This is a genomic window from Chryseobacterium sp. sg2396 (assembly GCF_042610505.1).
GTDB lineage: Bacteria > Bacteroidota > Bacteroidia > Flavobacteriales > Weeksellaceae > Chryseobacterium.
This window is the reverse complement of the sequence record NZ_JBHGAQ010000015.1, coordinates 57,672-115,342: the sequence shown is the minus strand read 5'-3', so window position 1 is coordinate 115,342 and position 57,671 is coordinate 57,672. Positions and strand designations below refer to the sequence as shown.

General features: G+C 40.3%; 52 protein-coding genes and 1 pseudogene (1 of these 53 only partly in view). 21 read left to right on the top strand and 32 right to left on the bottom strand.

The window, feature by feature from the left end:
* Positions 1-36: 36 nt before the first annotated feature.
* The gene (locus tag ACED20_RS15830) at positions 37-1,143 is read right to left on the bottom strand and encodes an Mrp/NBP35 family ATP-binding protein (protein WP_294240541.1); all 1,107 of its coding nucleotides are present in this window, start codon (positions 1,141-1,143) and stop codon (positions 37-39) included.
* 127 nt (positions 1,144-1,270) lie between these two features.
* Between ACED20_RS15830 and ACED20_RS15825 the strand changes: the two genes are divergently transcribed.
* Both ACED20_RS15825 and ACED20_RS15820 read left to right on the top strand, forming a co-directional pair.
* Positions 1,271-4,072, top strand: coding sequence for a GH92 family glycosyl hydrolase (locus ACED20_RS15825; protein WP_345766349.1), 2,802 nt, complete (start codon positions 1,271-1,273; stop codon positions 4,070-4,072).
* A 9-nt stretch (positions 4,073-4,081) separates the two neighbouring features.
* Complete coding sequence (locus ACED20_RS15820) at positions 4,082-4,843, top strand: hypothetical protein (protein ID WP_378105657.1); 762 nt, start codon at positions 4,082-4,084, stop codon at positions 4,841-4,843.
* Positions 4,844-5,070: 227 nt separating this feature from the next.
* Here the strand turns inward: ACED20_RS15820 and ACED20_RS15815 are convergent, their stop codons facing one another.
* From ACED20_RS15815 to ACED20_RS15805, 3 genes are all read right to left on the bottom strand, one after another.
* Positions 5,071-5,793 carry a phytanoyl-CoA dioxygenase family protein gene (locus ACED20_RS15815; protein ID WP_345766350.1) on the bottom strand — a complete coding sequence of 241 codons (723 nt, stop codon included), beginning with the start codon at positions 5,791-5,793 and terminating at the stop codon, positions 5,071-5,073.
* A gap of 271 nt (positions 5,794-6,064) precedes the next feature.
* Positions 6,065-7,315, bottom strand: coding sequence for a dicarboxylate/amino acid:cation symporter (locus tag ACED20_RS15810; protein ID WP_294221145.1), 1,251 nt, complete (start codon positions 7,313-7,315; stop codon positions 6,065-6,067).
* A gap of 46 nt (positions 7,316-7,361) precedes the next feature.
* A complete protein-coding gene (locus tag ACED20_RS15805) occupies positions 7,362-7,874 on the bottom strand; it encodes a hypothetical protein (protein ID WP_294311764.1) in 513 nt (170 codons plus the stop codon).
* Between the two features lie 270 nt (positions 7,875-8,144).
* Between ACED20_RS15805 and ACED20_RS15800 the strand changes: the two genes are divergently transcribed.
* From ACED20_RS15800 to ACED20_RS15770, 7 genes are all read left to right on the top strand, one after another.
* Positions 8,145-8,630: a BON domain-containing protein gene (locus ACED20_RS15800; RefSeq protein WP_378105653.1), complete on the top strand. Its 486-nt coding sequence runs from the start codon at positions 8,145-8,147 to the stop codon at positions 8,628-8,630.
* Between the two features lie 6 nt (positions 8,631-8,636).
* Complete coding sequence (locus tag ACED20_RS15795) at positions 8,637-9,056, top strand: SH3 domain-containing protein (RefSeq protein ID WP_378105651.1); 420 nt, start codon at positions 8,637-8,639, stop codon at positions 9,054-9,056.
* Between the two features lie 179 nt (positions 9,057-9,235).
* Positions 9,236-12,007, top strand: a complete 2,772-nt coding sequence (locus tag ACED20_RS15790; RefSeq protein WP_378105649.1) for an outer membrane beta-barrel protein — start codon at positions 9,236-9,238, stop codon at positions 12,005-12,007.
* Positions 12,008-12,084: 77 nt separating this feature from the next.
* Positions 12,085-14,796, top strand: coding sequence for an outer membrane beta-barrel protein (locus tag ACED20_RS15785; RefSeq protein WP_378105647.1), 2,712 nt, complete (start codon positions 12,085-12,087; stop codon positions 14,794-14,796).
* 153 nt (positions 14,797-14,949) lie between these two features.
* Positions 14,950-15,381: a hypothetical protein gene (locus tag ACED20_RS15780; protein ID WP_294221136.1), complete on the top strand. Its 432-nt coding sequence runs from the start codon at positions 14,950-14,952 to the stop codon at positions 15,379-15,381.
* A gap of 48 nt (positions 15,382-15,429) precedes the next feature.
* Positions 15,430-15,810 (top strand): hypothetical protein, encoded by a 381-nt coding sequence (locus ACED20_RS15775; RefSeq protein WP_146941041.1) that lies wholly within the window; start codon positions 15,430-15,432, stop codon positions 15,808-15,810.
* A gap of 227 nt (positions 15,811-16,037) precedes the next feature.
* Positions 16,038-17,894 carry a CocE/NonD family hydrolase gene (locus ACED20_RS15770; protein WP_294201397.1) on the top strand — a complete coding sequence of 619 codons (1,857 nt, stop codon included), beginning with the start codon at positions 16,038-16,040 and terminating at the stop codon, positions 17,892-17,894.
* Between the two features lie 732 nt (positions 17,895-18,626).
* Here the strand turns inward: ACED20_RS15770 and ACED20_RS15765 are convergent.
* The 3 genes from ACED20_RS15765 to speB all read right to left on the bottom strand — a co-directional run bounded on the left by ACED20_RS15765 (position 18,627) and on the right by speB (position 21,235).
* A complete protein-coding gene (locus tag ACED20_RS15765) occupies positions 18,627-19,238 on the bottom strand; it encodes an alpha-ketoglutarate-dependent dioxygenase AlkB family protein (RefSeq protein WP_378105643.1) in 612 nt (203 codons plus the stop codon).
* A 223-nt stretch (positions 19,239-19,461) separates the two neighbouring features.
* Complete coding sequence (locus ACED20_RS15760) at positions 19,462-20,310, bottom strand: methylated-DNA--[protein]-cysteine S-methyltransferase (RefSeq protein WP_294234757.1); 849 nt, start codon at positions 20,308-20,310, stop codon at positions 19,462-19,464.
* A 67-nt stretch (positions 20,311-20,377) separates the two neighbouring features.
* Positions 20,378-21,235, bottom strand: coding sequence for an agmatinase (gene speB, locus ACED20_RS15755; RefSeq protein WP_294240560.1), 858 nt, complete (start codon positions 21,233-21,235; stop codon positions 20,378-20,380).
* Between the two features lie 203 nt (positions 21,236-21,438).
* Here speB and ACED20_RS15750 point away from each other — a divergent pair, with 203 nt between their 5' ends.
* From ACED20_RS15750 to ACED20_RS15735, 4 genes are read left to right on the top strand one after another with little or no spacing between them, the layout of a single operon-like run.
* Positions 21,439-21,705: a DUF2089 family protein gene (locus ACED20_RS15750; protein ID WP_294201392.1), complete on the top strand. Its 267-nt coding sequence runs from the start codon at positions 21,439-21,441 to the stop codon at positions 21,703-21,705.
* Positions 21,706-21,708: 3 nt separating this feature from the next.
* Positions 21,709-22,284, top strand: a complete 576-nt coding sequence (locus ACED20_RS15745) for a YIP1 family protein (RefSeq protein WP_378105639.1) — start codon at positions 21,709-21,711, stop codon at positions 22,282-22,284.
* 2 nt (positions 22,285-22,286) lie between these two features.
* Complete coding sequence (locus ACED20_RS15740; protein ID WP_378105637.1) at positions 22,287-23,651, top strand: alpha/beta hydrolase family protein; 1,365 nt, start codon at positions 22,287-22,289, stop codon at positions 23,649-23,651.
* 59 nt (positions 23,652-23,710) lie between these two features.
* Positions 23,711-24,370, top strand: a complete 660-nt coding sequence (locus ACED20_RS15735) for an HAD family hydrolase (RefSeq protein ID WP_378105635.1) — start codon at positions 23,711-23,713, stop codon at positions 24,368-24,370.
* A 235-nt stretch (positions 24,371-24,605) separates the two neighbouring features.
* Here ACED20_RS15735 and ACED20_RS15730 read toward each other — a convergent pair whose 3' ends face one another.
* From ACED20_RS15730 to ACED20_RS15715, 4 genes are all read right to left on the bottom strand, one after another.
* Positions 24,606-26,000 (bottom strand): arginine decarboxylase, encoded by a 1,395-nt coding sequence (locus tag ACED20_RS15730; RefSeq protein ID WP_294200906.1) that lies wholly within the window; start codon positions 25,998-26,000, stop codon positions 24,606-24,608.
* A 109-nt stretch (positions 26,001-26,109) separates the two neighbouring features.
* Positions 26,110-26,985 carry a tyrosine-protein phosphatase gene (locus ACED20_RS15725; RefSeq protein WP_378105633.1) on the bottom strand — a complete coding sequence of 292 codons (876 nt, stop codon included), beginning with the start codon at positions 26,983-26,985 and terminating at the stop codon, positions 26,110-26,112.
* 244 nt (positions 26,986-27,229) lie between these two features.
* Positions 27,230-27,859 carry a thiamine diphosphokinase gene (locus tag ACED20_RS15720; RefSeq protein WP_378105631.1) on the bottom strand — a complete coding sequence of 210 codons (630 nt, stop codon included), beginning with the start codon at positions 27,857-27,859 and terminating at the stop codon, positions 27,230-27,232.
* On the bottom strand, positions 27,849-28,418 hold the full coding sequence (locus ACED20_RS15715) for a cob(I)yrinic acid a,c-diamide adenosyltransferase (protein ID WP_378105629.1): 570 nt from the start codon (positions 28,416-28,418) through the stop codon (positions 27,849-27,851). Before ACED20_RS15715 ends, ACED20_RS15720 begins: the two co-directional genes overlap by 11 nt.
* 563 nt (positions 28,419-28,981) lie before the next feature.
* Here ACED20_RS15715 and ACED20_RS15710 point away from each other — a divergent pair.
* Positions 28,982-29,482: a DinB family protein gene (locus ACED20_RS15710; protein WP_294199016.1), complete on the top strand. Its 501-nt coding sequence runs from the start codon at positions 28,982-28,984 to the stop codon at positions 29,480-29,482.
* 78 nt (positions 29,483-29,560) lie between these two features.
* Here the strand turns inward: ACED20_RS15710 and ACED20_RS15705 are convergent, their stop codons facing one another.
* The 3 genes and pseudogenes from ACED20_RS15705 to lptB form a co-directional block, all read right to left on the bottom strand.
* The gene (locus tag ACED20_RS15705) at positions 29,561-30,511 is read right to left on the bottom strand and encodes a YafY family protein (protein WP_294219870.1); all 951 of its coding nucleotides are present in this window, start codon (positions 30,509-30,511) and stop codon (positions 29,561-29,563) included.
* 93 nt (positions 30,512-30,604) lie between these two features.
* Positions 30,605-32,329, bottom strand: a complete 1,725-nt coding sequence (locus ACED20_RS15700) for an ABC transporter ATP-binding protein (protein WP_378105689.1) — start codon at positions 32,327-32,329, stop codon at positions 30,605-30,607.
* A 505-nt stretch (positions 32,330-32,834) separates the two neighbouring features.
* Positions 32,835-33,560 (bottom strand): annotated as a pseudogene (lptB, locus tag ACED20_RS15695) (LPS export ABC transporter ATP-binding protein); the annotation flags it as partial.
* A 430-nt stretch (positions 33,561-33,990) separates the two neighbouring features.
* Here lptB and ACED20_RS15690 point away from each other — a divergent pair.
* Positions 33,991-34,719 (top strand): hypothetical protein, encoded by a 729-nt coding sequence (locus tag ACED20_RS15690; protein ID WP_345766363.1) that lies wholly within the window; start codon positions 33,991-33,993, stop codon positions 34,717-34,719.
* 69 nt (positions 34,720-34,788) lie between these two features.
* Positions 34,789-34,971 carry a bacteriocin gene (locus tag ACED20_RS15685; RefSeq protein ID WP_294219868.1) on the top strand — a complete coding sequence of 61 codons (183 nt, stop codon included), beginning with the start codon at positions 34,789-34,791 and terminating at the stop codon, positions 34,969-34,971.
* Positions 34,972-35,063: 92 nt separating this feature from the next.
* Here the strand turns inward: ACED20_RS15685 and hemB are convergent, their stop codons facing one another.
* Complete coding sequence (hemB, locus tag ACED20_RS15680) at positions 35,064-36,053, bottom strand: porphobilinogen synthase (RefSeq protein WP_294229289.1); 990 nt, start codon at positions 36,051-36,053, stop codon at positions 35,064-35,066.
* A gap of 120 nt (positions 36,054-36,173) precedes the next feature.
* Here hemB and ACED20_RS15675 point away from each other — a divergent pair, with 120 nt between their 5' ends.
* From ACED20_RS15675 to ACED20_RS15665, 3 genes are all read left to right on the top strand, one after another.
* Positions 36,174-36,524: a T9SS type A sorting domain-containing protein gene (locus ACED20_RS15675; RefSeq protein ID WP_294202008.1), complete on the top strand. Its 351-nt coding sequence runs from the start codon at positions 36,174-36,176 to the stop codon at positions 36,522-36,524.
* 93 nt (positions 36,525-36,617) lie between these two features.
* Complete coding sequence (locus tag ACED20_RS15670) at positions 36,618-37,529, top strand: ABC transporter ATP-binding protein (protein ID WP_294229293.1); 912 nt, start codon at positions 36,618-36,620, stop codon at positions 37,527-37,529.
* A gap of 2 nt (positions 37,530-37,531) precedes the next feature.
* A complete protein-coding gene (locus ACED20_RS15665) occupies positions 37,532-38,842 on the top strand; it encodes an ABC transporter permease (RefSeq protein ID WP_294224458.1) in 1,311 nt (436 codons plus the stop codon).
* A 104-nt stretch (positions 38,843-38,946) separates the two neighbouring features.
* On the opposite strand, the gene ACED20_RS15660 is transcribed toward ACED20_RS15665, so the two are convergent.
* From ACED20_RS15660 to ACED20_RS15620, 9 genes are all read right to left on the bottom strand, one after another.
* A complete protein-coding gene (locus ACED20_RS15660) occupies positions 38,947-39,615 on the bottom strand; it encodes a porin family protein (RefSeq protein WP_294202002.1) in 669 nt (222 codons plus the stop codon).
* A gap of 19 nt (positions 39,616-39,634) precedes the next feature.
* Positions 39,635-40,507 carry a succinate--CoA ligase subunit alpha gene (sucD, locus tag ACED20_RS15655; RefSeq protein WP_002977143.1) on the bottom strand — a complete coding sequence of 291 codons (873 nt, stop codon included), beginning with the start codon at positions 40,505-40,507 and terminating at the stop codon, positions 39,635-39,637.
* A gap of 90 nt (positions 40,508-40,597) precedes the next feature.
* Positions 40,598-41,500, bottom strand: coding sequence for an LpxD N-terminal domain-containing protein (locus ACED20_RS15650; protein WP_294229298.1), 903 nt, complete (start codon positions 41,498-41,500; stop codon positions 40,598-40,600).
* 73 nt (positions 41,501-41,573) lie between these two features.
* Positions 41,574-42,140, bottom strand: a complete 567-nt coding sequence (gene efp / locus ACED20_RS15645; RefSeq protein ID WP_294201973.1) for an elongation factor P — start codon at positions 42,138-42,140, stop codon at positions 41,574-41,576.
* 15 nt (positions 42,141-42,155) lie between these two features.
* A complete protein-coding gene (locus tag ACED20_RS15640; protein ID WP_378105619.1) occupies positions 42,156-42,491 on the bottom strand; it encodes a hypothetical protein in 336 nt (111 codons plus the stop codon).
* A 19-nt stretch (positions 42,492-42,510) separates the two neighbouring features.
* The gene (gene lpxA / locus ACED20_RS15635) at positions 42,511-43,305 is read right to left on the bottom strand and encodes an acyl-ACP--UDP-N-acetylglucosamine O-acyltransferase (protein ID WP_294201971.1); all 795 of its coding nucleotides are present in this window, start codon (positions 43,303-43,305) and stop codon (positions 42,511-42,513) included.
* Positions 43,306-44,703 (bottom strand): bifunctional UDP-3-O-[3-hydroxymyristoyl] N-acetylglucosamine deacetylase/3-hydroxyacyl-ACP dehydratase, encoded by a 1,398-nt coding sequence (locus ACED20_RS15630; protein ID WP_294223876.1) that lies wholly within the window; start codon positions 44,701-44,703, stop codon positions 43,306-43,308. It lies immediately after the preceding gene.
* Positions 44,696-45,727 (bottom strand): UDP-3-O-(3-hydroxymyristoyl)glucosamine N-acyltransferase, encoded by a 1,032-nt coding sequence (lpxD, locus tag ACED20_RS15625; protein ID WP_294229301.1) that lies wholly within the window; start codon positions 45,725-45,727, stop codon positions 44,696-44,698. Before lpxD ends, ACED20_RS15630 begins: the two co-directional genes overlap by 8 nt.
* Before the next feature lie 81 nt (positions 45,728-45,808).
* A complete protein-coding gene (locus ACED20_RS15620) occupies positions 45,809-47,026 on the bottom strand; it encodes an HD domain-containing protein (protein WP_294201966.1) in 1,218 nt (405 codons plus the stop codon).
* Between the two features lie 265 nt (positions 47,027-47,291).
* On the opposite strand from ACED20_RS15620, the gene ACED20_RS15615 reads away from it, so the two are divergent.
* Entirely contained in the window at positions 47,292-48,836 is a 1,545-nt protein-coding gene (locus tag ACED20_RS15615; protein ID WP_294223884.1) for a bifunctional response regulator/alkaline phosphatase family protein, read from the top strand.
* A gap of 87 nt (positions 48,837-48,923) precedes the next feature.
* Positions 48,924-49,688 (top strand): exodeoxyribonuclease III, encoded by a 765-nt coding sequence (locus ACED20_RS15610; RefSeq protein WP_378105614.1) that lies wholly within the window; start codon positions 48,924-48,926, stop codon positions 49,686-49,688.
* Positions 49,689-49,932: 244 nt separating this feature from the next.
* Here ACED20_RS15610 and ACED20_RS15605 read toward each other — a convergent pair whose 3' ends face one another.
* The 8 genes from ACED20_RS15605 to ACED20_RS15570 all read right to left on the bottom strand — a co-directional run.
* Entirely contained in the window at positions 49,933-50,304 is a 372-nt protein-coding gene (locus ACED20_RS15605) for a septal ring lytic transglycosylase RlpA family protein (protein WP_294201962.1), read from the bottom strand.
* 589 nt (positions 50,305-50,893) lie between these two features.
* A complete protein-coding gene (gene rimO, locus ACED20_RS15600; RefSeq protein WP_294240584.1) occupies positions 50,894-52,195 on the bottom strand; it encodes a 30S ribosomal protein S12 methylthiotransferase RimO in 1,302 nt (433 codons plus the stop codon).
* A 120-nt stretch (positions 52,196-52,315) separates the two neighbouring features.
* Entirely contained in the window at positions 52,316-53,704 is a 1,389-nt protein-coding gene (locus ACED20_RS15595) for an exopolysaccharide biosynthesis polyprenyl glycosylphosphotransferase (RefSeq protein WP_378105609.1), read from the bottom strand.
* An 85-nt stretch (positions 53,705-53,789) separates the two neighbouring features.
* Entirely contained in the window at positions 53,790-54,335 is a 546-nt protein-coding gene (rfbC, locus tag ACED20_RS15590; protein ID WP_294240588.1) for a dTDP-4-dehydrorhamnose 3,5-epimerase, read from the bottom strand.
* Between the two features lie 93 nt (positions 54,336-54,428).
* Positions 54,429-55,508 (bottom strand): glycosyltransferase, encoded by a 1,080-nt coding sequence (locus tag ACED20_RS15585; protein WP_294240591.1) that lies wholly within the window; start codon positions 55,506-55,508, stop codon positions 54,429-54,431.
* Positions 55,509-55,608: 100 nt separating this feature from the next.
* Positions 55,609-56,712, bottom strand: coding sequence for a glycosyltransferase (locus ACED20_RS15580; protein ID WP_294240593.1), 1,104 nt, complete (start codon positions 56,710-56,712; stop codon positions 55,609-55,611).
* A gap of 94 nt (positions 56,713-56,806) precedes the next feature.
* Positions 56,807-57,298, bottom strand: a complete 492-nt coding sequence (locus ACED20_RS15575) for an acyltransferase (RefSeq protein ID WP_378105605.1) — start codon at positions 57,296-57,298, stop codon at positions 56,807-56,809.
* A 45-nt stretch (positions 57,299-57,343) separates the two neighbouring features.
* Positions 57,344-57,671: the 3' portion of a hypothetical protein gene (locus tag ACED20_RS15570; RefSeq protein WP_294240597.1), read on the bottom strand. It continues 728 nt past the right edge of the window; the window shows 328 of its 1,056 coding nt (coding positions 729-1,056); its start codon lies beyond the right edge, outside the window; its stop codon occupies positions 57,344-57,346.

Below are 57,671 nucleotides of genomic sequence, written 5' to 3'. Positions count from 1 at the left end.
TTTCAGTTCATTTCGGTTTTCAGATGTAGGAACATATTATTTTGCCTTCGGCGAGCATCCCGCCATAGTGGTAATTTTCACGGCTTCCGTCGGAGGAAGATTCTTATTTCTTTCCACCAGGCTTTCTACCATTTTACGGGCAGTTTCGGTGTAGATCTCCGCAATTTTGGAATGTTCCTGTAATGCAGCCGGCCTTCCGACATCTCCTGCTTCACGGATACTCTGGATCAACGGAATTTCTCCCAATACAGGAATCCCGAGGTCATCTGCAAGGTACTGCGCACCCTGTTGTCCGAAGATATAATATTTATTGTCCGGTAATTCTTCCGGTGTAAAATACGCCATATTTTCGATTAATCCAAGTACCGGAATATTGATGCTTTCCATCTGGAACATGGCGATCCCTTTTCTTACGTCGGCAAGGGCCACATGCTGAGGCGTACTTACGATCACCGCTCCTGTTACCGGTACCTCCTGGATGATGGATAAGTGAATGTCTCCCGTTCCCGGAGGAAGGTCAATCAGCAGAAAGTCCAGTTCCCCCCATGCGGCATCACGGATCATCTGGTTCAGTGCTTTGGAAGCCATGGGACCTCTCCATACCACCGCCTGGTTGGCTCCTGAGAAATACCCTATCGAAAGCATTTTAACACCATAATTTTCTATCGGTTTCATCAGGCTTTTTCCATTTACCTCAACAGAGATCGGCTTCTCCCCTTCGGTATCGAACATCGTAGGTACAGATGGTCCGTAAATATCGGCATCTAATAATCCTACTTTAAAGCCCATTTTTGCTAAAGTCACCGCCATATTGGCAGAAACCGTAGACTTTCCAACCCCTCCTTTTCCGGAAGCGATGGCAATGACATTCTGAATCCCGGGAATCTGCTTCCCTTTGATCTGACTTTGCTGAATTTCGCTTGGTTCCGGAGAAACGATCTTTAATTTAAGATTCACCTCTTCCCCAAATTCACTGGCAAATGCCTGCTTCATGGCAGCCTCCAGTTTTTTCTTTTCGTGCATGGCCGGAGAATGTGCCATCATATCTATATATACATCAGCGCCCATGATCTGCAGGTTGTTCACCAGATCATCAACTTCTATTTCCTTAAGGAAATCCTGAACCTTTTCTTTCGTCAACATAAACTAAATAAATTGTTTACAAATTTACGTAATTTTTAACTATTTAGAATAAGTAAAAGGACTGATAGATATTTTCTTTTGTGAAAGCAAATTTTATAGTACTTTAGGGGAATTTTAATTTTTACTTATGAAAAGATTATTCATTGTTTTTCTTGGGATCATCGCTCATAATCTGTTTTCGCAGCGTTATTCACAATATGTGAACCCGTTTATCGGAACGGGCGGGCATGGACATACTTTTCCGGGAGCCATCGTGCCTTTCGGGATGGTGCAGCTTTCCCCGGATACAAGGATCGACGGGAGCTGGGACGGCTGTAGCGGTTACCATTATTCCGATTCCGTGATCTATGGATTTTCGCATACCCACCTCAACGGAACAGGCGTTTCGGATTACGGCGATATCATGCTGATGCCGACAATGGGAAAGCCGGGACTCACTCCGAAAGAATATTCATCCTCATTTTCACATAAAAACGAAAAAGCTTCTGCTGGATTTTATTCCGTAAAACTGGATAAGCATAATATTGATGTCCGTTTAACCACGACTAAGAGAGTCGGTTATCATGAATATACCTTCAACAATGCCGGAGATGCCCATATTATTTTAGACCTGAACCACAGGGATAAACTGCTGGAAGGTGAAGTGAGGGTTATAGACAGCAAAACCATCGAAGTTTTCAGACGGAGTGAAGCCTGGGCCACCAATCAATACATCTACGCCAGAATTGAGTTTTCAAAACCTATGAAAATTTCTAACAAAGTGGTGAACGGAAAAGTTGAGAGTAATCTTTTCACGGGCACCAAATTGGCACTTGCGTTTTCTTCCAAAGTAAGAAAAGGAGAAAAAATAGCGATAAAAGTGTCCATTTCACCAACAGGTTATGAAGGGGCCGGGAAAAATATGCTGGCAGAAGGAACATCAAATGATTTTGAAACGGTAAGAAAACAGGCTATAGCCGAATGGGACAAAGAACTGTCTAAAATAGAAGTAAAATCTTCCGATAAAGATAAACTGACCGTTTTTTACACGGCAATGTACCACGTGTTCACCCAGCCGAACATCAATATGGATATAGACGGAAAATACAGAGGCCGCGACAATAAATTTTATATGGCCAAAGGGTTCGATTATTATTCGGTATTCTCGCTTTGGGACACTTTCAGAGGGGCGCATCCTTTAATGACTTTGATTGACCACAAAAGAACCTCGGATTTCATTAATACGTTTATCAAACAATACGAACAGGGCGGAAAGCTGCCGGTGTGGGAACTCGCTTCCAACGAAACGGAATGTATGATCGGGTACCATGCGGTTTCCGTCATTGCCGATGCGATGGCCAAAGGAATCACCGGATTTGATTATGAAAAGGCATTTGAAGCCTCCAAACATTCAGCCATGTTGGATATTTTCGGATTGAATGCTTACAAACAGAACAATTTCATCAGCATTGATGATGAGCATGAAAGCGTTTCCAAAACCGTGGAATACGCCTACGACGACTGGTGCATTGCCCAGATGGCTAAAATTTTAGGCAAAAAAGAAGACTATCAGTATTTCATGAAACGCTCCCAGAACTGGAAAAACCTTTACAATCCGAAGAACGGATTTATGCAGCCGAGGAAGAACGGAAACTGGTACGAACCTTTCGAGCCGAGAGAAGTGAACAACAATTATACGGAAGGGAATTCATGGCACTATTCCTACTCTGTTCAGCAGGATATTCCGGGACTGATCGCCGCCCATGGAGGGAAAGAAAAATTCGAGCAGTTTATCGATGCTATTTTTGCCGCTCCTGATAAGACCACCGGCCGGGAGCAGGTAGACATCACGGGACTGATCGGCCAGTACGCGCAGGGAAACGAGCCGAGCCATCATATTGCCTACCTTTACAACTATGTAGGCAAGCCGGAAAAAACGGATGCCAAAATAAAATTCATCCTGGACAATTATTATAAAAACGCACCGGACGGACTGATCGGAAACGAAGACTGCGGCCAGATGAGCGCTTGGTATATTCTCAGCACCATGGGAATTTATGCCGTAACGCCGGGATTGCCTGAATGGCAGACCACCAAACCATATTTTGATGAAATTAAAATTCACCTGGAAGACGGAACGACCAGAACCATTACCAAAAATACGGGAAGAGAAGAACTGAAAAAGTTAGGTTTTGAAAATGCAAAATCGTTCAGGGATTTTAAATATGACGAACTGACGGCCTCTCCTGTAATTGCTGCAGCCAGAATTTTCGATCTGAATACGAAAGTGGAAATCACCGCACTGAATCCGGATGATAAAATTTATTACATGACCCTTGACGAAGGCGATGCCAACGTAAGAAAGACATTTACGGCATATAAAGGTCCGTTTACGATCATGAAAACCACCCAGGTTTCGGCGTATGCGGAGAGAAACGGTGAGAAAAGCTCGGTGGTGACGGCTGCTTTCAACAGAAGACCGAATAACTGGGACATTACGGTGAATTCTACTCCTACTCCACAGTATACAGCCAGCGGAAAACTGTCTTTAATCGACGGTATCAACGGGGATGCCAACTGGAGAAAAGGCGAATGGCTCGGCTATCAGGGCCAGATTTTTGAAGCGGTGATCGATATGAAATCGCCTCAGCAGATTACCCATTTATCATCCACTTACCTGCAGGACAGCCGGGCATGGATTTTAATGCCTAAAAAAGTGGAATATTACGTTTCCAACAACGGAAAGGATTTCATCCTGCTGAAAACCATAGACAATACTTTGGATCCGAAAGATGAAACCCCTCAGGTAAAAGATTTCTCCACCGATGTTTTGCCGACGCAGGCCCGTTACGTAAAAGTGAAGGCTTACCATTTCGGCAAGCTTCCGGAATGGCACCAGGGAGCAGGCGGCGATGCTTACATTTTTATTGATGAGATTTCTGTGAAATAATTGTTGATTATGAAAAAATTATTCTCGTTGTTATTTTTGACGCTTTGTATAATAACCATCTCTGCATGCAGATGCAAAACAGATCCTTTGGCAGAGAACTATCTGGCTGCAGATGTTGCAGGAATTATCCGGATTGTGAAAGTATATGGTGAAAATACGGATCAAAGAACTTATAAAGCAGATATTAAATTTGAAAAAATCTATAAAGGTAAAGCGTTTAAAATACTCAATGTGCGCGGCCTTATCGGCAATTCCTATTCGGGGGCATGTGAGATCGATGTAAAACCAGGTGAAACGTATCTTATTTTATTGAATAAATACAATGGTGAATATTCTATTTCTTCCTGTTCCCCAAAATACAGGTTTGATATGAAGAAGGAAAAGGCGACCGCAATATCTTTAGGAAAGACCTTTGCTTATCTCGATAAAAACAAATTTAAATTTATAGGATTTGAGTTTACAACATGCTTTGATGAATTACAGAAAGGTGACAGGTCCGATCTTTCTGCAATTAAAAACTTTTCGCCGAAAAATCCTTTTGCCATTTATAAGGTAAAAATAAATGATCTTTCAAAGATCGAAGAACTTACTCCGCTGGCAACTTTCGGGGATAAGGATCAGGAGGTGGAAAATATTCTGAGGAGGAATATGATAATCGAGTCTCCCATGTTTGTAGATAAAGAACCGGGAAAAGAATTCCTGATACTGCTTTTACATATGCCGGATAATATCAAAACCAAATACGGAGAAGTAATCAACGCCGAATGGTAAAAAAGTAAACCTCTTTCTACGGGAAGAGGTTCATTTTTACTCCACAGTTCAACTGGATTCGAAAATTCCATATTGAAAAATTCTATAAGACTTATTCTTTCCAAGGTAATTAAGTACTTCAGAGAGAAGTCCTGCTATTTCAGGGTTCTTATATTTATATTGAATGATACATCAGGATTTAACCGATGCTGTTGATCGCTACCTTTAAGACTTTATATAATTCTGCATTAATTTGCAATCACTATCTTTTCCGCCCAGTTCAGCCCGTCCGGCAATTCCCTGTCGGAAAATTCGATGTGGATGACCCTTCTTCTTTTTCCGTTGGTGGTGCGGTTGGAGCCATGCAGGATCAAAGGTTTCATGATCATGATTCCGCCGCTTTCGACAGGGCAGATTGCTTCGGTCTCGGTAGTCCAGTCGATGGTCTCCGGGCGGTAAATGCCTTTGGTTTGGGATCCGGGAATTACTTTCAGGGCACCGTTATTTTCATCCGTATCATCAAGATGGATCCGGATCGTGTATATGTTTTCCAGGTCCTCCAAAGGCGGCTGAACGGCAAACTGATTCTGCTTGGTCGTCCATGGCCCGAATCCTTCCAGCGGTTTTTTCTGATCTACCGAAATCGTGAGGTCCTGATGATAAGCTACGTACCAGTTGGAGGTTTCGGGCTTATCGAAATAAATACTTTTCACCACAAAATACCGATCCCCGAAAATCTCCCTGATCATGGTTTTCATCTTTTCATTAAAGATCAGATCCTGCACTCCGGGAACTTCCTTTAAAAACTGCCTGATGGCAAAAAGGTCTTCCGATTTCCTGAAGGTTTCTTTCGATGTGTCAATATTTTGAATGACCTCACTTATCTTTTCAATTTCTTCCTCTGAAAAAATAGAGTTGACTATCGTAAAACCGTTTTCTTTTATTGAATCTCTACGATTTTGTAAATTCATTTTTATAGTTTTATTCCAGAAAATATTTTTAAAGGCAAAGATGCAAAGATTTCTTTTAACAACTGGGAATATTCAGCCGGGGATTTTATAGCCCTGATCGAACGGCATGTCTGAGCTCTTTTTGTGTATTTCTGCGGCGGCTTTGCCGCCGCAGAAATACACAAAAAAGCGAGTAGTGAGAGCAGGAAACAGCTCCTAAAAACAAATGGCCAATAATGAAATATAAAAATTCACTATTGACCATCTACCTGCATGAGCAGCAGTTTATTTTTTAAAGGTTTCCGCCATGGTTATCCAGCTGTCCTTCCCATTTGGAAACTGCTGAAGTGGCCAGGGCATTCCCCAAAACATTCGTCATACTTCTTCCCATATCGCAGAAATGGTCGATCGGCAGGATCAGGGCAATCCCTTCCGGCGGAATTCCGAACATCGAGCAGGTGGCCACGATAATCACCAGGGAAGCTCTCGGTACGCCGGCGATTCCTTTGGACGTCAGCATCAATACAAGAAGCATGGTGATCTGCTGCCCGATGGTCATTTCGATTCCGTAAATCTGGGCGATGAAGATCGAAGCGAAGGTCATGTACATCATGCTTCCATCCAGGTTAAAAGAGTAACCCAGCGGTAAAATAAAGGACACGACCCGATTGTTACAACCGAATCTTTCAAGCTCTTCCACCAGTTTCGGGAAAACAGCCTCGGAACTTGTGGTGGAAAAAGCAATCAGCAGAGGTTCTTTAATCCTTCTCAGCAATTCAAAAAGACGGTTTCCTAAAATCAGATAGCCGACTAACAGAAGTGCCAACCAGAGAATGCCCAGGGCAAAGAAAAAGTCTCTTAAGTAAATCGCATAGACTTTAAATATCTCGAAACCGTTAGTGGCGACTACTGCGGCAATAGCACCCAGAACACCCAGCGGTGCAAACCACATGATATAGCCTACCATTTTCAGGATTCCATGGGCAATAATATCGAACAACTTGATCACCGGCTGTGAATATTCTTCTCCCATATTCGCCAGTGCAACCCCGAACATGATGGAAAAAACAACGATCTGCAGGACTTCGTTGGTGGCAAATGCTTCAAAAAGGCTTTTGGGAATGATGTGCTTTACGAAATCTTCCATCGAAAATCCTTTGCTGGTTTTCAGCAATTCTTCGGCGGAAGCGGCATCCTGGATCGGGAGTTTGGTGACATGGCCGGGTTCCAGCCAGTTTACAAGCATCAGCCCGATAAAAAGCGAAACCAGCGAAGCGGAAATAAACCACAACATCGCTTTGGTCCCTACTCTTCCAATCATTTTAATATCGCTCATCTTGGCAATTCCCACCACCAGCGTAGTGAAAACCAGCGGAGCGATGATCATCTGCACCAGACGGATAAAAACCGTTCCCAACAGTTTGATGTTTTTGGAAAAAGATTCTGCGCTTTCAGGATAACTTACATGCACCAGTCCGCCAATGGCTACGCCCAGGATCAGCGCAACAACAATGGCGATAAACAATTTATTTTGTCCTTTCATATCAATAATTCAAGTTTGGCAAATATAATATTTTTACATTTGGTTTCTATTTACTCTTCACACTATCTTTCTTCTCAAAGGTATCATATAGCCACAATCTTACTTCACCTTCCAATGACTTCGGTTTTTCATTGGGGTTAAAAGGTTTTATTCCTCCATGATCTGTCACCTCCTGAAAATAGTTTCTATTTCTGAAAATCCTTTCCCGGTTTTTATTGGCTACCAGGATGAAAAAAGTAATGATACCCAATATCAGAATGATAACCAGAACTGTATTTTTATAAGTAAATTCAAAATCATTCCCAGGCCCCCTCCTTTTTAAGTATAAATAATTAATGATTAAAACAACGGATATCCATAGGAATATATAAAAGGGCGGAATGACCGTATCGTCATAACCGTTCAGCTCCAATACTCCTTTTACCGTAAATGAAAGCAGGACCATCATCAGAGAGATGATCAGAGACGTTTTATAGAGCAGCTTCCGCGTATTGTCTTTTTTATTTATCTTCATTAGTAGCCCGTAAACCGAGAAAGCCAGATCATCATATATCTTCATCGTAATCCTGAATATCCGACAAAAATGAATGTTTTTTTCTTTGAAACACGATAAACATTTCCAAAATAGTGATTTTCTTCTCACCGTTCACGAGATGGTTCTGTTATGCAATAAATTACTTACCGGATTGATCCGACACCTATTTTTCCTTTAAACATTGATTCTGTATAATATTGAATAAAAATTTTATATAAAAAATTATTGAACTTTACATTTTGGTACACATTTTACTGTTATATTTAACTGTATTAACATTAAAAATATACAACTATGAAAAAATCAATCGCTATGGCTGCTTTGGCTATCGCTGTCTCTTTCGGGTCTGTTTCCTGCAAGAAAAAAGTTTCTGATGCCGATCTTCAGACTCAGGCTACAACTGTAGTGGTGTCTAACCCGAATGCTTCCGTAGAAGTAAAAGACGGAGTGGCACACTTAAGCGGAACTTTCGAAACACAACAAGCTAAAGACGCCATGATCAAACAACTGAAAGCCATCAACGGAGTGAAAGAAGTAATGGATATGGCTACCGTAGCAGCGGCTGCTCCTGCTATTGACACCCAATCTGCCGTTGCGCCTGAGGTACAGCAGAAAGTAAAGGATGCCGTGAAAGATATTCCCGGAGTAAAAGTAGAAGTGGTAAACGGAGAGCTTACCCTTACCGGAAACGTTTCTTCTTCTGATGCCAGAAAAATAAAAGAATCGGTAGATGCTTTAAAATTAGGAAAAGTAAATTATAACTATACCGTAACAAAATAATCAGTCATGAGTACATTACAGGATAAATATTCAAATGTGGTTTCTGCGGCTCAGTCTGCAGGAATCTCCAATCTTCAGGTTCAGGAACAGGACGGGATCCTTTATGTTTCCGGAAGTGCTTCCAATACCGCTGCAAAAGATGCAGTATGGAATGCTTTAGGAGCAATTGATTCCACTTATTCCGCTTCAGACATCAATATCGATGTACAGGTATCCGGTCTTTCGGCAGGAACATCTCTTACCGTGGCAACGGATGAATCCAACTTAAACATCAGACAGGAGCCTTCTACGGAAGCAGCTATCGTAGGAAAAGCCACAAAAGGTTCTTCGGTAACCCTTGTCGAGCAGACTTCTGACGACTGGTGGAAAGTGAAAACCGACGACGGACAGGAAGGCTATGCTTATTCAAGATATTTGAGAGCTTAATCCCAATCTGATATGACGACAAAAAACATCTCTTTTTTTAAGAGGTGTTTTTATTTTTTAGGGAAACTTAACAGTTAAAGGAAATCTGAAGTGTAAACATTAACGCTATTTAACGCGGAACGACTTTGCTCCGGCCAATTTTTCATATAATTTTGCGGCTCTAATAATCATTAACTCCAATGAGAAAACTATTATTGCTGCTGGTTGTATTGCTGAATATTCTAATGCTCGATGCTCAGAAACTAAACATCAACGGAAAAGTTTTAAACTTTGAAAAGAAACCCGTAGAAAATGCCACCATCTACCTTCTGAAACAGAAAGATTCTTCCATCATCAACTACACATCATCCAATAGGGAAGGAAACTTTTCCCTGAAAACGGATGAAGTCTATGAACCTAGCATCCTGAAAGTAGATGCGGAAAAACTAATTTCTTATTCCAGGAATTTTGAAAATATCGGGGAATCCGTTTCCTTGGGAAATATCGAACTTGAAAGAAATTCGGTGTCCAATATTCAGGAAGTGAAGCTTACAGCCTCACCGGTTAAAGTAAAAAAAGACACCATCGAATTCAATGCTTCTTCGATTAAGGTACGTCCAGACAGTAAAATCGAGGAACTGCTGAAGCAGATTCCGGGCGTGCAGATGGACAATGACGGCAAAATTACCATCAATGGAAAAGAAGTCGACCAGATTACCATCAACGGAAAGCCATTTTTTGATAAAAACGGGAAAATCGCCTTGCAGAACCTGCCTGCCGACATCATTAAAAACATCCAGTTTACGACGACTAAAACCAAAGAAGAGGAACTGAGCGGGAAATCCTCGAAATCCAATAATGCCACCATCAATTTCAACATCGACGAAAAGAAAAACAAGGGCCTGATTTCAAGGCTTACCTTGGGCTACGGCTCTGATAAGCGGTATGAAGGCAGCGGGTTGATCAGCTATTTTAAAAACGATACCAAAATAAGTCTCCTGGCAGCTTCCAATAACATCAATTCCCAGGGATTTTCGAGTGATGAGGTTTTTGACAGTATGGGTCGCGGGAGAAATTCCTGGCTGATGCAGGGCGGTTCTGTAGTTACCAGCGGAGGCTCTACCTATTACGTGTCTGGCGGAAACAATACCAAAGGCATCCAGAAATCCACCACCATTGGATTTAATTACAGTGATAAATTCGGAAAGGACATCGACCTGGATAATGTAAGCCTGATCCACATCAACAATAACCTGGAGACGAGATCGAAAGTTTCAAGGACAACCCTGCTTCCCGACTATACTTTGAAAACCAATTCCGAAAGCAATGGCGGCAATGATTCCAGACAGTATAATTTTGATGTTTCTGCGAGAATCCGCCTGGATTCTTTAACGAGTATTTATTTTTCACCGTCGTTTTCACGAAACGAAATTCAAAATTTCAGTACTGCCAATTCCAGCACATTCCGTGATAATGACCTGCTGAATACGAGCAGCAGTTACTCGAAAACCGATTCTGAAAACAATGCATTCAACCCTAACATTTATTTCTCTAAAAAATTCAGGAAAAAAGGAAGGGAAATGCATGCAAATATGAGCAGCAGCATTAATGAAAACAAAGAAAACCAGCTAAACCGATCGGAAAATATCTTTTATCTGGGTACCCAGCCGAATGACAACAGAAACCAGTTTTCATTGAAGAAAAACCAGAACAGCAATTACCGCTTCAGTACAGGATATTCCGAGCCGATCACCGATTCTGTTACTATCGGCCTGAACCTTAATTACAATACCACGAATATGAGGAACATGAGGGATGTAAATGATTTTAACGCATCTTCCCTGCAGTATTCAAGCTATAATTATGGCCTGTCAAACCGGATGAATCAGAAGATCGATGAAATATCCCCTGAACTGTCCTTCGAGATCAACAAAAAGAAAATCAATGGCTGGGGTTCTGTAAAGGCAGAATTTTCCAATATGAATGTGAGTTCCCGATTTAACAACCAGGATTACGGCCTGCAGAAAAATTTCATCCTGCCAAGCTATAATTTGGGAATGAATTACGAATTTTCCCAGAACAAAAGATTAAGCCTGTATAACTTCTCCGACTTTACCATTCCGACAGCGGAGCAGCTTACTCCCTATCTGGATATAATAAATCCATTGGCAGCTTATCAGGGAAATCCGAATCTGAAAAATACATGGACCCATTCGACATACCTGTATTTCAATAATTTCAACATGGTAAAGAACATCAACTATTACCTGAATGCCGGATTTACCTACAAAAACAATGACATCATCAATTATTCCTCATTCGATGAGAGCGGAAGGCAGCTTGTAACGTATACCAACATAAGCGGTAACAAGCACTTCAACTTCGGGGCAAGTTTCAGCAAGACTTTCAAGTGGAAAGAAAACAAGCTGACCATCAACCCAAGATTCAATTCGATGTATGGATTCAGCAAAGGATTCATCAACGGAAAGGAATTTACCAGCAGCTACTATAGCATTAATCCGGGGCTGAACTTTACCTATGAAATTAAAGACAAGCTTACGGTAAAACCCTCTTACACATTAGGGTATAATTTTTCAAAATATAAAAACTACAGCATCGACGAAGTGAACACCAGCAACCAGATCCTGAAACTGGAGCTTACCAACTACCTCTTCAAAAGCAGACTGATTTTAGGAAATGACCTGGAATACAATACCAACACCAACATCGCTCCCGGCTTCAAAAGAGACTTTTACTTCTGGAATACCAGCGTGGGCTATTCTTTCTTCAACAAACAGCTAACGGCAAAAGTGAAGGTCTATGATGTACTGAACCAGAACCAAAGTGTAAAGAGGACCATTTCCAACACCTTTTTTGAGGACCGCGACGACCTGATCCTGAAACGCTATGTGATGTTCTCCTTAACGATGAAGCTTAATAAATTTGCACGCAACAAAACACAAACCCCATAGATTTAAAATTATTTTAAATTGCCAACATCCCTTCCGAGGGATGTTTTTTTATATTTTAGCACGTTCAAAACATGATTATGAAGAAGAGCATATGGCTGCTGATATTTTTATTTCAATTTTTAATACTGAACGGACAAAAGCTCAGCATTGACGGAAAAATCGTGGATTTTGGAAAAAAGCCGGTGGAAAATGCTACGGTTTATCTTTTAAAGCGAAAAGATTCTTCTGTCATTAATTATACCTCAACCAATAAAGAAGGAAAATTTTCATTAAAAACGGATGAGCTTAAAGAATCGTTCATCCTAAAGGCGGATGCTGAGAAACTTATTTCGTATTCCAAAGTTTTTGAAAAAATCAACCGATCCGTAGACATCGGAACCATCGAGCTGGATAAAAACACTATAACCAATATTGAAGAGGTTAGGATCACCGTGTCCCCGATAAAAATTAAAAAAGATACCATTGAATTCAATGCCGCCGCCATAAAAGTTCGTCCCGACAGCAGCATCGAAGAACTTCTGAAAAACATCAGCGGCGTGGAAATCGACAGCGACGGAAAAATAACGGCCAATGGAAAGCAGGTGGATCAGATCATGATCAACGGAAAGCCTTTCTTCGATAAAGACGGCAAAATTGCCTTGAAAAACATTCCTGCCGATATCATTAAAAACATCCAGTTTACAACGACCAAAACGAAGGAAGAAGAGCTCACCGGAAAACCGCCGAAATCTGAAAATACGACCATCAATTTTACCATTGATGATAAGAAAAATAAGGGTTTTCTTTCAAGGCTTTCTGCCGGTTACGGCTCCGACAAAAGATATGAAGGCAGCGGGTTCCTGAGCTACTTTAAGGACAAAAGGAAAATAAGCCTCGTGTTTTCTTCCAACAACATCAATGCGCGGGGAGATTCCGGCAACGGAGGCAGTTCGCGGGCTTCACAGACCGGAAGCGGCGGACAGGGCATCCGGAAATCCACCACCATCGGCCTGAATTATACGGACCAACTGAGCAAAGAAGCCGATCTGGACGCTTTCGGACTTACCCGCACGGAAACCGATCTTCAGACCGCATCGAAAATTTCGAAAACTACCTTCCTGCCGGATTATAAACTGAAAACCAACTCGGAAAGCCAGGCCGCAAACAACACTGAACAGTACAACTTCAACGCATCCGTCAAAATAAAGCCGGACACGCTGAGCACGATTTATTTTTCTCCCGCCTTCTCCCGCTCGGCAACAAAGAATTTCAATACCTCAAAGGCGGCTACCTTGAGAGATGAGACCCTGTTGAACCAAAGCACCTCTTCGGTCCGTTCGGATTCGGAAAGCCATTCCTTTACCCCAAACATCCACTATTCAAGAAAATTCAGTAAAAAAGGACGTTTTTTTTATTCAAGTCTAAATACGTCAATCACAGAAAATAAAAATAAAAGCCTCACCAATTCCCAGACCTTTTTCTATGATAACGGCGTGGAAGACCCTGCAAAAAGGGATTTCAGGAACCAGCTGGCCAAAACCAAATCTCAAAACAACAATTACAGCTTCAATGCAAAATATACGGAACCGATCTCGGATTCGCTGAATATTAATTTCGGTTTAGATTACAACTCCACCAATACCTTCAATGAAAGGATGGTGAATGATTTTGATCCGGCAACCGGGCAGTACTCAAGCTACAACCTGCCGTTATCCAACAGCTCGGATCAGAAAAACAGCCAGCTTTCGCCACAGGTAACGGTTGAGCTAAACAAGCAGAAGTACAATTTCTGGGCTTCAGCCAATGTGGATTTTACAGACCTGAAGTATAATTCCTTATTCAATGGGCAGCGTTTTGAACTACACCGGAATTTCATTCTGCCGGATTACAATGCCGGACTGCAATATAAACTTTCACAGAATTCGAGATTGAACATCTACAACTCAGCAAGCTTCACCATCCCTGCTGCCGAACGGCTGATTCCTTATGTTGACGAATCGAATCCGTTGGTTACCTACCAGGGAAATCCCGATCTTAAAAATGCCTGGAGCAACCGGGCAAGCCTGTATTACAACAACTTCAATGTTCCCAAAAACACCAATTATTACATCAACCTGTCTTTTACTTACAACAGCAACGACACGACAGCATTTTCCTACTATGATGATTCGGGGAAACAGTTTGTCACGTACACCAACATCAGCGGGAACAAAAGCGCAAATTTCGGAAGCGGTTTCAGCAAAACGTTTAAGTGGAACGACCAGAAAATAACCGTCAGCCCGAAAGCAGGCCTGAGCTACCGGTATAACCGCGGCTTCATTAATGGGCAGATATACACCGGAAATTCTTATGTCTTGAATCCGGGGATCAACCTGGTGTATGATAAAAAGGATAAAATCAACATCAAACCATCCTACAGCATTAATTATTCCTTTTCAAACTATAAAAATTACAGCGTGGAAAGCATCAGGAATACCTATCAGACCTTTTCGCTGGAGCTTACTAATTATTTCCTTAAGACCAATCTGATTCTTGAAAATGATTTCGAATACAACACCAGTTCCAATATCGCCCCGGGTTTCAAAAGGGATTTCTATTTCCTGAATTCTGCCATCGGCTATTCTTTCTACAAAAAACAGCTGACAGCAAAAGTAAAAGTCTATGATGTATTAAACCAGAACCAGAGCGTGAGAAGAAATATTACCGCTACTTATGTGGAAGACCGGGAAGACCTGATCCTGAGACGATACATAATGTTTTATTTAACACTGAAACTGAATAAATTTACAAGTACAAGTAAGAAAAAGTAATTCACATAATTATGCTCAAAACCTTTTAATTCCGATCAATTATATTCTTAATTATTTAAAGGATTAAATTAAAACACCATTTGGTGTATTAAAAAAATTTAATAATATTGTCATCAGATTGCAATCTAAAAATAACTTTTAAATTAAAAAACTATGAAAAAAATTCTTTTAACTGCGATGATCGGCTTTGCAGGATTAGTAACTGCAAACACTACTGGGTTTACTTCAAACTTTTCTAAAACTTTAGAGTCAAAGAGTGTAAACTTCTTTAAGAAGATTAAAATTGATGAATACATTACTGACACAAATGGAACTTCATGGCATATCTATGGTTGGGTAGATGTTTCAGTAGGTTGGTCTGGTCCTAAAATTAATCACTATGATATTCACATGGTAGGCGGTGGACACCACTATCATTTCCAAGGAAAAATAATGCAGGAACAGGGAGCAAATGGAGATATTAAAAATACAATTGACGGTACTTTAACAGATGATGAAAAGGGTACTAAAATAGAAATTGATAATAATCTTCAAAATGTATTGTACCAACTAAATGACAATGTAATCAAAAATAACCCGGAATAAATAATAATTAGCGAGAATATTGTTCTCGCTAATTTAAATATTATAGGTATGAAAAAATATATTATCCTATCAGCAGTACTTATTTGCTTTTCATTTGCTGAATTCCAGAAAAATAATTTTACCGGAAACTGGAATCTGGTTGACTCTTATAATATAGAACAAATTAATTTCAAGAATCTGGCATTGCATGAGATGGTTAAGAAAAAAATAGTTGAGCAGAAAAGCCAGATTATTTTTTCAGACGAGGAGATTATGATCAAACAAAACGAGGTTGTTACTGATAAAAGTAAAATCAAAGATTTGAAAAAAATCACTAATGACAGCATTGTTTTTAAATTTGACGATCACACCGCTTCATTTAAACTGAAAAATGAGAAAAGCGGAATAATCACAGTTGATAAAACCGCTGTATTTTTAGTTGAAAAATAATAATTCACTTTACCTGTTTAAATTCTAAAGGTCCGTTTCATCAATTATGAAACGGACCTTTCTTGTATTATCCCTCAAATAATCGGATGAACTGTTTCTGTAGATTTGCAAATGGCCAATCATCCATATTACAAATACATGCATAACAGGATTTTTATCATTTAAATCTAAACATCCATTTAACGGAAAGCAATTTATGACTAAATTAGCATCAAATTTTTGAGACAATGAAGAGACATTTTTCCATGTGGCTTTCCTTCCTGTTTATTCTGGCAATGGCACAGAATAAGCAGCCCGATACTTTTGTAAAGGACAATTTCATTAAAAAGGAAATCTACATTCCGATGCGTGACGGGGTCAGGCTTTTTACTTCGGTATATATTCCCAAGGATATTTCCGCCAAAAACAAATACCCGTTCCTGATGCAGAGGACCTGCTACAGCGTGGCGCCATACGGTGAAAATGAATACCGCACCAAGCTGGGCCCGAATCCGTATCTGATGAACGACAAATACATTTTCGTTTACCAGGATGTCCGCGGAAGGTATATGAGCGAAGGAACCTTCACCAATATGACGCCACAGGTGGACCATAAAACGAAAAAAGATGTGGACGAAAGCACCGATACCTATGATACCATCGACTGGCTGGTGAAAAACATCAAAGACAACAACGGAAAGTTAGGACAATACGGAACTTCTTATCCCGGGTTTTATACGGCAGTAGGTGTTCTCGCACAACATCCTGCTTTGGTAGCCTCTTCCCCGCAGGCACCGATCTCCGATTTCTGGAACGACGATTTCCTGCACAACGGAAGATTTATGCTCGCTTATTTCAGAACATTCCCGGTTTTCGGAGTTCAGAAAACGAAACCTGAGAATAAAGCCTGGTATAATGATTCCATGATCAAAGTTTCTTCCGAAGACGGACTGAAATTCTACCGCGATATGGGAACATTAAAAGATGGTTACGAGAAATATTACAAGAATAATTTCTTCATGACGGAAGTTATGAACCACACCAATTACGATGAATTCTGGCAGAAAAGAGGTTTGCTGCCTCATCTAAAAAATGTAAATCATGCCGTAATGACCGTCGGAGGCTGGTTTGATGCGGAAGACCTTTCCGGACCGCTGAATATCTATAAAACTATCGAAAAAACAAGTCCGAAAGCGAAAAATACAATCGTTATGGGGCCTTTTTCCCACGGAGCCTGGGCTTACGAGCAGGGAAAACATTTCCATAACCAGATCTATTTCGGCGACAGCATTGCAACCTATTATCAGAAAAATCTGGAAACGAAATTCTTCAATCATTACCTGAAAGGAAATACCAAGCAGGATGCCGGTCTGCCGGAAGCCATGATGTATGACACCGGGGCAAAACAATGGAGGGAATTTACATCATATCCACCGAAAGAAGCTAAAAAAGTAAACTTCTACTTATCCGGGGGAACCCTTAAAAATTCAGCCGGACAAGGTTTTTCAGAATATTACAGCGATCCGAACAATCCGGTTTTAAGCTCTGAAAACTTAAAAGATTTCAACGGCTTTACCCCAAGAAATTATATGTCGGAAGACCAGCGTTTTGCCGAAGGAAGACCGGATGTACTTACCTTCACGACGGAAGCTTTGACGGAAGACCTTACACTCGCCGGTGAAATTATGGCTAAATTAAATATTGCTTCCTCTTCTACCGATGCCGATTTTGCAGTGAAGTTAATCGACATTTATCCGGAAGATTTCAAACCTGCTGAGAAGAAAGACGGAGTGATCTACGGAAATTACCATCAGATGGTACGAAGCGAAATCATGCCGGCAAGATTCCGGAATTCAAGGGAGAAAGCCGAAGCCTTAATCCCGAATCAGAAGACCGCTGTGAATTTCAGGCTTCAGGATGTGGTTCACACCTTTAAAAAAGGACACAAGATCCAGATCCAGATTTCTTCCACCTGGTTCCCTTTGTTCGCGATCAATCCGCAGAAATTCCTGGACAATCCGAATTTCGCCACGAAAGAAGATTACACAAAAGCTTTCATTAAGGTATTTGATGACAGTGCGATTGAAGTGGAAGTTTTAAAATAAACAAAAAAAAGAAAAGGTAGCTGAGGTTCTCGAAGCTACCTTTTTTTATCTTATCTCACGCAAATCTTGCAGATAATGCTGTTTCTCTTCATTATTCATTAATATCCACTTCGCTTGTCATTTCCGCAGGGAATCTAGATATAGTACTAGAGAATTGTATGGCAAGATACATAACAAGATCCTCTTGTGATAAAAAATCTCCCACAGATCTGCTCAGATTTTCTCAGATGATGCTGCTTTATTTTAACATATAAGTCACAGGGAAGATGTAAATAGCTTGAAAATATTTTAGAACACATGAGATTAAAAATCAAGATTTTCAAAACTTTGGATTTAATGATGAACGCAAAGCTCACGGAGAAAATGTATCTACTACCCGCAGAAAGTTTCACAAAGCTACTTCGACAGGCTCAGCATAAATTTTACACTTATAAAAGCCCACTGAGGTTAGATCCGCTTAGATAAACTTAACCACAGGGAGTTGCCATTCTTTTCAACAAAAGACATACAAATCTTTGATTTTTAAAAAACTTCTGTGTGCTTTCTTCAGCATAAAGTATTTAACTTTATTCTGCGGTATGAATATCTTTTGTGACTTTTGCGGTAAAATTCACTCATGATTTATACGGATTTTCTACGAATGATGTGGCTTCGGCTCCGCTCAGCCACCGGAAAAAATTAAATCTTATGATCTCATGTGTTAAAAGCTTTTATGCCTTTCGCAGTAAAAAGCTATTCAACAATCGTCCGGAACGTCAGGTTTACCCTCGGGGTTTTCACTTTGGTAGTCGTCGGCAAACGATGCAGCCAGTGATCCTGTGTGGTTCCTTTCATTACCAGCAGACTGCCGTTTTCGAGGAACACCTCTGCTTTTTCGTTTTCCGTTTTATGTTTGAACAGAAACTTCCTTTCGGCACCGAACGTTAATGAAGCAATTGCCGCATGCTTTTTCAGGTCTTTTTCGGCATCGCTGTGATAGGCCATGCCTTCGTTTCCGTCGTGGTAGAGGTTCAGGAGGCAGGAATTGTAGGTTTCTCCGGTGATTTCTTCACACTTCCGTTTCAGCTCGAGCAGTTCCGGCGTCCACGGTTTCGCATATTTTGTCCGTTTGGAATACGTATATTCAAAAGGCTGGTCCCCAAACCAGGCGACTTTCCTTTTGGTGATAATCAGCTTTCCAAAAATAATGGCTTCATCATTTTCCCATGGAATTTGCTGGAACAGATAATCATAATAAGCATCCGCCTTTTCTCTGGAGAAAACTTTTCCGTAATAATGCACGGTTCCGTCTTTGGGAAGGAGGTTTAAGGGATAATCTGATATGTCTTCGAAAAGGCTAAGCATGGCTGTTGAGTCAATATTTTATGTTTAGTATCTAATGTTATCATTTCATCTTTGTTATAGAAACTGGGATGGAAAAGATGTGCTGATTTCTGAATAAATTTTGGCTAAAGCCAATTTTTATTTATATATCTTAAAACGGTCTAAAGCCCGTTTCTATCGATAAAATAATGGGTTTAAATTTAAAATAAATTATTCTATTTATTTAAAATTTTGATCTTTGTATCTAAAAGTCTGAATAGGTTCTTGAGCTTTCCCAGCCTATGATCAGCTGTTTTCTTTCGGTTCCCCACATATAGCCGCCGATTTTCCCGGACGACTGGATCACGCGGTGGCACGGAATCAAAAACGCTACCGGATTACTGCCGATCGCGGTTCCCACGGCTCTTGACGCTTTGGAATGCCCGATTTTCTCAGCCAGCTTTCCATAAGTAGATAATTTTCCCATAGGAATAGTCAGCAGGCTTTCCCAGACTTTAAGCTGAAAATCCGTGCCCTTTAGGTGGAGCTTAACGGTGTTGAGTTCCGTCCAGTCCTTGCTGAAAATGGACAGGGCATTTTTCTGGAAATCATCTTGTTGTTCAAAAAAAGAAGCATTGGGAAATTTAGCCTGTAAATCTCCCAATGCTTTAGGTATATCATTTTCAAAAGCCAGGTAGCAGATTCCTTTTTCTGTGGAAGCTGCAATCACATTTCCGAAAGGACTTCCGGAAAAACTGTAATTGATCCTAAGGCTTTTTCCCCCGTTTTTATATTCTGCCGGAGACATCCCTTCGATTTTCACAAACAGGTCATGTAACCGGCTCGTGCTCGAAAGTCCCGTTTCCAGCGCGGTATCAAACAAACTCGCTTTTTCTTCCTTGAGTAAACTTTTGGCATGCTCAAGACTGATGAACTGCAAAAATTTCTTCGGACTCGTTCCTGCCCAGTCGGAAAACATCTTCTGAAAATGGGCCGGACTTAAACTGATTTCTTCCGCCACTTCCTCCAAACCCGGCTGAAGCCTGAAGTTGCTCCGGATATAATCTATCGCCCTGGCAATTCTTTCGTAATCGATCTGACTTTGTGTGGACATATTCGTTTATTTTACCTCACAAATTTCCGAAGAATGTACGGCAGAAAAAATCCGATTCCTGCGGAATTTAGTTGTTGTTATAAATATGATAGTAAGCCAGCATTTTGTAATACAGCTTTGCCGCCAAAAATGCGCTTGGTTTAGCCATCGGGGAATCCATCAATTCCACAATATCAAACGCGACCACGTTGCATTTTTCAAATACTTTTCTTAATAATTCTAGCGTCGGGTACCACTGTAAACCTCCCGGTTCAGGAGTTCCTGTTGACGGACAAAGCGAAGGATCGAAAGCATCAAGGTCGATGGTGATGTACACATTTCCTGAAACCTTTTCCAATACGTCATTTACCCAGTTTTCGTTATTGGCGATCTCGTGAGCAAAGAATACCCTTCCTTCAGGCAGATATTGAGTTTCTTCAACATCCATAGAACGGATTCCCACCTGCACCAGATTATGTTTCTGGTTTGCCTCAAAAACCGCACAGGCATGGTTGGACGTAGAACCGTGGAATTCCGGACGAAGATCGGTATGGGCATCCAGCTGAAGAACCGTTAAGTTCTCGAACTTCTCCCCTACCGCACGGATCGAACCGATGGAAACGGAATGCTCACCGCCGAAAAGCGTAAATAATTTTCCGTGATTATTCAAAAGTTCTTTTGTTTTTTGATAAACCGCTTCCGTCATCGCTTCCGGCGTAGAATTTTCAGAAATTTCTCCGGCTAAATACACGCCTTCCAGATAAGGTTCAGACTGGGTTTCAATGTCGTAAAGCTCCATATTTTCGGAAGCGTCTAAAAACAGTTCCGGTCCTTTGTCAGCACCTTTCCCCCAGGTTGAGGTTCCGTCGTAAGGCACGGTAACCAATACTACTTTCGAGTTTTCCAATGATGCATTTTCTTCAGGAATTCCTGCGTATGTCTTCATGTTTTGTCTTAAAATTAATGATTTGCGCAAAGATACGAAGAAGTTTGGAGATGGGTAATCGGTAATGTTTAATGTTTAATGTTTAATGTTTAATGTTTAATGAAGATAAATGGGAAGGATAACAAATTGATATTTTTTAAATTTTATTAAAATTAAATTTAACTTTATTAAAATAATTTTTACTTTTGTACAAATTATCAGCAATGAAACTTCCAATTGTATGTCCGAGTTGCGAATCTGCTCTGCAGGTCAGCCAGATGAAATGCCAGCATTGCGAAACAACCGTCAACGGAAACTATGAGTTGCCATTGTACCTTCAGCTTACCCGTGAAGAGCAGGATTTTATTCTGAATTTCTTTCTTTCAAGCGGAAGCATCAAAGAGATGGCCAAGCAGGCGGGACTTTCCTATCCAACGATGAGAAATAAAATGGATGACCTGATCGGAAAAATTGAAACCTTAAAAAAATAAACCATGAACTGGAAATTGATTTTTAATCCTTTCGGTATTTACAGCGAAAAACAGCTTCTCCTAGCCGGTATTCTGATTACTTTGGCGGGTTCGCTTTTAGGGGCTGCCTTAAACATTAGTTTTGACGGCGTCCTGGATATACACCAGAACGAAACCGATTTCGTAACCAGTCTGAAAGAAAACAGTATTAATGTAGCCAGTATGTTCACTGTACTTTTTATCACAGGTAAACTCATCAATGGGAAGACACGGGCTGTCGACATTGTCAATACTTCGACGGTTGCCCGGTTTCCCATGTACATCGGTGGTGTTATTACCGCTATGCCGTTGCTGACAAGAATCGGAGGTGAGATCATCAAGCATCAGGACGATCTTCAGCATCTGAACATTAACCCGCTGGATCTCGCACTGCTTTTTGCAATAAGCATGTTGTTACTCACCATTACGGTTTATTATATTGTTCTCTTGGCAAACGGTTTTAAAACTTCCACCAATGCCAAAAAGTGGCAGCATTTTGTAGCTTTTGCAGTGGCACTTATCATCGCAGAAATTATTTCCAAACTTTTAATATCCCTTTAATCATGAAAATAAAAACCGTATTTATACTTGCAGCTCTTTTATTTGCCTCTTTTTTCCAGGCACAAAATATAGAAGGATCCTGGAAAGGCGAACTGGAATTCCAGGGAATAAAACTGCCCCTTATTTTAAATATTAAAAAGAACGGAAGCGTTTACTCTTCTACCATGGACAGTCCAAAACAGGGAGCCAAAGATATTCCCGTCGATAAAACGGATTTTATCAGTAACGAGCTTTCCTTTGAACAGAAAATGCTGGGAGCCACTTATAAAGGAAAACTGACCAACGGAAAAATCGAGGGCATCTTTTCCCAGAACGGCATGCAGCTGCCGCTGACCTTTACGCCGAATACCGGAAACGGATCTGCCGTAAACCGTCCGCAAACCCCGAAACCGCCGTTCACTTATCATACCGAAGACATCACCTTTCAAAATCCGGTAGACAAAAACACATTGGCCGGAACCATCGCCCAACCTGAAAATTTTGATAAGAACAAACCGATTCTGATCCTGATCACAGGCTCCGGAACCCAGAACCGGGACGAGGAACTTTTTGAGCATAAGCCTTTTGCCGTGATCGCCGATGATTTTGCGAAAAAAGGAATCGCCACTTTACGGCTGGATGACCGCGGCATCGGTGGTTCGTCCAAAGGTTCTGAAAACGACACGACTTACAATTTTGCGACCGACATCAATACTGCTGTGGATTATCTTGTTTCCAAAGGATATAAAAACATCGGACTGCTGGGGCATTCAGAAGGTGGAATGATCGCACCGATGGTAGCTACGATGAATAGCAAGGTAACATTTCTCGTCCTGATTGCAGGTCCAGGCACACCAATAGACCAACTGCTTATCCAGCAGAATGAACGGGCCGGAAAACTAGCAGGACAGAGCGATCTTCAGATCATTCAGAATGAAAAAATAAATTCTGAGATTTACCGCTTTATTAAAAACTATTCTGGAAACAATTATCACAAAGACCTCAAAGACTTTTTAACCAAAAATTTTGCGGGCCAGCTTGGTGAAAATGCCATTCAGAATATCCAGAAGCAGACTTCCAGCCCATGGTTCCGGTATTTCATCAAATTTAATCCGGATATGTATCTTTCAAAAATAAAAATCCCCGTGCTCGCCGTAAACGGCAGCCTCGACTTCCAGGTTCCTCCGAAAGAAAACCTCGAAGCAATCGGCCAATCCCTGAAAAAAGCCGGCAATCCCAGTTTTAAAACCGAAGAACTGCCCGGGCTGAACCACCTTTTCCAGGAAGCCAAGACCGGAGCCTTTACCGAATATGCGGACATCGAGCAGACCATTTCGCCACCAGCCCTGAACCGGATGACCGGCTGGATCCTGAAACTGAAAAACTAATAGGCAAATGCTTTCGGTAATTCTGAAAGGTTTAGTATTTTAGTAAAAAAAATTCAGATATGCCTTTAAAAGCTGTGCTGTTCGATATGGATGGCGTGATTGTGGATACGGAACCGCTGCACAGAAAAGCCTATTTCAAAACATTCAAGGATCTGGGAATCGATGTTTCCGAAGATTTATACACTTTGTTCACAGGCGCTTCCACAAAGCGGGTCTGCGAGACCCTGATCAATACATTTAATCTGAAGCAGACCTTTGAGGAGATCGCGGAAATCAAGAGAAATTACTTTAAAGAATATTTTTACCATGACGAGGATTTCAACCTCATCCCGGGAGTGAAAGAACTGATCCAGCATTATTATGACAATGGGATTAAGCTGATCCTGGCCTCTTCCGCAACCATGACTACCATCAATATGGTTTTTGAAAAGTTTGAGCTGGAAAAATATTTCATGGGGAAAATCAGCGGGGCCGACCTGAAGGAATCCAAGCCGCATCCCGAAGTTTTCCTGCTGGCTGCAGGAATGGCCGGGGAACCGGTAAAGAACTGTATGGTCATTGAAGATTCCACCAACGGTATTTTAGCGGCACATCGGGCAGAAATTTTCTGCGCTGCCTACCGGAGCCCGCATTCTAAAAACCAGGATTATACCCTGGCCGATACGGTGGTTTCCGACTATTCGGATCTGGAAATTGATAAAATTGCGCAGTATTTTTAACTAAACCTCATAGGTTTTGAACTCCATAAAATAAAACAGGCTGTCCAAATTCCTGATAGCCTGTTGATAAACCTCATAGGTTTTCGGAAACCTATGAGGTTTTGAACTCCATAAAATACAAGAGGCTGTCCAAAATTTGGACAGCCTCTTGTTTAAGTTTTGGCTAAAGCCGAATTGAATTTTGATTTTAAAAACGGCCTAAAGTCTGTTCCTATTGATACCTAAAATCAGATTCTTATTGATATCCTAAGATTTTCAGGATATCTTCCGGCTCCTGTTTTTCACGAAAAATCTCGTATTGCAGGTCACCGTTTTCATCTTTCTGGATCAGGATATGTCTCGGCTGAGGCATCAGGCAATGGTGTACTCCACCGTATCCACCGATCATTTCCTGATAGGCGCCGGTATGGAAAAACCCGATGTACAGAGGCTTGGTATCACTGAAAACAGGAAGGTAAATAGCGTTCGTATGCTGTTCTGAATTGTAATAATCATCTGAATCACATGTCAGTCCGCCCAAAAATACCCTTTCATAAGTATCGTCCCAACGGTTCAGCGGAAGCATGATAAAGTGTCTTGAAATCGCCCAGGTATCAGGAAGCGTAGTCATAAAAGAAGAATCGATCATGTTCCACTTTTCCCGGTCGTTCTGGCGTTTCTGGGAAATAATCTTGTAAATGTTCGCGCCGCTTTCTCCAACCGTAAAACTTCCGAACTCAGTATAGATATTCGGTTCTTCAACGCCTTCTTCTTCACAGAATTTTTTGATCTGGGAAACAATTTCCTCCACCATATACTGGTAATCATAATCGAACTGTAAAGAGGTTTTGATCGGGAATCCTCCCCCGATGTTCAGTGAATTTACTTCGGGAGCAATTTTCTTCAGACGGGCATAGACACGAAGACATTTATACAATTCGTTCCAGTAGTAGGCGGTATCCTTGATCCCTGTGTTGATAAAGAAATGCAGCATTTTCAACCTTGCATTCGGATGCTCGGCAATTTTCTGGCTGTAATACGGGATGATGTCCTTATATCCGATTCCTAATCTTGAGGTATAAAATTCGAACTTCGGTTCTTCCTCGGAAGCAATCCTGATTCCGATGTCGAAAGTGGTATCAATGCTTTCCGTCAGCTTGTCCAGTTCTCTGTAGTTGTCCAGGATCGGGGTAATGTTCTCAAAACCGCTGTTGATCATTTCTGAGATTTTCGCCAGGTAATCATCGGTTTTGAAACCGTTGCAGATGACTTCTATATCTTTCGTTACTTTCCCTTCGGTATAAAGGGATTTCACGATATCCATATCATACGCTGAGGAAGTTTCTATGGAGATATCGTTTTTCAAAGCTTCTTCCAATACGAATTTGAAATGACTCGATTTTGTACAGTAGCAGTACCGGTAATTCTTTTTATATTCGGTTTTCTCAAAGGCTTCCTTGAACCAGCTTTTGGCTTTCTGAATGTTCTGAGAAATTCTCGGCAGGTAGCTTATCTTTAGCGGAGTGCCGAATTTTTCCACTACTTCCATCAACGGAATATCGTGGAACAACAAATTGTTCTCAGAAACATTGAATTCCTCGGTAGGAAAATACAACGTCTGATCAATAAGTTCCGAGTACTTTATTTTCATTTCTAAACAAGTGAATTAAGAATGCAAAATTGCTAAAAAACTTTGGTTTTTTAACGTTAAAATTATTTAAATTTTGATCGTATTTCTCACCTGAAACAGCGCGGAATTATCAATATGTAAACTTATGAAGATATTCTTCCTGTTTATCATTAGATATTTTCAATACCTCTTGAATATATCGGTTGATTGAACCGTATTTCTTATCAATTTCATTAAAAGCGGCATCAAGATAAGCAGTTTCTACCCAGCTGAGTTTTTCCAGCACGCCAATGTCCAGTTTCGGATAAATAAAATGTAAATTCCTGGCAAGGTTAAGGCGCTTATTTACAAGCTTTTCGCGATAGTTATTCGACAGAAGATAATCGTTGTAAATGGTTTGTTTATCGAACTTCAGAATCGTTAGGATCAGTGCTGTAATAATCCCGGTGCGGTCTTTCCCGGCGGTGCAGTGGTACAACACAGGAGTATCGGATTCTAAAATTCCGATAATGATTTTCCTGATGACTTCCGGATGTTCCGTGACGTAATTCCGGTAAAAATCCAGCATTTTCTTTTCGGCATCAGAGCTGTTTATTTTCCCTTTCAACACCAGTTTCCTGGCCTGACCGAGCTGATCGCCTTCATCTTCAAACGCGGATTCGTTTTTATAAGCCATACCGTCAGGAATATGATCCGGTTTCTGAGCGATTTCCTTTGAATTTCTCAAATCGATGACATCTTTTATCCCGAGATTTTCCAGGGTCTCGAAATATCTGCTTTTCAGCCTGTAAAGATGTCCGCTTCGGTATAATTTTCCTTTTTTTAATGTTCTTCCTTCCGTGTTTTTGATGTTGCCTATCGTCCGGAAGTTGTACACTCTTTCAACATTCATTTCCGGCAGTGTTGTCCTTTTCCCGACTTCAGGTGCGGAAAGGGGTTGTGTTTTGCAGGAGAAAATACAGATGGATATTGCGAAGAAAAAGGATATTTTTGGTAAGGATTTCATATTTTTATTTGAACCACGGATTTTCACAGATCGTTACGCATATTTTATGTTTGAAACCGATTGAGTTGATTTTTAACGCAGTAGTTCACAAAGAGTGATTTTGAAAATATCGAGAATATTTTTCGTTCGCAAAGGTACTTCGGCAAGCTCAGCATAAACTTTTCACTCAGCAAATAAGCATGAATTCAAATATCATCAATTCAATATTATTTTTATGGTTTTATATCTGAATTTATTTTTACGTTCACAAATAATTTTTCCCGATAAAAACCAGGAGATCTCCCTGTTCGTATTCGATGGATACCTCATTTTCTACGGCGAAGTTGCGGGTGCCGATTCTGGAAGTGATGCTTAAATTTCCGTTGGTTAATGGCCAGTTTAAACCTATAGTCGTAATATTTTCAACGAAAGGAAACGGATACAGCGAAATCATCTTATCTTTAACACCTTTTAGAATACACCTTTTCGGGACAAAATAATATTCCGAAAATTCATCATAGAATTTCAGGTCCAGCTGATCCTTATATCCGAAAGCTACGGTCAGGTTTCCCAGAAAATGATCCTGCTCGCCCCCGCTTCCTCCCAGGACATCCACCTTCCGGAAGCCTTTTTCCGTAATGATCTCCAGGGCTTTCTGGAAATCCGTTTTGTCCTGATCCGGAGTGTAGATAAACTTTTCCTCATAAATCCCTTCTTCCTTTCCCGAATGCGAATCGAAATCACCGGAAATAAAATCCAGCTTATCCAATGGGAAATTCAGGATTTTCAGGTAATGAAAGGCACCATCGGTACAAGCAATCAGGCCGTATTGTTCAGGATTCGGGAAAGATCCGGGAGCATCACCGTTGATGAAGAGTAATGCTTTATCTTTCATTCGGGTTCCAGTATTCTTCCGGTTCGTTATTGATTTTTGAAATGTATCTTGCCAGCACAAAAAGGTAGTCGGAAAGCCTGTTCAGGTATTTGATCAGCTCGGAGCGCACTTCCTCCGATTCATTTAAAAACACCAGGGAACGTTCTGCCCTTCTGCAAATGGTTCTGGCTGCGTGCAGAAACGTAGCCGCTTTTCCGCCGCCAGGAAGAATAAAAAACTGCAACGGTTCCGTTTTTTCGTCAAAAAAATCCATCCAGTTTTCCAGTTCTTCAATTTCCGTATCGGAAATTACCAATGGCAGACGGGATTTTCCGTTGGCCAGCATCAGCTTATCGACGGGCGTTGCAGCTTCGGAACCCACCGTAAACAGATCAAACTGTATTTTTCTCAGCTGTCTTAATACTTCTTCATCTTCAATATGACTTTTGGCAATGCCGATGAATGAGTTCAGTTCATCAATATTTCCATAGCTGTCTACTCTTGCGCTGGCTTTTGAAACCCTCGTTCCGCCGTACAGTGCCGTCTCGCCTTTGTCGCCTGTTTTCGTGTAAATTTTCATAGGACTAAATTAGTTTTTTAAACCAAAGGCAGCAAATTTTGGAAAGGAAGATTTGATGATGGTACCTGCAGAAATCCATTTGACACAGGAGATATTAATGCTGTATAAAGAAGTTTAATGATGCGTACTGATAAAATCGCTCAAAAGTTTTTAAAAATCTTTGATTTTTAATCTCATGTGTTCTAAAAATATCTTCAAATTATTCAAAATTCTTTTCTATGACTTATGTGTTAAAATAAAACGTGAAAATCTGGCAGATCTGTGGTTAATAATCCTAACACGTGGCTGAGCAGAGCCGAAGCCAAGATGAAGCCATATGATGATTTGAAAATCGATACCATCTGCAAAATCTGCGGGCTACAAAAAATGACCGGTCCCGAAAGGCCGGCCACTCTCAAATTATTTATCTACCTAACATTGCTTAAGTATGAGTCTTTAACGCGAAAATACCGGGAATTATTTTAAAATTAAAAAAATTTTCAGTCCCTTGACATCCTGCTGACAAACTGTTGTCATTACCCTGATTTACCTTTGTATCAGACAAAACCAAAAACAGTAAAATTATGACTGCAACAGCAACAACCACAAAACAATTTCTGAACGCCGAGCAAGTATTGGAACATTGGCAGGGGCACCGGAACCTTACCCGAAGAGTGATCGAAGCTTTTCCTGAGAAAGAGCTTTTTGAATTTTCCATCGGCGGCATGAGACCTTTCGCAAAACTAGCCGTTGAGCTGATCAGCATCGGCGGGCCCGGAGTAAAAGGAATTGTTGAAAACCGGATGGAAGCGTATGACGAAGAAAAATTTCAACCAAAAACAAAAGAAGAGCTTCTGAAAAAATGGGATGAGGAAACAGAGGTTATCAATCAGTATTTTGCACAGATTTCAGCAGAACGCTTTCAGGAAAGCTTCAACCTTTTCGGACAATATGAATTCCCGGTGTACCAGAACATCCTGTATTTTATTGACAACGAAGTTCACCACCGTGGACAGGGATATGTCTATCTGCGGGCTTTGGGTATCGAACCGCCTTTCTTCTGGGAAAGATTTCCGGTTATGTAGTATATCATTCATTGAAGAGGGCAACCCAATCAACAGATTCAATACAAAAGCTTTCAGAACTTCTGAAGGCTTTTTGCTTTAATATTTTGCCGAGATCTTTTCCAGCAAATCTTTCAGGCTGTCTTTTAGAAATTCCGGCTCCAGCACTTCTGCATAATCCGCAAACGTAATCAGCCAGCGGGGAAAACCTTCCTTGATCCAGTCGGTTTCAAAGATCATTTCACAGCCGTCTTCCCGTTCAATTTCCTCTACAAGACCGTAATATTTTTTGGAATTGCAGAGATGTCCGATGATACTCTTATCCACCAGAAGCCGCACTCTTGTTTTATTTCCGTCCGGGTTCTGGCGGTAATCGTTGATCTGTCCGTATTCCTGAAAAAATGGGTTCTGGGTTTTGAAGATCTTTAAAATCCGGTCTACCCGGAACTGCCGGAAGTCATTCCGCAACGTACAGAATGCCATGATATACCAGAAATTGAATTCGAAAAATACTCCGACTACCTCAATGGTTCTGGTAGAAATTTTCCCATCCACCGTTTCATATTCCAGGGTAAGCTGCTTTTTTTCGGCAATACTTTCCAAAATGATCGGGATAATATTCCGGATCCTGTCTTCTGTCTTAGGATGATAATTGAATACATCAATCTGCTTTTCAATATTCTCAATCAGGTTTTTATCCGAATATTTCAGCACCGAACGCACCTTTTCCATGGCCGACTGGTAATGCTGCCCTAAACTCTCATGCAAAAATTTCTGCATCAGTTTTTCAGCCGTAATAAAACTCAGCACTTCTTCTTTGGTGAACATAACGGGCGGAAGCTTATAACCTTCCATCAGGGAATATCCGCTCCCGGCTTCCCCGATAATCGGAATTCCGGCATGCTCCAGTGTTTTTACATCCCGGTAGATCGTCCGGATGCTCACCTCGAATTTTTTAGCCAGGTCCTGCGCCCTTACTACAGGCTTTGACTGCAACTGCGTAAGAATAGCGGTTACCCGATCGAGTTTTTTGAGATAATGGTCGTTCATTTTTATGGGTAATGAGTAATAGTTAATAAGTGATGGGTGATGGATGATGATTATTGGACTATCATATTGTGATACTGTTGCACTGATAAATTGTTACATTTTTAAACTGTTGACCAGTTTATCAAGGTTCAGGCTTCTTGCGGAGGCATCGAATATTTCCCGGTAAGTTCCGTCGAGCTGTACCAGTTCGTCGTGGGTTCCGCTCTCGACCACCCTTCCTTTTTTCATGACATAAATTTTATCCGAATCCAGAATCTGCGAAAGGGAATGCGAAATGATGATGACCGTCCGGCCTGCTTTGATGGCATCAAGGGAGTTTTTAATCTGTTCGGTGGCAATCGCGTCGAGGCTTGCAGTAGGTTCGTCAAGGAAAATAATCGGCGGATCTTTCAGAAACAGCCGGGCGATGGCGATCCTTTGCTGCTGTCCACCCGAAAGCTGGGTAGCATCGTGACGGTAACCGTCCGGTAAATCCAGGATCTGCTCGTGAAGATACGCTTTTTTCGCGGCGGCCTCAATTTCTTCAAAAGAAGCATTCATGTTCCCGTAGCGGATGTTATCTTCAATACTTCCCTGGAAAATATGGTTTTTCTGAAGAACCAACCCGAGGTCGTTCCGAAGAAAGGTATTATCATATTCATTTAAATTGACATGATCCAGCAGGATTTCCCCGGAATCCGGGAGATAAAATTTGCACAGCAGATTGATGACGGTTGATTTCCCGGCACCGCTCAGACCTACCAGTGCCGTTGTTTTCCCGTTCTCAATCTTCATGGAAACATCATGCAGGGCCTGCGTTCCGTTTGGATAAGTGAAATTGATATTTTTTAATTCAAAATTTCCTTTGATTTCTTTTTCAATTAAATTGCCGTTCGATTCTTTTTCTTCATCCGCATTTAAAATATCAAAATAGCCTTCCGCATAAATCATGGCATCGTTCATATCGTCATAAATCCGGTGCAGCTGGCGGATCGGTGCCGAAACGTTGTTGAAAAGCATAATGTGGAGCATGATCGCTCCGATGGTCATTTGTTGGTCCAGTACCAAATAAACCGTCAGCAGGATAATCAGCACCACCCCGAACTGTTCGATAAAGGTTTTCAGCCCATCGTAAATAAAATTGGTTCTCCGGGTGAACATCTGGCTTTCCATAAGCTGCATCTGAAGGTCGTACTGTTTTTTACCTTCAAATTTCTCACGGACAAAACTTTTGATGACCATAATGGAATTGATGAGGTTTAATAATCCGGAAGTCTTCTTTTCACGCTGGTTCCTGAGGGTTCTTCGTACCCCGCTGAGCTTCTTCGCCTGGAGGGAACTTACGTAAAAGTAGATGGGAACGATGATCGTGGAAACAATGCCGACATACACGTTCTGCAGATACATGATGATCAGGGCAATAATGGAGTTGGAAAACAGCGGCAGCATATCGATGAAAAAATTCTGGACGAGTCTTGTCAGGCTTTCAATTCCCCGGTCGATCCGGATCTGCAGCTTTCCCGATTCGTGGTTTTCATCGTTAAAATAGGCTACCCGGTACGTCAGAATCTTATCAATCGCCGACTGCGCCAGTACGGAACTGACATTGATCCTGATTTTCTCTCCATAAAATTTCTGTCCGAAATTGATGAAGATGTTCAGCAGCTCCTTTCCCAGTAAAATAACGGAGATGATCACGAGCACATGAACGCCTTCCGACATCGGATGCGGCAGATGGGTGAGTTTCGTGACTTCATCCACCGTATATTTCAACACCAATGGGTTTACCTGTGCGGCAAGGGCACCTAAAAACGTAAGGAACAGGGTTCCGTAGATCATCAGCCGGTAAGGCCGGATAAAAGGAACGAGCTGTTTATAGATCCCGAATAAAGTAAGCGTCCGGTTGAAAGGTTTGGCCATAGAAAATGATTTTAACGGAAAAACGTACCGTTTTGCAGAGAAAAGGTACGTTTTATTCTATTTTAAAGCAATGATTCTGCTTCGAATTTTAATTTTCAAACAGATAAGTGGTGAGGTAATGCAGTTCTGGTTTGCCTGCCGCTTTGGACTCTTCTTTTGCGTCTTCCAGAGAATAGAGTGAATTGATTTCCTTCCTCTGAAACACAAAAGCATTGTTGGCATTTTTATCCACCACCTCATTGAAAATATGCTGAATCTCCGAATTTCCTAAAGAAGCAAAGCTGATGTCTTCAAAGCCGTACATCAGTCTCAGGTCATCAAACTGTGCGAAATTTTCATTCACAAACTGCTGCATCTGGGTTTTGGATTCAAAATTTCCAGCCCAGATATTGTAGGCGTAGCTTTTCCTGTTCGGTTTATCAAAGATACTCTGGTAGACGAAGTTTTCTCCCAAATACGCTTCCCGTACCTGCGGGTCGTTGGCCAGCTCCTCCGGAAGCCCTTCTTTCAGTATCCTTCCTTCAAACATGATGTAGGTTTTATTGGTAATCGCCAGCGTCTGTTGTACGTTGTGGTCGGTAATCAGGATCCCGATGTTTTTATCGGTAAGGCTTCTCACGATTTTCTGAATGTCTTCCACGGCAATCGGGTCTACCCCTGCAAAGGGCTCATCAAGGAGAATGAAGCTCGGGTCGGTTGCCAGACACCTTGCAATTTCAGTTCTCCGTCTTTCCCCTCCTGACAAAAGGTCTCCGCGGTTTTTGCGGACGTGCTGTAAGGAAAATTCCTCGATCAGCTCATCGCATTTGATCTGCTGCTCCCGTTTTGAAAGCTTGGTCAGCTGCAAGACGCCCATGATGTTTTCCTCAACTGAGAGCTTTCGGAAAACGGAGGCTTCCTGTGCAAGATAGCCTATTCCCTTTTGCGCCCTGCGGTACATGGCATCAGTCGTGATTTCCTGCTTATCAAGAAAAATCTTTCCGGAAGTCGGCTTAACCAGCCCCACAATCATATAAAACGAAGTGGTTTTCCCGGCACCGTTCGGACCGAGCAATCCTACAATCTCTCCCTGCTGGACCTGTACAGAAACGCCCTTTACTACCTTTTTAGGACCATATTCTTTGATTAAGTTTTCTCCGCGTAAAATCATAAGGGCAAAGATAAAGTTTTTTTGAATTGGATATTCAAGATTAGCTGAATATCCATTATTTGTTATGATGGCATTTTTAATAGGCCGGAAGAGGAAAGCGGGATGCCGGAAGTTTTTTCGTCAATATATTGCTAGCCATATTAATATCAAATGACGTTTTTTAACATTCTGTCAATTGGCAAGGAGCAGTTAAAATTACTGATCATCTGCCGGCCTTTTTTACTTTTTCTTGCTTTAATTAAATACCATACAATTCCATGCTAATTTAAAACCGCATTAGGATTCTAAAAATTTTATACCTGCAAAAACCAGGCTCACAAATAAATACTTTAGCATTCAACATAGTTTTAATCTCACTTTGCAGGAGTTTTCTAATTTAAACCGGACAATTTTAATTAAATTTAAACTCAAAACCAACACTTCTATTACTATGGAAAATAATCAGCAACTGACCGAGCTTTTGGCCCTGGATCTGGGCGTAAGCATCATCAACCGAAGGCCTTACGCCAAGGAGGTTTTCAAATGGCAGGACATGGATCTGCTTCCGCATTCTTCCATTGATACTTTACTCTGCGAAATCTACGAATGGAACGGCAGAAACTGGCGGACGACCAACAACAACCTGATTGGCTATCTTTTCTCAGCCGACCAGCTGGTAACCGTTAAAAACCAGCTGATGAATGTACAGAAATTTCCGGCCCTGATCCCGGATTTTGAATTTTCAAAAGACAGCATGGTGGAATTCGGACTTTCTCTGCCTTCGCTTTTCAATATAGGAATCAGAGGGGATATTAATAATGCCAAAGATTTTTCCGTCAAGGTAAATGGAGTTACGAAATCCAGAGTTACGAATATCGATTCTCCGGGCATTGAAATCCTCAGAAAATATTCGGAGTTTACCCAGAACGAATCGCGGTCGTACCGGAGAAATCTGAAATTCAATTTCTTAAGCACTTCTCTTTTCTACGCTGAAAGTGTGGAAATCAATCTCGAGAAAGCATCCGGAGTAAATCTCGATGTTACTTTCCAGACACAGAATGTTGAAGTACAGGCGAATATAGATACGGATACGAAGAAAAATTTTATCTTAAAGTATACCGGAAACCAGGCGCCTTTTGCCGCTAAATTTACCAAAGGAAAAGATTTTAAAATCATGTAAATCAAATTATTTCCACACAGTGTGATAATTTTTCTTATTTTAGATCTCTAATCCAAAACAATATTTATCATGAAAAAGTTAACGAAAAAAGATCTGATGAACATCAATGGCGGAAACATCAGACCGCCGGATGCCAACGGAAATTGTCCTGCAGGATGGTACCTGTGTCCATCGAATATCTGCGTTTATGACAATGGGGGTCAGAACCCGATTGTTCCGGGAAGTCCTCATTACCGCGCGTGCTTTGGATAACAGAAAATAAGGTTGCCGTAAAAGAGCAATTTTTGATTAAACCTCATAGGTTTTCAAAAACCTATGAGGTTTTAAAAGTATTTATAAAAAAATTATCCGTTTAAGATCATCGCCGCTTCTTTTGAAAAATAGGTGAAGATCATATCGGCACCAGCTCTTTTGATGCAGGTTAAACTTTCAATGATCGTTTTGTCATTATCCAGCCAGCCATTTTGGGCAGCTGCTTTTACCATAGCATATTCCCCGCTTACGTTATATACTGCGATCGGAAGATCAATCGCCTCACGGACTTTTGCTACGATATCCAGGTATGGAAGTCCCGGCTTGATCATGATGATGTCCGCTCCTTCTTCAATATCCTTGAACGTTTCGTTCAATGCTTCTCTGGAGTTGTGGAAATCCATCTGGTAGGTTTTTTTATCTTTCGGAATTTCCATGTCGTCTTTCGGCGCACTGTCAAGCGCACTTCTGAATGGCCCGTAAAATGAGCTGGCGTATTTCGCTGCATAGCTTACGATACCGACATCGGTGAATCCACTGTCTTCCAGTGCTTCACGGATGACCTGAACCCTGCCGTCCATCATATCGCTGGGTGCCACAATGTCAGCTCCCGCTTCCGCATGTGACACGGACATTCTGGCCAAAGCGTCATTGGTGGCATCATTTACAATCTTTCCGTTTTCAATAATTCCGTCGTGCCCGTAGATCGAATAAGGATCCAGGGCCACGTCCGGCATGATAATCATTTCCGGAACCGCATCTTTAATGGCTCTGATGGTATTCTGCATCAGTCCGTTTTTATTCCACGCTTCTTTACCGGTGTTGTCTTTCAGATCATCAGAAACCTTCATATAAAGGTTTACGGCTTTTACGCCCAATGAAAACAGCTCCTTACATTCCTTTACCGTCAGATCGATGCTTCTCCTGAAAATCCCCGGCATCGAGGGGATCGGTTCTTCTTTATTTTCGCCCTCCATTACGAAGATCGGCATTACAAAATCGTTGGTGGTGAGGGTGCATTCTCTTACCAGACTTCTCATAGATTCGTTTACTCGAAGCCTTCTATTTCTTGAATGTATCATTTTGGAATACTTTTTGAACAAAATTTAATGCAAATTTACTACAACTAATATAAAAAACTATTGCACAGCATTGTAGAATTAATTAGTTTTGTTTAAATATTCCTAAGAAATTATAACTTGATGAGAAAACTTTTACTTTTGTTAATCTTTTTAGCCGGTTTTGTTGGATTTTCCAACAATATGAAGGCGCAAATAAAAGAGCCGGCTGCATTCTCCCAGAAATCCGATGACGGGGTTCTTGTGGCTTATCCCAATCCTGCCAAGGATTTTCTTATCGTAAAAGCGAAAGACCAAAACCTTAAAATAAAAAATGTAATCTTTTATTCTATTCTGGGTACACAGGTCGCAAACTATTCGGTAAACATGAATTCCGGGGAGATCAATATCGAAAAATTAAAACCGGGAAAATATCTGATCCGGTATATTTTGAGTGACAATACAATGAAGGTCACTCAAATTGTAAAACAATAAATTAAATCCTGATAATCATCAGGATTTTTTCTTTTGGCTTAATTATTCCGTAACTTTCGGGACATTTTTATACCTAATTATAAAAACAGATTAATGCTAAAAGCCGAACATATAAGAAAGACCTATAATGCAGGCAAAAAGGTAGCCTTGGATGATTTCAGCATCCATGTACCAACAGGCAGCGTATATGGGCTCCTCGGTCCGAACGGAGCCGGAAAAACGTCTTTCATCCGCATCATCAATCAGATTACCCAGGCTGATTCCGGAGAGATCCGGATTAATGGGGAAAACCTCAACCCCAACCATATTAAAGATATCGGCTACATGCCGGAAGAACGCGGACTGTATAAAAATATGACCGTCGGCGACCAGCTTCTCTATTTTGGGGAATTGAAAGGCATGAAGAAGAGCGATGCATTGCAGGAAGCTAAAAAATGGTTCGATAAACTTCATATCGACCAGTGGTGGAAGAAAAAGCTGTCTGAACTTTCCAAGGGAATGGCCCAGAAAATCCAGTTTGTCGTGACCGTACTTCACCGTCCTCACCTTTTAATCCTTGACGAGCCGTTTTCAGGATTTGACCCCGTGAATGCGAATCTGATTAAAGACCAGATCATCGACCTTAAAAACAACGGAACGACCATCATCTTATCTACTCACCGTATGGAAAGCGTGGAGGAAATGTGCGATTATGTTGCCCTGATTAATAATTCAAAAAAAATTATCGACGGAAGGGTTTTTGACGTACGGGAAAAATTTAAGAAAAATATTTTTGGGATTACCCTTTCCGATGTCAACGGGCCCCAGCTGGATGTTTTCCAAAATAAATATGAAATATTCAACCTTACGAATGAAAACAACCTTCTTTCTTTCGACCTGAAAAACGAAGCCGACCAGAACCATATTCTGCTGGATCTGGTAAATGTAGGAAGGGTAAGGTCATTCGACGAAAAAATCCCGAGCATGAATGAAGTTTTTATTAATGCGGTAAGCAACAACTCTTAATCATGAACAATATTTTTTTAATTACGAAAAGGGAATTTCTGACACAGGTTAAGAAAAAATCCTTCATTATACTCACTTTACTGGCTCCTATCCTGCTGATCGGTTTCGGAAGTGTAATCGGGCTGATGTTCAAAGCCAATGAATCGCATAGTACTATCGAGGTGGTAGATAGGAACGGACTGTTTAAAAATCACCTTAAATCTACGGATAAACTTACGTATGTCTTTATTCCGGCGGCAGACGAGAAAGCCAAAATGAATACCCTGAAAAACAACGAATCGCTGGACGGGATCCTGATTCTGCCGGAATTGCAAAATGAGAATTATGGACAGCTTTTAAACAATACAAGGCTGGTAATCAATAATAAAATCGGATTCGATACGAAGCAGAAGATCGTTTCGGATATCAATGAAGTGATCAAGAAAGAAAAGATCAAGAAACTGGGCATTGCAGAAAGTCAGCTGGATAATCTGGACAAAAGCTTTAGTTTAAAAACCATTAATGTTTCCGAGAATAATAAGGAAGATTCCGATCTTGCATTCGGGGTAAAAAGTGTGCTGAGCATGCTGCTGATGTATGTAACTTTTATGTTTATTATTATCTACGGGGTCCGAGTTATGAGAAGTGTACTGGAGGAGAAAAATAACCGAGTTGTGGAAATCATCATTTCTTCGGTAAAGCCTTTCGAGTTGATGATGGGTAAAATCCTGGGGGTAACGATGGTAGCCCTGACGCAGTTTGTAGTATGGATTACGATGTCTGTTATCGGAGCTTTGGTTCTGAATACGGGCTTTTCGTCGATCCCGAAAAATATCCCGGGCGGCAACGAAGAGATGATGAGTAAATTCGATCTTCTGCAGATCGGAACGCAGATCTCGCACAGCCTGCTGGAACTGAATTTTCCGCTGATTATCTTCGTGTTTATCGTATTTTTCCTGTTAGGTTATATTTTCTACAGTTCTATTTATGCCGCAATCGGCTCTGCAGTAGACAATGAAACCGAGACTCAGCAGTTTACTTTATTTGCTGTTTTACCTTTAATGGTAGGTATGTACGGCAGCTTTACCTTTATGAATAATCCGGACGGTCCGCTTGGCTTCTGGCTGTCTATCATACCGTTTACTTCACCAGTGGCAATGATCGCAAGAATTCCGTACGGAGTTCCGACATGGCAGATTGCTTTGTCGATTACGTTATTGCTGGGAACCACTATCTTTATGATCTTCCTGGCCGGGAAAATTTACAGAGTAGGTATTTTGATGTATGGCAATAAAGCTACGCTGAAGGAAATCTGGAAGTGGATTAAGGGATGAGTGGTATAAAACTTAACGGGTTTCGAAAACCCGTTAGGTTAATCAAAATAAAAATGCTGCCCGAAAAGAGCAGCATTTTTTATATCTCGATTTGAAATAAATTTTTAGTTGAAGATGTAGCTTAACGTTACGCTGAGAACCTGTTCAGATTTTGATTTGGTAGAACCTTTCGGTTCCTTATCAAGACCCGGATAGGTATTGCTGAGCCCGAAATCATATCTTGCAGACAACTCAAGCTGTCTTTTGTAGCTATATCCCACACCTATTCCCAATCCAAAATTAAATTTGCTGGCCTTTCCGTTTACATCCGGATATGTGGGATCAACGAAATTCGGGTCATAATAGGGTCTTATAACCGGTGCATTTTTCACATTCTGGCTCAGTAAAAAATTGAATCTCGGACCGATCATTCCAAAGAATTCAGATTCTGCTTCTGAAAAATATCCCTTGAAATAAATAGGTACGCTAAGGTAATTGTTGGCATATACGGCATTGTAGCCGTCCGCTCCTTTTGCATTTTTGTCCTTCCCTGTTTCTCCGGCTCCGTAGTACGTAAGCTCCGGCTGTAAGAAAAACTGGTTTTCGGAACCCATCGGGATCAACGCCAATACACCGCCCTGAAATGCAAATCTCGGACCTGAAGGGTTATGCGCATTTTTTACCGCGGAATAGTTGCCCCCGGCAATGATACCGAATCTTGTGCTGCTGAAATCAATCTGAGCGAAAGACATGGCAGAAACGGCTAATGCTGAGGCTAATAAAAATTTTTTCATATCGTTTGTTTTTAAAAAATTATCCTAGAATTTTTGCAACGGTAGCACCGATATCAGCAGGAGAATCCACTACATTGATTCCGTTCTCTCTCATGATCTCCATTTTAGCCTGCGCCGTATCTTCTGCTCCACCTACAATTGCCCCGGCGTGTCCCATCGTTCTTCCTTTAGGAGCTGTTTGCCCTGCGATGAAACCTACTACCGGTTTTGTAGAACCGCTGGCTTTGTACCATCTTGCCGCTTCTGCTTCAAGACCGCCACCGATTTCTCCGATCATTACTACCGCTTCCGTTTCAGGATCGTTGATGAATAATTCCAAAGCTTCTCTTGTTGTTGTTCCGATGATCGGGTCTCCACCGATACCGATCGCTGTAGAGATACCGTAACCAGCTCTTACTACCTGATCAGCAGCTTCGTATGTAAGGGTACCTGATTTTGAAACGATCCCTACTTTCCCTTTTTTGAAAACAAATCCTGGCATAATACCAATTTTAGCTTCTTCAGAAGTAATGATTCCAGGGCAATTCGGACCGATTAACCTGCAGTCTCTGTCGGCGATGTAAGATTTTACTTTCACCATATCCGCTACAGGAATCCCTTCCGTAATACAAACAATTACTTTGATCCCGGCTTCAGCAGCTTCCATAATGGCATCAGCAGCAAATGCAGGCGGTACGAAAATGATACTTACGTTTGCTCCGGCCTTTTCCACAGCATCCGCCACCGTGTTGAATACCGGCTTTCCAAGATGCTCGCTGCCTCCTTTTCCAGGCGTAACCCCACCTACTACGTTGGTTCCGTATTCGATCATCTGGCCCGCGTGGAAAGTACCTTCGTTCCCGGTAAATCCTTGTACAATTACTTTAGAATCTTTGTTTACTAAAATTGACATTTTATTATTTATTTAATTTATTTATTACTTTTTAAATGCAGACAAATTTAATTAAATTTCTTTGATTAAAGATAAATCTAAACAATTTGTTTATTTGAGATTTCTCAGCTTCACTTCTTTTTTCAGGTAGGTTTTGAAATCTTCCGCAAACATTCCGATATAGGTTCCTTTTTCAAGATCCCGGTTGACGCCGGTTTTGCCCAGCAGCACAGATCCGCTCTCGATTTTATTTCCGGAGGCGATTCCCACCTGGCCCCACAGCGTTACTTCGTCGCCGATAATACAGCAACCTGCAATACCCACCTGAGAAGCGATCAGGCATTTTTTACCGATCACCGTATCGTGTCCGATCTGAATCTGATTGTCCAGCACGGAACCTTCCCCGATTACCGTAGAATCGGTAACCCCTCTGTCGATGGTACATCCGTTCCCGATCTCGACATTGTTTTCAATGACCACATTTCCCACGGAGATCAGCCGGTCGAAATTCCCGTTTAACTTACGGTAGTAGAAAGCGTCGCCTCCTAAAACCGTGTTGGCCTGTATTACGACATTGTCGCCGATTACCGTTCTGTCACCAATCACCACGTTCGGGAAAATCAGCGTGTTTTTTCCGATCTTCACATGGTTACCGATCACGGCAGAATGATGAACATGGGTTCCTTCACCGATTTCCACGTCATGGAGTTCTTCCGTGAAGTTGTATATTCTTGTAAAATGCGTATTGATCCTGTTAAAATCCCTGAACGGATCATCCGAAACCAGCAAAGCCTTTCCTTCCGGGCATTCCACTTCTTTATCGATCAAGATGATGGTAGCGGCAGAGTTCAATGCCTTATCGTAATATTTCGGGTGGTTGACGAAAACGATATCACCAGGCTTCACCCTATGGATTTCATTGGTGCCCAGAACTTCGAAATCTTCGGGACCAACAAATTTCGCCCCGATCAGTCCGGCAATGCTTTTCAGTTTTTGTGGAGAATGGAATCTCATAACAATTGATTTTATTATAAAACAAAATTCGGAATGCAGACGCAAACCGAATTTATGTACATTTTATTTAAAATTATTCCTTTACTCTTTCAAGGTAAGAACCGTCTTCCGTGCTCACTTTGATTTTGTCTCCCGGCTCGATGAACAAAGGAACCATTACTCTTGCTCCTGTTTCAACGATCGAGTTTTTAAGGGCATTGGTTGCTGTATTTCCTTTTACTCCAGGATCTGCTTCCACCACTTCCAAGTAAACCGACTGCGGCAATTCTGCAGAAAGAGGGGTTTCATCAGCTTCTTTCAAGATGATCGTTACTTCTTCTCCCGCTTTCATCAGGTTGGAGTTTTCGATCATTTCTTTGTTAAGATAAAGCTGAGAGAAATCATCGTTATTCATGAAGTGGAATCCGTTCTCATCATCATAAAGGTACTGGTATTTTCTGGTGATTACCTTTACCTCATCAATCTTATGACCTGCTGAGAATGTATTGTCAATTACTTTTCCATTGGTTACCGACTTCAGTTTTGTTCTTACGAAAGCAGGCCCTTTGCCCGGTTTTACGTGAAGGAATTCGATTACTTTATAAATATCATTGCTGTACTCGATGCACAGGCCTTTTCTGATATCGTTACTTGTTGCCATTCGTATTGTATATAATTATTTTCTTTTGTTAAATTGTATGCCTTGTCCCTGACTCTGCATTTTGTTGAAAACATTGTTGTTGGATGTGTTCATATTACTGTTTAACCGGTTGACATTTGTCTGGATTTCGGAACTGTACGGACTGGCCGTACCCAAAATGGAACTGCCGGTAGCATTCAGCCGCAGAATATTACTTAAATTCTTTTTAGCAATGCTGTCTGCGGATTTTTCGGGAAGCTTTCTTTCCAGAATCGATGCGCTAGCGGTTTTTTCCGTTTTTAACCCTTCTACCTGCTGTGCACAAAGAATGGATGCGAAAGAAATCGTTATAAGTAAGGCTAAAACTTTCATTCGGTAACAGTATGTTGAATTACTCCCTTTCCTTACCCGTTCCGTACCCTTTTACGATACCTCTCGGTGAATTCTGGATAAACTGAAGGATTTCATCCCTTTCAGCCGTCGGTAGCATTTCTTTTTCGATATACAGCAATGCCTGGGAAACATTCATCTTCAGCTGAAAAATCGCACGGTAAATTTTCTGGATTTCAAAGATTTTCTCATTCGTAAACCCTCTTCTTCTTAATCCTACGGAATTGATTCCTGCATAAGACATCGGCTCTCTGGCTACTTTTACATAAGGCGGAATGTCTTTTCTCACCAGAGTCCCGCCTGAGATCATCACATGCTTCCCAATCTTTCCGAACTGATGCACGGCAGATAAACCTCCCATCACCGTATAATCACCGATTTCAACATGCCCTGCGATGCCGCACCCGTTTACGATGATCACATGATCTCCGATCACACAGTCGTGGGCAATGTGGGAAGTAGCCATAATCAGGCAGTTTTTACCGATCTTAGTAAAGCCCAGCGCTTTTGTTCCGCGGTTTACCGTAACACATTCCCGAATGGTGGTTTCGTCACCGATAATCACCTGGGTATCTTCACCGTCAAATTTCAGGTCCTGAGGAATCGCGGAGATTACCGTTCCCGGAAAAATCCGGCAGTTCTTACCGATTCTGGCGCCGTCCATAATAGTAACATTAGGGCCTATCCATGTTCCTTCCCCGATTTCCACATCTCCAGCAATGGTCGTGAACGGTTCTACGATTACATTTTTGCTGATTTTCGCACGCTTGTCTACGGCTGCTAACTGATGAATCATTTAATCAACTTTATTTTTTGCAACTTGGGCCATTAGTTCTGCTTCTACCGCTACTGCATCTCCCACATAACCGTATCCCTGCATATGAACAATCCCTCTTCTGATCGGCTCGATCAATTCAATCTTAAAGATCAGGGTATCTCCCGGAATTACTTTTCTCTTGAATTTCACTTTATCTATTTTGATAAAATAGGTGGAGTAATTTTCCGGATCGGGAACGCTGGCCAATACCAGGATTCCACCTGTCTGAGCCAATGCTTCTACCTGCAGAACGCCCGGCATTACAGGTTCTTTTGGAAAATGCCCTACGAAGAACGGTTCATTCATCGTAACATTTTTAAGACCTACTACATGGGAATCCGAAAGTTCAAGAATTTTATCGATCAGTAAGAACGGCGGCCGGTGTGGCATCAGCTTCATGATCCCGTTGATATCGAATACCGGTTCTTTTGTTAAATCGAAATCCGGAACGTTTTTCTTTTTCTGCAGCTTCCACTGGCGGTTCAGTCTTTTGGCGAACTGGGTATTCACATAGTGTCCCGGTTTATTGGCAATGACTTTCCCTTTTATTTTTACCCCCGCCAGAGCCAGGTCACCGATTACATCCAGTAATTTGTGTCTTGCCGCTTCGTTAGGATAGTTTAAATTCAGGTTATCAAGGATTCCGTTCGGCCTGATGGACACATTGTCTTTCCCGAAAGCTTTCTTGAGTTTTTCCGTCGTTTCAGGAGTAAGGTCCTTGTCCACATAGACAATCGCGTTGGAAATATCCCCGCCTTTGATAAGGCCATGGTCCAACAGCATTTCCAGCTCATGTAAAAAGCTGAATGTTCTTGCCGATGAAATTTCGTCCTTGAATTCTGAAATATTTTTTAGCGTGGCATTCTGGGTTCCTAATACTTTAGTCCCAAAATCTACCATCGTCGTTACTTCATATGTATCGGAAGGAATAATCGTGATTTCAGATCCTGTAGCCGGATCGCTGTAGGTAAGCACTTCTTTTACCACCAGGTATTCTCTGGCAACATTCTGCTCCACTACCCCAACACTTTCGATCGCTTCCACGAAATATTTTGACGAACCGTCTAAGATCGGAGGTTCGGAGGCATCCATTTCCAGGATGGCATTATCGATATCACATCCTACCAGAGCGGCTAAAAGATGTTCGCAGGTAGTGATTTTTACGCCCAGTTTTTCTAGGGTTGTCCCTCTTTCGGTGGCCACTACATAATTTACATCTGCTTCCACCTGCGGGTGCCCTTCCAGATCGGTTCTTACAAAAACGAAACCTGTGTTTTCCTTAGCAGGTTTCATGGTTAATTTTACTTCTTTACCAGTATGAAGTCCGATTCCGGAAAGTGTCACTTCCTGCTGAAGTGTTTTTTGCATATCACTCATTAGTTTTATCTTTTGAGTTATTCTCGAGATTATTTATTCTTTTTACGATTTCAGGAAGATTTCTGAAATGGACATAGCTTCTGAGATAATCGTTATAGCTGATGGCAGGAGACCCATATACGGTATCTTTATCGTTCACATGGGTATTTACCCCGCTCTGTGCCTGAATTTTCACCTGGCTGCCCACTTTGATATGGCCTACGATTCCCACCTGTCCTCCGATCTGGTTCCAGTCGCCGATAGTGGTGGACCCTGCGATGCCCGCCTGTGCAGCAATGACGTTGTTTTTTCCGATCTTTACATTGTGGGCAATCTGGATGAGGTTATCGATCTTGGTACCCTTACCGATTACCGTAGAACCGATGGTTGCCCTGTCGATGCTGCAGTTGGAACCGATTTCCACGTCATCTTCAATGATAACATTCCCGAGCTGCGGAATTTTTTTGAAACCGTCCGGCGTCGGCTGGAAACCGAACCCATCTCCACCGATTACAGTGTTAGAGTGAACCACACAGTTATCGCCGATGATGCAATAGTCATAGATCCTTGCCCCGCTGTCGATCTTACAGTTTTTACCGATTTTCACCCCTTTTCCAATATATACCTGTGGATAAATCTGGGATCCTTCTCCTATTTTGGCTTTTTCGGAAACATAGGTAAAGGTTCCTATATAAACATTCTCCCCGATTACTGCCGTTTCATGAATGGAAGCTCCATTTTCGATACCGCTTTTACGGCCCTGCATTTCCTGATACAGATTCATTAAAACCTGAAATGAAAGGTAGGCATCCTTTACAGCAATAATGGTAGGAGCATACGTATCTTTTGATAAAAGATTTTCCGAAACAATGATGACGGAACATTTTGAAGTTTCCAGATAATGGGCAAACCGATCCTGTGCTATAAAAGAAAGATGTCCGGTTTCCCCGCTTTCGATAGGTGAAACCCCAGTAATAAGCGCATTTTCGTCACCTATTATTTTTCCGCCGATAAAACCTGCAATTTGCGAAGCTGTAAATTCCATATTCTGCAAAGATAAGAAATTCTGTAATTCGCAAACATTTTTTAATTTTAGGATTTTGAATTTTAATTATTCTTTAAGAAATCATGCCTGGGATGTCCTGGGAAAGGTCAGAATATACCGTTTGGTTTTATTCGTCATGAGTCCAGACAGCAACTGGTCTTCGGATTCGTCCATTCTTATTTTCTTTCCATCTTTCTGCAACAGGTAAATCGGCTGTTTTTCGGTATCGTACGGAAGAAGCTTTCTTTCGATTTGGTGTACCAGCTCACTACCGTTGCCGATTCCGAAAAATTCGTTTACATTTTTTATTTTTTCCTCAATAAATTCCTGACCGAAAGGATGGGATGATATAATGGTTTTCGGCAGGTTTCTCCGTATTACACACTGGCACCAGTAAGATAGGATCATATCATCAGCATACTGCCAGTTTTTCATGGCCTGGATAATGTCATTGTCATCAAGCTGGGTAAACCGTTCCACATCTTCATCGGTAGCAGCACTTTTTTCACGATGCAGGAAATATTTCAGATTTTCGGTTGCCGGCAGATCAATGCCCTGAGAAACGAGATACTTTGCCCTTTCGAGGATTTTAACCAAAATAAATTCAGCTAAGGCAGAGGTTTTATGATAATAGACCTGCCAGTACATGAACATTCTGGCAGTGAGGAAGTTTTCAATGGAATAAATCCCTTTCGCGTCGATTACCAGTTCGCCGTCATCACAGACGTTCATCATGGAAATGATACGCTGGGTATTGATGTTGCCTTCGGAAACCCCGGTAAAAAAGCTGTCGCGTTTCAGGTAATCCAGCCTGTCGACATCCAGCTGGGAGGAAATCAGCTGATTGAAAAATTTGCGGTGGTATTTCCCCTGAAACATTTCAATGGCACAGGAAAGCTGTCCGCCAAACTGATCATTCAGACGGTTCATCAGCAGCAGCGAGAGTTTTTCGTGATGCCAGTCATCCATCAGCATACATTCCAGGGCGTGGGAAAACGGGCCATGACCGATGTCGTGCATTAAGATAGCCAGCATTGCTCCTTTTTCCTCTTCAGGCGAAATGCTGATTCCCTTCTGTTTTAGTGTTTCCAAAGCCGTAAACATCAGATGCATCGCTCCCAGTGCATGATGAAACCTTGTATGGGTGGCCCCGGGGAAGATCAGATTCAACAATCCCGTCTGCCCTATCCTTCTCAGCCTCTGAAAATAAGGATGCTCGATGATGTCGAATAAAATTTCGTGAGGAATTTTGATGAATCCGTGTACGGGATCATTGATGATTTTTAGCTTGTTCTGCATGGGAAACGTCCGTATTTATAACAAATTTAGCGATTTTAAATTTCAGAACCGATTAAATTTCATTAAAACAGCCTTGCTATTCACCGTTCAGCTGTATACGAACAAATTTTTAATCAAAAAATATTTCTCTGCCGGCTGCTTTAAAAATAACAGAAATATCCGTTTATTTCATTAACTTATATTTAACTTTACGTCTGCGCATTTTGGCAGATTTTACCAATAAATGGTCAGCAATTTGATACAATAACCGTGTAAAAATTTAATTATGTCGGAAAAGATATTATGGATAGATGATGAAATAGATTTACTCAAACCTCACATCGTTTTTCTTGAAAAAAAAGGGTACCAGGTAACGCCTGTAAACAATGTAAACGAAGCCTTGGAACTTATGGACTCGGAGAAATTCGCATTGGTACTGATCGATGAAAATATGCCCGGAATTTCCGGACTGGAAGCGATCCCTATGATCAAGGATAAAGATAATTCCCTGAAAATCGTCATGGTCACCAAAAGTGAGGAGGAACATATCATGGAGGAAGCGATCGGCTCACAGATTGCCGATTATATCTTAAAACCCGTGAATCCAAACCAGATTTTACTTTCGTTAAAGAAAAATCTTCAGGAGGACAATCTGGTGGAGCAGAAAACGATTCTGCAATATCAGCAGGAATTCAGAAACCTTTCGATGGAGCTGTCTTACCTGAGAACGTATCAGGACTGGGCGGAATATTATAAAAAGATTTTAAACTGGGAAGTTAAGTTCGACAAGGTAACGGACAATGAATTTGCCGATCTGCTTCAATCGCAAAAAGAAGAGGCGAATATCCAGTTTGCCAAATTTATCGAGAAAAATTACGAAGACTGGCTTCACGACTCCGATAAGCCGATGATGAGCCACACGCTTTTCAAAGAAAAAGTAAAGCCGGAAGTTGAAAAAGATAAGGTGTTGCTGCTTATGGTGGACAATCTGCGTTACGACCAGTGGAAAGTAATTGAGCCGTTGTTTACCAAATATTACAATAAAGTTTCTGAGGATTATTATTACAGCATCCTTCCTACCGCTACGCAATATGCAAGAAACTCTTTTTTCGCAGGATTAATGCCTTCAGAAATCGAAAAACGTTTTCCCGATAAGTGGTTTAATGATAATGAGGAAGGAAACAAGAACGAATATGAGCGTGATTTCCTGGAAGACCAGATGAAAAGGATCGGGCTGGGTTCCAAATCGATGAAGTACCTGAAAGTCCTAAATGCAGATTTTGAGCGAAAAATTTATGAGGACTTCAACCAGCATAAAAATAATGATCTGTTGGTGATCGTTTATAATTTTATTGATATTCTGTCCCACGCAAAAACAGATAACCATATTGTCGATCAGCTGATCCGTGATGATAAAACGTTCCGGTCTTTAACGCTGAACTGGTTCGAGAATTCATCATTGCTGAAAATTATCAAACTGGCAGCAGAAAACGGCTTCAGGCTGGTAATTACGACCGATCACGGAACGGTATATGTCAAAAAACCGAGCAAAGTTGTCGGCGACCGGGAAACTTCGACCAACATCCGTTATAAGACGGGTAAGAGTTTAACGTACGATGAGAGTGATGTATGGGCCATCACGAATCCTGAAAAGCTGTTTTTACCAAAAGGAAATTTGAGCTCAAAATATATTTTTGCAAAAAATAATATTTTCCTGGCGTATCCCAAAAATTATAATCACTTCGTGAATTATTATAAAGAAACCTACCAGCATGGAGGAATATCACTGGAAGAGTGTATAATTCCGATCAGTGTTCTGGAGCCGAAATAATTTTTCACCGGTTTATTTTCGGATAACTGAGGAAGCGGAAAAAATCTTTGATTTTTTCCGCTTCTTTTTTATTAATATTTTTGAGGCATGAAATTAATTACTTACAACGTCAACGGAATCCGGGCCGCCTTTACCAAAGATTTTTTAGGCTGGCTGAAAACGGCAGATCCGGATGTGATCTGCATCCAGGAAAGCAAGGCAGGAAACGATCAGATCGATATTGAAAGCCTTGAAAAATTAGGTTACCACAGCTATTGGCATTCGGCGGAGCGAAAAGGCTACAGCGGCGTCGGAATCGCCTCTAAAATTAAACCCAACCATGTGGAATACGGCTGCGGCATCGAAAACTACGACAGCGAAGGGAGAATCATGCGTGCGGACTTCGACGGGTTTTCCGCCATTTCGGTGTATGTGCCTTCCGCTTCCAATATTGAAAGGCTGGATTTTAAAATGCAGTTCTGCCGCGATTTCCTGGACTACATCAAAAACCTGAAGAAAGAGATTCCCAACCTCATCATTTCGGGAGATTTCAACATCTGCCACGAAGCGATCGATATTCATGACCCGGTGCGTCTGAAGAATGTTTCCGGGTTTCTCCCAATGGAACGGGAATGGATGACGGATTTCATCAATGAGTGTGAACTGATCGACAGTTTCCGGTTTTTCAACAGTGAACCGGACCACTATACCTGGTGGAGCTACCGTCAAAATGCCCGGGCAAAAAACAAAGGCTGGCGGCTCGATTATAATTTCACTTCCTACAGCCTGAAGGACAAGCTTACGAGAGCTGTTATTTTGAAGGAAGCGGTGCATTCGGATCATTGTCCGGCGCTGGTGGAGTTGAGTCTTTAAATCAAAAAGAAATCAGATTAACAGGCTGAAAGAGGGAAGCTGGATGCTGGAAGTTTATCTTATCAACGTTACTTTAAAAAGGGATTAATTATTAAATAAGCGGTTTGTTACTATATAAAGTAGGAAATCTATTCAAAATCCCGGCATCAACGGAAGTCTTAATCTTTCATTTTAATGATCAACTGAAAATAAAAGAGGCGGTCTCAATTCTGAGACCACCTCTTTTTAATTTAAATCATAAAATTTAATCGACAATTTCATATTCCACCGGAATGGTACCGTTGCCGGTATCCCCGATTTCATCGAACGCGGCTTTAGACATATCCAAAGCTCTTGATGAATGGTAAGGCCCTCTGTCATTTACTTTCACTATTACCTCTTTACCATTGTTCAGGTTGGTGACCTTAATACTTGTTCCGAAAGGAAGCGTTCTGTTTGCCGCAGTGAACTTTGCATTATCAAAGATCTCTCCGCTGGCGGTTTTTCTACCGTTAAATTTATCGTGGTAGTACGATGCATAACTTGTTTTTTTCGCATCTGTGGCATTTATTTTGAAAGAATAAATACCAAGGGTTGAAATCATCATTATGATTACGAGAATGAATCTTTTCATCATGTTGAACATTTATTGGTTTTGACAGGGGCAAATCTATAAGGATTCTTTTAACGAGCCTATTTTATTTGTTAACAGATGTTAACAAAAACTAAATATTATCTTAAATAACTCCGTAACTTCCTATTATCAGCGACTTTAAAGCCTATTGTTAAAATATGTTAAAAAAATTATTCAAACGTTAATAATTTTAACTAAATTATTGAAATTAACATTATTTTAACATTATATTAGCTTTGATAATCAATATGTTAAATATTTTCACAAAGCTTAAAATCATACTTCAGTTTTATTGGTAACCGCCTGTTACGGATGTCTGCGGGGGAATTTCAGCAGAAAATATGAATAGGATTTAAAAAGATGAACACAGAGACTACAAAGTTTCTTTATTAGTATTCTTTTTTAAATTCATTCATCCGTTTCATTTAACAGGATTAATAAAGTTTACACTTCTCATTCTTCTAAAATTTTTTTTAAAAAGTATCGGGAAAGGGTTTTTCCGAATCTTTAAGCGGTAAAATAAAAACCGATGAAATATTCACCGGTTTTATTATTATCTCAGATTAACTCTGTACCAATTGATCATGATCTGTTATGCCAATTCCCCGTAAAGATCGAATTCTTCGGCAGAGGTAATTTTTACATTGGCAAATTCCCCAATGGAGATGTAAGTATTTTCAGCAGAAACCAGTACGGTATTGTCTACGTCCGGGGAATCGTATTCGGTTCTGCCGATGAAATAGTTTCCTTCTTTTCTGTCGAAGATACATCTATATACGTTCCCGATTTTTTCCTGGTTTTTCTCCAATGAGATCTGTGACTGGATTTCCATGATTTCCTCTACCCTCGCCTCTTTTACTTCCTGCGGAATGGTATCCTCCAATATGTAAGCACCGGTATTTTCTTCGTGGGAATACGTAAAACATCCGAGCCTGTCGAATTTCTGCATTCTCACCCAATCTTTCAGTTCCTGGAAAATTTCTTCCGTTTCTCCGGGATATCCTACGATCAGTGTTGTTCTGATGGCCATATCAGGAACTTTCTCCCTGAATTTGGCCAGAAGCGCGTCGGTTTTTTCATGGGTAGTCCCTCTTTTCATCGATTTCAGCAATTCCGAATTGATATGCTGAAGAGGAATGTCGATGTAATTGCAGACTTTCGGCTCTTCTCTGATGATGTCCAGCACATCTTCCGGGAACCCGCTCGGGAACGCATAATGAAGACGGATCCATTCGATCCCTTCCACTTTTACCAATTCTTTTAATAAATCGCCCAAGGCGCGTTTTTTATAGATATCAAGACCATAATAGGTAAGATCCTGGGCGATAAGAATTAATTCTTTTGTTCCTTTTTTCGCTAATTTCTGTGCTTCATTTACCAGTTTTTCAATAGGTGTGGAAACGTGCCCGCCTCTCATTAACGGGATCGCGCAGAACGAACAAGGCCTGTCGCAGCCTTCGGATATTTTAAGGTATGCGTAATGTTTCGGCGTGGTGGTCAATCTTTCTCCTACCAGTTCGTGCTTGTAATCGGCACCTAAATGTTTTAGTAAGATCGGAAGATCCCTCGTCCCGAAGTATTGGTCAACATCTGGAATCTCACGAATCAGATCCGGCTTGTATCTTTCGGAAAGGCAACCGGTAACAAAAACTTTCTCAACCTCTCCCCTGTTTTTGGCCTCTACATAATCGAGAATGGTATTGATGGATTCCTCCTTTGCGTTATCGATAAATCCACAGGTATTGATCACCACAATATCTCCTCTGTCTTCATGAACCACTTCTTTGCCATTGGCTTTAAGCTGGCTCATCAACACTTCGGAATCATAAACGTTCTTGGAACATCCGAGCGTTACGACATTTATCTTCTTTTTACCTACAGATTTTGTGCGCATTTTATATTGAATAATAAGTAATTAGTAATCAGTAATTTTTGTGGGGGCAAATTTACGCATAAAAAAAGAACCGAAAGATCCGGCCCTTTATTTAGATTTATTACAAATAGCGAAATGCTATTAATAAGCCTGGTCGTCTCCTTTCACAATATTATATAACGTCAGGAAAATAATTTTCATATCTAAAAAGAAAGACCAGTTCTGAATATACCAGATATCTTTTTCTATTCTTTTTTCCATATCCTTCAATGAAAATATTTCACCTCTGGCTCCCATGACCTGTGCCCAGCCTGTAATCCCCGGCTTCACGATGTGCCTCGTCATGTATTTTTTGGTGATTTTGGAATACATTTCCGTTTGTGATAACATGTGCGGCCTTGGACCAACCACCGACATATCACCAAGAAAAACATTAATGAACTGAGGGATTTCGTCAATACTGGTTTTTCGCATAAATGCACCAAATTTTGTTATCCTTGCATCATTTTTTTTTGCAATCTGAAGATCGGCATTTCTGTTACTCTTCATACTTCTGAATTTCAGACAGTTGAATGGCACATTATTGAGACCTGATCTTTTCTGTACGAAAAAAACGGATTCATTGCTTTCGATTTTCACAATTAAAGCCACCAATGGTATTAACCACGATAATAAAAAAACCATGACAAAAAGAGAGAAGGCTATATCAAATACTCTTTTTAAAAATTGTTTTTTAGGATTAGAAAGAGGCTCTCTTATTAGTTTAAGAAAGGGAATTTCATGAATAACATCAAAATAATTAGGACCTAGATTAGCATGTTTAAAATCCGGAACCATGTAAATTCTAATCATTTTATGTTCTGCAATATCTACTATTTTCTTGTATACATCAACTTCAATATTATCATCACAAAATATGATGTTGTTTATTTTGGAATTTTCCAAATCATAGAAAAGCTGATCGATTCCTCCCAAATATTTATTTTTAGTCTCTTTACTAAGCGGTGTATATGTCCCCCTGATCCCAATAGATCTTCTCAGGTCATTATTCGATATCAATGAAGTAGATAGTTTATTTTCTCCGACAAGAACGGTATTAAATGAATATAACTTCCTTCCTAGCTTAACTCTGTTCTTTTTCCTGTATAAAAACAGTAAGAACCTTGTAAAGGTTATAAAAAAACCAAGCAGTAAAAAATAAACGATAACATTTCTGTAGTTAATCTTAACAGAAAAAACAATACTCGGAAAGACTGCCGAAGCCAGTACAAACAGAATAAAAGCTTTACTTAGCGCATTAAAATGAAGCGATGATTCTTTAACCTTTAAACTCTTATACGGTTTCGTAATAATAGTAATGACAAACCAGGAAATATTAATAAGAGCTAATTGTATTCTATACTCCTGAGCGAAATCTACGTCATCTAACTCAAAAAAAAATAATTTCCCAAAAATAAAAAGACAATTGATCATAATATAATCAATTATCAAAAAAATTCTTGGTAAATGTTTAAAAAAATAAACTAACATATAGTCCACCATTTGAAAATATAATGATTTCTATTTAATTCATGATGAACCAAGTAATCATTAACTTCTATTAAATTCTAATATATTAAAAATTTTTTAATGCAAGTGATGGTAATATTTTATCTTTTTCTGATAAAATAATATCCTCTTCAGGCAGTTTCCAATCAATATTCAGGTCTGTATCATTCCACAGCACTCCGCCTTCCGAAGTTTTATCGTAAAAATTATCACATTTATAAGAAAATATAGCCGTCTCGCTCAGTACAGAGAAGCCATGTCCAAAACCTCTCGGAACGTAAAGTTGTAATTTGTTTTCAGCGGTAAGCTCTAAAGAAAACCATTTTCCGAACGTAGGGGAATCTTCACGCAAATCCACGGCGACATCAAGAACTTCACCTTCCAAACAGGATACCAATTTTGCCTGGGCATGTTCCCCTTTCTGCAGATGCAGTCCTCTAAGAACGCCATAACTTGATTTGGAGATATTATCCTGTACGAAATGACCATTCATACCGGTGAGTTCCTCAAACTTCTGCTCATTGAATTTTTCATAGAAGTATCCTCTGTCATCTTCAAAAACAGTGGGTTCTATAATGTAACAGTCTTTAAGAGGCGTATATTTTATTTTCATAGTTTTACAAATCTTCTTTATAAATTTTTAATCAGCACTTATTTTAAAGTGGCAAAAATATAAAATTTAGGCAATTATAAACAGAATTCCCAATTATATACTTTTATAAATTTCAATTAATTTCAAAAAGTTTGTTTTTTTATTATATTCCTGAAATGCTTTTTGATAAGAATGATTTCCCATTTCAGATATTAAAGATTGATTTTGAAAAATCCTGATTTTTTTCACAGCCTCTTCTAAAGTATCAAAAACATATCCATTGTAACCTTCTTCCACACAATCTTTATTCCCAATTATATTGCTTACCACTAATGGTTTTCGCATCGCCATTGCTTCAATAAGAGCTATTGGTAGACCCTCCCAGAGAGATACCTGTATATAAATGTCAATATCATTTAATTTTTTCAAAAGATCACTTCTTGTCTTTACCCATCCGGTAACTGTAATATTTTCAGATTTAATTTCATACTGCAGTTCTCCGTTTCCTATCCAAATAAAATCTGCTTCAGGAATCAGTTTTGCAATATCATTGAAAAGTTTCGGATTTTTTTGAGGAGTAAGTCTTCCTATTGTTCCTATAGTTAACCGTTTTTTATCAATATTTTTCAGCAATTTTTGTGGAAGCTCAAAATCAACACCATTTCTTATAAGAGTTGTTTTTGAAATTTTTTTTGCTATTTCATATTCCGTATTTCCTGAAGCTATGGTTGTTCCTCCAAATAAAAGAGGCATTACATATTCTATAATCTTATACAAATAAATTTTACTTTGAGAAATATTCTTCTGAATAAATGCATAGCCGTGGGGTGAATAGAATATCTTATTTCTCTTTATTAAACCAAATGATGCTATACGAGCTAATACTCCTGACTTAGAAGAATGAAGATGCAGAATATCCGGGTTGATCTCTTTAAGCTTTTTTCTGGTCTGTTTGATAATAGTATAATCGTTTTTTAAATCTATTTCTCTGCCCATATCTAACTTGTGGAGAATTATTGACGGATGAATTTCCTGTTCAAAAATTTCCTGATCAAACTCTATTCTATTTGGGCTGTATATTAGATGAACTTCAAAAGAAGAATCTGGTTCTGCAAGAGCTAAAAAATTGCACAAATCTTTTACATAGGTATACACCCCACCTCCAAAAGCCTCTACAAACTGAACTATTCTCATTATTTATAGTTGATAATTTTTGTGATATACTTTAATGATATATCAATGAGTTTTTTTTATGGATTAATCATTTTAACTCATCTAACATGCTCAGAAATAATTACATGTTATTATTTTCCATTACAGAATGATACAATCCTATATGCTTATTAACCATCTTCATAATATCGTACTCCTTCGATCTTTCTAAACATTTGTCGGCAGTATTGTTATATGCTTTGGTATTTTCAAGAGATAATATTATTTCAGCCAATTGTTTTGAGGCTCCCGGTTCAAATAAAATTCCGGCATCATTTACAATCTGTGCCAGGCCATCCACATTGCTGGCTATAGTGGGTAAACCGCAAGCCATAGCTTCTACCGCTGCTAAACCGAAGCCCTCCCAATGTGAACTCAACACGGCAATATCAGACATTTTATATAAAGAATAAACATCTGAGCGGATTCCTAAAAAACGTACTCTTGCTGACAAATCCAATGTATTGACAAGTTTTTCTAAATCTATTCTCCGTTCACCGTCTCCTACTAAAAGTAATTTATAATTTTCCGGTAAATTTAATAAAGATTTTATGAATGTATCTTGATCTTTTTGTTTATTAAATCTCGCGACCATAATTAACAATCTATCTTCCTCAGTATATCCTAAGTCTGATTTTTTGTACGGCAAAGTATTGAATATTTTGTTGGTGTCAACCCCATTATTGATAGTAATCAATTGATCCGACAACCCAAGATAATTTTGATACAAAATATTAATTTCTTCTGTTATACAAATAACTTTTTCATATTTACTGTAAATGAATCTTTCTAAAGGCTTAAAGATTTTCTTAGACATTCTACCATTGGTAGTATTATGTTCAGTAAGAATGAGTTTTGTATTACTTCCGTTAAGCAAATTTGCAAATACTGCATAATATTGTGAAGGGAAAACATGAAGATGTGCAATATCATAATTTTTAAGAAATTTTCTCATCTTAAAAATAAATGTGGGATTATATACATCTTTATCATTTTTAGATTTTCTCAAAACGAATACATTACAACAATTGAGTTTTCTTAATTCATCAGCAAATGGCAAATCATCATCCCATAGAAGTAGAACATCCATTTCTATCCCTGCTTTTCTATAAAGCGGAACAGTATCTAAAAGAAGCTTTTCTGCCCCCCCCATTCCCAGTGAATTGTCTATCTGAAGAATTCTCATCTAATGTTGTTATATAAAATTGTCATAAACTTATGTTCTTAATTTCTTAAAAAAAACTTCCCCGAATATAATCTAAAGTTATAAATAATCTATTCTACTGTACAGAACTTTTTAAAATGTGTTCCTGTACTGAAAGTAATACAGAATTTTCCGGAACATCTTTATAAACAATATTGCCTGCACCAACAACTGAATGATTTCCTATAGTAACACCTTTTAAAATAACAACATTGGAGGCAATCCAGCAGTTTTCCCCAATGATAATTCTTTCTGAACTGTAGCCTTGATTTTTTATAGGAATAGAAGCATTTTTAAACTGATGATTGTGGTCATAGATTTTCACATTCTCACCAAAAATAGTATTGTCCCCGATTGTTATGTTATCCATAGCAGCAATTGTGCAGAAATTATTGAAAAATACATTATTACCTATATTCACCTGTGCGTTTTGCCCGTCTATAATTAATGAAAAATGCTTCCTAAATGTAAATTTTTTCCCATATGACAACTTTCTCCCATAAACCAGTTTAAGGAATAATAGCTTAAAAAAGCAATTTATTTTAAATAAGACTTTAAGAATAATCATTGTTTGTCGTTTTTGGTCTGAAATCGGAAAATGTTGTCATGCCTGTCAATTATTAGTGCACCCAGTCACTTGTATATCTTGAATATCATAGGTGAAATTTACAGCTCTGGTCGCACTGTAAATATCTATTCCGGTGATAATATTTTTATGTTTTTTATTAATGTTCAGATATTTATTGATTAACGGCTTGAAATCTATTTCTACAGTTTGAAACCTATTCTCAGGAGTGATGCTGTTAATTTCTTTTACTCCATTTTTATCGCCATGAAGCAGAAGAATCTGTTGCTGGCTATTTTTAGAAGCAGGACTTCCGAACAAAATACCGTCATCTTTATTATCTGTATAATCTACATTCAACGGATTTGAAAAAACA

Bases quoted from the DNA above. Each gene is read 5' to 3' on its own strand.
- ACED20_RS15610 (WP_378105614.1), top strand. From the start codon at position 48,924: ATGAAATTAATTACTTACAACGTCAACGGAATCCGGGCCGCCTTTACC.
- ACED20_RS15660 (WP_294202002.1), bottom strand. From the start codon at position 39,615: ATGAAAAAATTTTTATTAGCCTCAGCATTAGCCGTTTCTGCCATGTCT.
- ACED20_RS15585 (WP_294240591.1), bottom strand. From the start codon at position 55,508: ATGAGAATAGTTCAGTTTGTAGAGGCTTTTGGAGGTGGGGTGTATACC.
- rimO (WP_294240584.1), bottom strand. From the start codon at position 52,195: ATGCGCACAAAATCTGTAGGTAAAAAGAAGATAAATGTCGTAACGCTC.
- ACED20_RS15620 (WP_294201966.1), bottom strand. From the start codon at position 47,026: ATGCAGAACAAGCTAAAAATCATCAATGATCCCGTACACGGATTCATC.
- ACED20_RS15770 (WP_294201397.1), top strand. From the start codon at position 16,038: ATGAAGAGACATTTTTCCATGTGGCTTTCCTTCCTGTTTATTCTGGCA.
- ACED20_RS15745 (WP_378105639.1), top strand. From the start codon at position 21,709: ATGAACTGGAAATTGATTTTTAATCCTTTCGGTATTTACAGCGAAAAA.
- ACED20_RS15575 (WP_378105605.1), bottom strand. From the start codon at position 57,298: ATGATTATTCTTAAAGTCTTATTTAAAATAAATTGCTTTTTTAAGCTA.
- ACED20_RS15830 (WP_294240541.1), bottom strand. From the start codon at position 1,143: ATGTTGACGAAAGAAAAGGTTCAGGATTTCCTTAAGGAAATAGAAGTT.
- ACED20_RS15785 (WP_378105647.1), top strand. From the start codon at position 12,085: ATGAAGAAGAGCATATGGCTGCTGATATTTTTATTTCAATTTTTAATA.
- lpxD (WP_294229301.1), bottom strand. From the start codon at position 45,727: ATGGAATTTACAGCTTCGCAAATTGCAGGTTTTATCGGCGGAAAAATA.
- ACED20_RS15685 (WP_294219868.1), top strand. From the start codon at position 34,789: ATGAAAAAGTTAACGAAAAAAGATCTGATGAACATCAATGGCGGAAAC.
- ACED20_RS15775 (WP_146941041.1), top strand. From the start codon at position 15,430: ATGAAAAAATATATTATCCTATCAGCAGTACTTATTTGCTTTTCATTT.
- ACED20_RS15815 (WP_345766350.1), bottom strand. From the start codon at position 5,793: ATGAATTTACAAAATCGTAGAGATTCAATAAAAGAAAACGGTTTTACG.
- ACED20_RS15700 (WP_378105689.1), bottom strand. From the start codon at position 32,329: ATGATCTACGGAACCCTGTTCCTTACGTTTTTAGGTGCCCTTGCCGCA.
- ACED20_RS15705 (WP_294219870.1), bottom strand. From the start codon at position 30,511: ATGAACGACCATTATCTCAAAAAACTCGATCGGGTAACCGCTATTCTT.
- ACED20_RS15790 (WP_378105649.1), top strand. From the start codon at position 9,236: ATGAGAAAACTATTATTGCTGCTGGTTGTATTGCTGAATATTCTAATG.
- speB (WP_294240560.1), bottom strand. From the start codon at position 21,235: ATGAAGACATACGCAGGAATTCCTGAAGAAAATGCATCATTGGAAAAC.
- ACED20_RS15715 (WP_378105629.1), bottom strand. From the start codon at position 28,418: ATGAAAATTTACACGAAAACAGGCGACAAAGGCGAGACGGCACTGTAC.
- ACED20_RS15810 (WP_294221145.1), bottom strand. From the start codon at position 7,315: ATGAAAGGACAAAATAAATTGTTTATCGCCATTGTTGTTGCGCTGATC.
- sucD (WP_002977143.1), bottom strand. From the start codon at position 40,507: ATGTCAATTTTAGTAAACAAAGATTCTAAAGTAATTGTACAAGGATTT.
- ACED20_RS15580 (WP_294240593.1), bottom strand. From the start codon at position 56,712: ATGAGAATTCTTCAGATAGACAATTCACTGGGAATGGGGGGGGCAGAA.
- ACED20_RS15615 (WP_294223884.1), top strand. From the start codon at position 47,292: ATGTCGGAAAAGATATTATGGATAGATGATGAAATAGATTTACTCAAA.
- ACED20_RS15805 (WP_294311764.1), bottom strand. From the start codon at position 7,874: ATGAAGATATATGATGATCTGGCTTTCTCGGTTTACGGGCTACTAATG.
- ACED20_RS15735 (WP_378105635.1), top strand. From the start codon at position 23,711: ATGCCTTTAAAAGCTGTGCTGTTCGATATGGATGGCGTGATTGTGGAT.
- ACED20_RS15720 (WP_378105631.1), bottom strand. From the start codon at position 27,859: ATGAAAGATAAAGCATTACTCTTCATCAACGGTGATGCTCCCGGATCT.
- ACED20_RS15640 (WP_378105619.1), bottom strand. From the start codon at position 42,491: ATGAAAGTTTTAGCCTTACTTATAACGATTTCTTTCGCATCCATTCTT.
- hemB (WP_294229289.1), bottom strand. From the start codon at position 36,053: ATGATACATTCAAGAAATAGAAGGCTTCGAGTAAACGAATCTATGAGA.
- ACED20_RS15820 (WP_378105657.1), top strand. From the start codon at position 4,082: ATGAAAAAATTATTCTCGTTGTTATTTTTGACGCTTTGTATAATAACC.
- ACED20_RS15750 (WP_294201392.1), top strand. From the start codon at position 21,439: ATGAAACTTCCAATTGTATGTCCGAGTTGCGAATCTGCTCTGCAGGTC.
- ACED20_RS15670 (WP_294229293.1), top strand. From the start codon at position 36,618: ATGCTAAAAGCCGAACATATAAGAAAGACCTATAATGCAGGCAAAAAG.
- ACED20_RS15725 (WP_378105633.1), bottom strand. From the start codon at position 26,985: ATGAAATCCTTACCAAAAATATCCTTTTTCTTCGCAATATCCATCTGT.
- ACED20_RS15760 (WP_294234757.1), bottom strand. From the start codon at position 20,310: ATGTCCACACAAAGTCAGATCGATTACGAAAGAATTGCCAGGGCGATA.
- ACED20_RS15740 (WP_378105637.1), top strand. From the start codon at position 22,287: ATGAAAATAAAAACCGTATTTATACTTGCAGCTCTTTTATTTGCCTCT.
- ACED20_RS15595 (WP_378105609.1), bottom strand. From the start codon at position 53,704: ATGTTAGTTTATTTTTTTAAACATTTACCAAGAATTTTTTTGATAATT.
- ACED20_RS15690 (WP_345766363.1), top strand. From the start codon at position 33,991: ATGGAAAATAATCAGCAACTGACCGAGCTTTTGGCCCTGGATCTGGGC.
- ACED20_RS15665 (WP_294224458.1), top strand. From the start codon at position 37,532: ATGAACAATATTTTTTTAATTACGAAAAGGGAATTTCTGACACAGGTT.
- ACED20_RS15630 (WP_294223876.1), bottom strand. From the start codon at position 44,703: ATGAGTGATATGCAAAAAACACTTCAGCAGGAAGTGACACTTTCCGGA.
- ACED20_RS15710 (WP_294199016.1), top strand. From the start codon at position 28,982: ATGACTGCAACAGCAACAACCACAAAACAATTTCTGAACGCCGAGCAA.
- ACED20_RS15800 (WP_378105653.1), top strand. From the start codon at position 8,145: ATGAAAAAATCAATCGCTATGGCTGCTTTGGCTATCGCTGTCTCTTTC.
- lpxA (WP_294201971.1), bottom strand. From the start codon at position 43,305: ATGATTCATCAGTTAGCAGCCGTAGACAAGCGTGCGAAAATCAGCAAA.
- ACED20_RS15730 (WP_294200906.1), bottom strand. From the start codon at position 26,000: ATGAAAATAAAGTACTCGGAACTTATTGATCAGACGTTGTATTTTCCT.
- ACED20_RS15780 (WP_294221136.1), top strand. From the start codon at position 14,950: ATGAAAAAAATTCTTTTAACTGCGATGATCGGCTTTGCAGGATTAGTA.
- ACED20_RS15650 (WP_294229298.1), bottom strand. From the start codon at position 41,500: ATGAGATTCCATTCTCCACAAAAACTGAAAAGCATTGCCGGACTGATC.
- rfbC (WP_294240588.1), bottom strand. From the start codon at position 54,335: ATGAAAATAAAATATACGCCTCTTAAAGACTGTTACATTATAGAACCC.
- ACED20_RS15825 (WP_345766349.1), top strand. From the start codon at position 1,271: ATGAAAAGATTATTCATTGTTTTTCTTGGGATCATCGCTCATAATCTG.
- ACED20_RS15675 (WP_294202008.1), top strand. From the start codon at position 36,174: ATGAGAAAACTTTTACTTTTGTTAATCTTTTTAGCCGGTTTTGTTGGA.
- ACED20_RS15795 (WP_378105651.1), top strand. From the start codon at position 8,637: ATGAGTACATTACAGGATAAATATTCAAATGTGGTTTCTGCGGCTCAG.
- efp (WP_294201973.1), bottom strand. From the start codon at position 42,140: ATGGCAACAAGTAACGATATCAGAAAAGGCCTGTGCATCGAGTACAGC.
- ACED20_RS15605 (WP_294201962.1), bottom strand. From the start codon at position 50,304: ATGATGAAAAGATTCATTCTCGTAATCATAATGATGATTTCAACCCTT.
- ACED20_RS15765 (WP_378105643.1), bottom strand. From the start codon at position 19,238: ATGCTTAGCCTTTTCGAAGACATATCAGATTATCCCTTAAACCTCCTT.